The 56,251-nt window shown below is 68.7% G+C and carries 54 protein-coding genes (1 of these 54 cut by a window edge); 26 read left to right on the top strand and 28 right to left on the bottom strand.

All coding sequences use genetic code 11. The features are described 5' to 3' along the window. Positions 1-916, top strand: the 3' portion of a protein-coding gene (gene sucB, locus ACIHIX_RS40880) for a 2-oxoglutarate dehydrogenase, E2 component, dihydrolipoamide succinyltransferase (protein ID WP_399965611.1). Its footprint begins 872 nt before the window's first position; the window shows 916 of its 1,788 coding nt (coding positions 873-1,788); its start codon lies off the left edge, out of view; the stop codon is at positions 914-916. 60 nt (positions 917-976) lie between these two features. Here sucB and ACIHIX_RS40875 read toward each other — a convergent pair whose 3' ends face one another. Beyond that, positions 977-1,663 carry a hypothetical protein gene (locus ACIHIX_RS40875; protein ID WP_399965609.1) on the bottom strand — a complete coding sequence of 229 codons (687 nt, stop codon included), beginning with the start codon at positions 1,661-1,663 and terminating at the stop codon, positions 977-979. 212 nt (positions 1,664-1,875) lie between these two features. On the opposite strand from ACIHIX_RS40875, the gene ACIHIX_RS40870 reads away from it, so the two are divergent. The 4 genes from ACIHIX_RS40870 to ACIHIX_RS40855 all read left to right on the top strand — a co-directional run bounded on the left by ACIHIX_RS40870 (position 1,876) and on the right by ACIHIX_RS40855 (position 7,242). Then, positions 1,876-2,508 (top strand): GntR family transcriptional regulator, encoded by a 633-nt coding sequence (locus ACIHIX_RS40870; RefSeq protein WP_399965607.1) that lies wholly within the window; start codon positions 1,876-1,878, stop codon positions 2,506-2,508. Positions 2,509-2,858: 350 nt separating this feature from the next. Then, positions 2,859-5,564, top strand: a complete 2,706-nt coding sequence (aceE, locus tag ACIHIX_RS40865; RefSeq protein ID WP_399965604.1) for a pyruvate dehydrogenase (acetyl-transferring), homodimeric type — start codon at positions 2,859-2,861, stop codon at positions 5,562-5,564. A gap of 119 nt (positions 5,565-5,683) precedes the next feature. After that, on the top strand, positions 5,684-6,667 hold the full coding sequence (locus ACIHIX_RS40860; RefSeq protein WP_399965602.1) for a helix-turn-helix transcriptional regulator: 984 nt from the start codon (positions 5,684-5,686) through the stop codon (positions 6,665-6,667). A gap of 56 nt (positions 6,668-6,723) precedes the next feature. Then, the gene (locus ACIHIX_RS40855; protein WP_399965651.1) at positions 6,724-7,242 is read left to right on the top strand and encodes a DUF4240 domain-containing protein; all 519 of its coding nucleotides are present in this window, start codon (positions 6,724-6,726) and stop codon (positions 7,240-7,242) included. 6 nt (positions 7,243-7,248) lie between these two features. Here the strand turns inward: ACIHIX_RS40855 and ACIHIX_RS40850 are convergent, their stop codons facing one another. Then, complete coding sequence (locus ACIHIX_RS40850; RefSeq protein ID WP_399965601.1) at positions 7,249-7,458, bottom strand: hypothetical protein; 210 nt, start codon at positions 7,456-7,458, stop codon at positions 7,249-7,251. A gap of 200 nt (positions 7,459-7,658) precedes the next feature. Between ACIHIX_RS40850 and ACIHIX_RS40845 the strand changes: the two genes are divergently transcribed. Next, positions 7,659-8,783 carry a lipid II:glycine glycyltransferase FemX gene (locus ACIHIX_RS40845; RefSeq protein ID WP_399965599.1) on the top strand — a complete coding sequence of 375 codons (1,125 nt, stop codon included), beginning with the start codon at positions 7,659-7,661 and terminating at the stop codon, positions 8,781-8,783. On the opposite strand, the gene ACIHIX_RS40840 is transcribed toward ACIHIX_RS40845, so the two are convergent. Next, the gene (locus ACIHIX_RS40840; protein ID WP_399965597.1) at positions 8,745-9,611 is read right to left on the bottom strand and encodes a peptidoglycan recognition protein; all 867 of its coding nucleotides are present in this window, start codon (positions 9,609-9,611) and stop codon (positions 8,745-8,747) included. The genes ACIHIX_RS40845 and ACIHIX_RS40840 overlap by 39 nt on opposite strands. A gap of 205 nt (positions 9,612-9,816) precedes the next feature. Between ACIHIX_RS40840 and ACIHIX_RS40835 the strand changes: the two genes are divergently transcribed. Together ACIHIX_RS40835 and ACIHIX_RS40830 are read left to right on the top strand one after the other, a co-directional pair. After that, complete coding sequence (locus tag ACIHIX_RS40835; protein ID WP_399965595.1) at positions 9,817-11,001, top strand: MarP family serine protease; 1,185 nt, start codon at positions 9,817-9,819, stop codon at positions 10,999-11,001. Between the two features lie 103 nt (positions 11,002-11,104). Further along, positions 11,105-11,734 carry a TetR family transcriptional regulator gene (locus ACIHIX_RS40830; RefSeq protein ID WP_399965593.1) on the top strand — a complete coding sequence of 210 codons (630 nt, stop codon included), beginning with the start codon at positions 11,105-11,107 and terminating at the stop codon, positions 11,732-11,734. A gap of 161 nt (positions 11,735-11,895) precedes the next feature. Here the strand turns inward: ACIHIX_RS40830 and ACIHIX_RS40825 are convergent, their stop codons facing one another. Then, on the bottom strand, positions 11,896-12,384 hold the full coding sequence (locus tag ACIHIX_RS40825) for a GNAT family N-acetyltransferase (protein ID WP_399965592.1): 489 nt from the start codon (positions 12,382-12,384) through the stop codon (positions 11,896-11,898). Positions 12,385-12,458: 74 nt separating this feature from the next. On the opposite strand from ACIHIX_RS40825, the gene ACIHIX_RS40820 reads away from it, so the two are divergent. After that, on the top strand, positions 12,459-13,355 hold the full coding sequence (locus ACIHIX_RS40820) for a TIGR01777 family oxidoreductase (RefSeq protein WP_399965590.1): 897 nt from the start codon (positions 12,459-12,461) through the stop codon (positions 13,353-13,355). A 149-nt stretch (positions 13,356-13,504) separates the two neighbouring features. Further along, on the top strand, positions 13,505-14,962 hold the full coding sequence (locus ACIHIX_RS40815; RefSeq protein ID WP_399965588.1) for an NAD(P)/FAD-dependent oxidoreductase: 1,458 nt from the start codon (positions 13,505-13,507) through the stop codon (positions 14,960-14,962). Positions 14,963-15,017: 55 nt separating this feature from the next. Here ACIHIX_RS40815 and ACIHIX_RS40810 read toward each other — a convergent pair whose 3' ends face one another. Then, positions 15,018-16,451, bottom strand: coding sequence for a regulator (locus ACIHIX_RS40810; RefSeq protein WP_399965586.1), 1,434 nt, complete (start codon positions 16,449-16,451; stop codon positions 15,018-15,020). 129 nt (positions 16,452-16,580) lie between these two features. On the opposite strand from ACIHIX_RS40810, the gene lipB reads away from it, so the two are divergent. The 4 genes from lipB (at position 16,581) to ACIHIX_RS40790 (ending at position 19,767) form a co-directional block, all read left to right on the top strand. Next, positions 16,581-17,465, top strand: coding sequence for a lipoyl(octanoyl) transferase LipB (gene lipB, locus ACIHIX_RS40805; RefSeq protein ID WP_399965584.1), 885 nt, complete (start codon positions 16,581-16,583; stop codon positions 17,463-17,465). A gap of 106 nt (positions 17,466-17,571) precedes the next feature. After that, on the top strand, positions 17,572-18,537 hold the full coding sequence (gene lipA, locus ACIHIX_RS40800; protein WP_399965582.1) for a lipoyl synthase: 966 nt from the start codon (positions 17,572-17,574) through the stop codon (positions 18,535-18,537). A 279-nt stretch (positions 18,538-18,816) separates the two neighbouring features. Then, positions 18,817-19,017, top strand: a complete 201-nt coding sequence (locus tag ACIHIX_RS40795) for a hypothetical protein (protein ID WP_329339949.1) — start codon at positions 18,817-18,819, stop codon at positions 19,015-19,017. A gap of 48 nt (positions 19,018-19,065) precedes the next feature. Further along, positions 19,066-19,767 (top strand): DUF4191 domain-containing protein, encoded by a 702-nt coding sequence (locus ACIHIX_RS40790; protein WP_399965580.1) that lies wholly within the window; start codon positions 19,066-19,068, stop codon positions 19,765-19,767. Positions 19,768-19,839: 72 nt separating this feature from the next. Here the strand turns inward: ACIHIX_RS40790 and ACIHIX_RS40785 are convergent, their stop codons facing one another. Beyond that, positions 19,840-20,307, bottom strand: coding sequence for an RDD family protein (locus tag ACIHIX_RS40785; RefSeq protein WP_329339947.1), 468 nt, complete (start codon positions 20,305-20,307; stop codon positions 19,840-19,842). 199 nt (positions 20,308-20,506) lie between these two features. Here ACIHIX_RS40785 and glnA point away from each other — a divergent pair, with 199 nt between their 5' ends. Then, positions 20,507-21,916: a type I glutamate--ammonia ligase gene (glnA, locus tag ACIHIX_RS40780; protein WP_399965578.1), complete on the top strand. Its 1,410-nt coding sequence runs from the start codon at positions 20,507-20,509 to the stop codon at positions 21,914-21,916. 134 nt (positions 21,917-22,050) lie between these two features. Here the strand turns inward: glnA and ACIHIX_RS40775 are convergent, their stop codons facing one another. From ACIHIX_RS40775 to ACIHIX_RS40715, 13 genes are all read right to left on the bottom strand, one after another. Further along, positions 22,051-23,310 carry a tyrosine-type recombinase/integrase gene (locus tag ACIHIX_RS40775; protein WP_399965576.1) on the bottom strand — a complete coding sequence of 420 codons (1,260 nt, stop codon included), beginning with the start codon at positions 23,308-23,310 and terminating at the stop codon, positions 22,051-22,053. A 76-nt stretch (positions 23,311-23,386) separates the two neighbouring features. Then, entirely contained in the window at positions 23,387-23,626 is a 240-nt protein-coding gene (locus tag ACIHIX_RS40770) for a helix-turn-helix domain-containing protein (RefSeq protein ID WP_399965574.1), read from the bottom strand. A 442-nt stretch (positions 23,627-24,068) separates the two neighbouring features. Further along, on the bottom strand, positions 24,069-25,547 hold the full coding sequence (locus ACIHIX_RS40765; protein ID WP_399965573.1) for an ATP-binding protein: 1,479 nt from the start codon (positions 25,545-25,547) through the stop codon (positions 24,069-24,071). A 2-nt stretch (positions 25,548-25,549) separates the two neighbouring features. After that, on the bottom strand, positions 25,550-26,377 hold the full coding sequence (locus ACIHIX_RS40760) for a bifunctional DNA primase/polymerase (protein WP_399965571.1): 828 nt from the start codon (positions 26,375-26,377) through the stop codon (positions 25,550-25,552). Beyond that, a complete protein-coding gene (locus ACIHIX_RS40755; protein WP_399965569.1) occupies positions 26,374-28,167 on the bottom strand; it encodes an LAGLIDADG family homing endonuclease in 1,794 nt (597 codons plus the stop codon). The genes ACIHIX_RS40760 and ACIHIX_RS40755 overlap by 4 nt, the downstream gene beginning before the upstream one ends. A gap of 89 nt (positions 28,168-28,256) precedes the next feature. After that, positions 28,257-28,712, bottom strand: a complete 456-nt coding sequence (locus ACIHIX_RS40750; protein WP_399965567.1) for a hypothetical protein — start codon at positions 28,710-28,712, stop codon at positions 28,257-28,259. A gap of 181 nt (positions 28,713-28,893) precedes the next feature. Beyond that, positions 28,894-30,912 carry a plasmid transfer protein TraB gene (gene traB, locus ACIHIX_RS40745; protein WP_399965650.1) on the bottom strand — a complete coding sequence of 673 codons (2,019 nt, stop codon included), beginning with the start codon at positions 30,910-30,912 and terminating at the stop codon, positions 28,894-28,896. Between the two features lie 66 nt (positions 30,913-30,978). Beyond that, positions 30,979-31,551 (bottom strand): plasmid transfer protein TraA, encoded by a 573-nt coding sequence (gene traA, locus ACIHIX_RS40740; protein WP_399965565.1) that lies wholly within the window; start codon positions 31,549-31,551, stop codon positions 30,979-30,981. 19 nt (positions 31,552-31,570) lie between these two features. Beyond that, complete coding sequence (locus ACIHIX_RS40735) at positions 31,571-32,071, bottom strand: hypothetical protein (RefSeq protein ID WP_399965563.1); 501 nt, start codon at positions 32,069-32,071, stop codon at positions 31,571-31,573. 28 nt (positions 32,072-32,099) lie between these two features. Continuing rightward, positions 32,100-32,483 carry an RRQRL motif-containing zinc-binding protein gene (locus tag ACIHIX_RS40730; RefSeq protein ID WP_399965561.1) on the bottom strand — a complete coding sequence of 128 codons (384 nt, stop codon included), beginning with the start codon at positions 32,481-32,483 and terminating at the stop codon, positions 32,100-32,102. Positions 32,484-32,499: 16 nt separating this feature from the next. Continuing rightward, positions 32,500-33,390 carry a DUF2637 domain-containing protein gene (locus ACIHIX_RS40725; protein ID WP_399965559.1) on the bottom strand — a complete coding sequence of 297 codons (891 nt, stop codon included), beginning with the start codon at positions 33,388-33,390 and terminating at the stop codon, positions 32,500-32,502. Further along, positions 33,387-33,719: a hypothetical protein gene (locus tag ACIHIX_RS40720; RefSeq protein ID WP_399965557.1), complete on the bottom strand. Its 333-nt coding sequence runs from the start codon at positions 33,717-33,719 to the stop codon at positions 33,387-33,389. The genes ACIHIX_RS40725 and ACIHIX_RS40720 overlap by 4 nt, the downstream gene beginning before the upstream one ends. Continuing rightward, positions 33,716-34,006: a hypothetical protein gene (locus ACIHIX_RS40715; protein WP_399965556.1), complete on the bottom strand. Its 291-nt coding sequence runs from the start codon at positions 34,004-34,006 to the stop codon at positions 33,716-33,718. Before ACIHIX_RS40715 ends, ACIHIX_RS40720 begins: the two co-directional genes overlap by 4 nt. A gap of 718 nt (positions 34,007-34,724) precedes the next feature. On the opposite strand from ACIHIX_RS40715, the gene ACIHIX_RS40710 reads away from it, so the two are divergent. Next, positions 34,725-35,441 carry an XRE family transcriptional regulator gene (locus ACIHIX_RS40710; RefSeq protein ID WP_399965554.1) on the top strand — a complete coding sequence of 239 codons (717 nt, stop codon included), beginning with the start codon at positions 34,725-34,727 and terminating at the stop codon, positions 35,439-35,441. 2 nt (positions 35,442-35,443) lie between these two features. Continuing rightward, positions 35,444-35,917, top strand: a complete 474-nt coding sequence (locus ACIHIX_RS40705; protein ID WP_399965552.1) for an NUDIX hydrolase — start codon at positions 35,444-35,446, stop codon at positions 35,915-35,917. Here ACIHIX_RS40705 and ACIHIX_RS40700 read toward each other — a convergent pair. From ACIHIX_RS40700 to ACIHIX_RS40670, 7 genes are all read right to left on the bottom strand, one after another. Continuing rightward, positions 35,905-36,471, bottom strand: a complete 567-nt coding sequence (locus ACIHIX_RS40700; protein WP_399965550.1) for an HD domain-containing protein — start codon at positions 36,469-36,471, stop codon at positions 35,905-35,907. The genes ACIHIX_RS40705 and ACIHIX_RS40700 overlap by 13 nt on opposite strands. Before the next feature lies 1 nt (position 36,472). After that, the gene (locus ACIHIX_RS40695) at positions 36,473-36,901 is read right to left on the bottom strand and encodes a GntR family transcriptional regulator (protein ID WP_399965548.1); all 429 of its coding nucleotides are present in this window, start codon (positions 36,899-36,901) and stop codon (positions 36,473-36,475) included. Between the two features lie 345 nt (positions 36,902-37,246). Continuing rightward, positions 37,247-37,783, bottom strand: a complete 537-nt coding sequence (locus ACIHIX_RS40690; protein WP_399965546.1) for a DUF2290 domain-containing protein — start codon at positions 37,781-37,783, stop codon at positions 37,247-37,249. 109 nt (positions 37,784-37,892) lie between these two features. After that, on the bottom strand, positions 37,893-40,040 hold the full coding sequence (locus ACIHIX_RS40685) for a DEAD/DEAH box helicase (protein ID WP_399965544.1): 2,148 nt from the start codon (positions 40,038-40,040) through the stop codon (positions 37,893-37,895). A gap of 512 nt (positions 40,041-40,552) precedes the next feature. Further along, complete coding sequence (locus ACIHIX_RS40680; protein WP_399965542.1) at positions 40,553-42,229, bottom strand: HNH endonuclease; 1,677 nt, start codon at positions 42,227-42,229, stop codon at positions 40,553-40,555. Between the two features lie 450 nt (positions 42,230-42,679). Further along, positions 42,680-43,912 carry a hypothetical protein gene (locus ACIHIX_RS40675; protein ID WP_399965540.1) on the bottom strand — a complete coding sequence of 411 codons (1,233 nt, stop codon included), beginning with the start codon at positions 43,910-43,912 and terminating at the stop codon, positions 42,680-42,682. Then, positions 43,909-44,820, bottom strand: a complete 912-nt coding sequence (locus tag ACIHIX_RS40670) for a hypothetical protein (RefSeq protein ID WP_399965538.1) — start codon at positions 44,818-44,820, stop codon at positions 43,909-43,911. The genes ACIHIX_RS40675 and ACIHIX_RS40670 overlap by 4 nt, the downstream gene beginning before the upstream one ends. Before the next feature lie 669 nt (positions 44,821-45,489). Here ACIHIX_RS40670 and ACIHIX_RS40665 point away from each other — a divergent pair. The 7 genes from ACIHIX_RS40665 to ACIHIX_RS40635 all read left to right on the top strand — a co-directional run bounded on the left by ACIHIX_RS40665 (position 45,490) and on the right by ACIHIX_RS40635 (position 53,179). After that, the gene (locus tag ACIHIX_RS40665) at positions 45,490-47,385 is read left to right on the top strand and encodes a DNA/RNA helicase domain-containing protein (protein WP_399965536.1); all 1,896 of its coding nucleotides are present in this window, start codon (positions 45,490-45,492) and stop codon (positions 47,383-47,385) included. A gap of 138 nt (positions 47,386-47,523) precedes the next feature. Continuing rightward, on the top strand, positions 47,524-48,291 hold the full coding sequence (locus ACIHIX_RS40660) for a hypothetical protein (protein ID WP_399965534.1): 768 nt from the start codon (positions 47,524-47,526) through the stop codon (positions 48,289-48,291). Between the two features lie 1,075 nt (positions 48,292-49,366). Beyond that, the gene (locus ACIHIX_RS40655) at positions 49,367-49,678 is read left to right on the top strand and encodes a hypothetical protein (protein WP_399965533.1); all 312 of its coding nucleotides are present in this window, start codon (positions 49,367-49,369) and stop codon (positions 49,676-49,678) included. A gap of 461 nt (positions 49,679-50,139) precedes the next feature. Then, complete coding sequence (locus ACIHIX_RS40650; protein WP_399965531.1) at positions 50,140-50,403, top strand: hypothetical protein; 264 nt, start codon at positions 50,140-50,142, stop codon at positions 50,401-50,403. Between the two features lie 387 nt (positions 50,404-50,790). Beyond that, a complete protein-coding gene (locus ACIHIX_RS40645; protein ID WP_399965529.1) occupies positions 50,791-51,135 on the top strand; it encodes a hypothetical protein in 345 nt (114 codons plus the stop codon). A 538-nt stretch (positions 51,136-51,673) separates the two neighbouring features. Further along, positions 51,674-52,591: a zinc metalloprotease HtpX gene (gene htpX, locus ACIHIX_RS40640; RefSeq protein ID WP_399965528.1), complete on the top strand. Its 918-nt coding sequence runs from the start codon at positions 51,674-51,676 to the stop codon at positions 52,589-52,591. Positions 52,592-52,594: 3 nt separating this feature from the next. After that, positions 52,595-53,179: a hypothetical protein gene (locus ACIHIX_RS40635; protein ID WP_399965526.1), complete on the top strand. Its 585-nt coding sequence runs from the start codon at positions 52,595-52,597 to the stop codon at positions 53,177-53,179. Between the two features lie 22 nt (positions 53,180-53,201). Here ACIHIX_RS40635 and ACIHIX_RS40630 read toward each other — a convergent pair whose 3' ends face one another. Continuing rightward, the gene (locus tag ACIHIX_RS40630) at positions 53,202-53,495 is read right to left on the bottom strand and encodes a hypothetical protein (protein ID WP_399965524.1); all 294 of its coding nucleotides are present in this window, start codon (positions 53,493-53,495) and stop codon (positions 53,202-53,204) included. Positions 53,496-53,705: 210 nt separating this feature from the next. Here ACIHIX_RS40630 and ACIHIX_RS40625 point away from each other — a divergent pair, with 210 nt between their 5' ends. Together ACIHIX_RS40625 and ACIHIX_RS40620 are read left to right on the top strand one after the other, a co-directional pair. Then, the gene (locus ACIHIX_RS40625; protein WP_399965522.1) at positions 53,706-54,206 is read left to right on the top strand and encodes a DUF1269 domain-containing protein; all 501 of its coding nucleotides are present in this window, start codon (positions 53,706-53,708) and stop codon (positions 54,204-54,206) included. Between the two features lie 28 nt (positions 54,207-54,234). Next, complete coding sequence (locus tag ACIHIX_RS40620) at positions 54,235-55,842, top strand: alpha/beta fold hydrolase (RefSeq protein WP_399965520.1); 1,608 nt, start codon at positions 54,235-54,237, stop codon at positions 55,840-55,842. Positions 55,843-56,052: 210 nt separating this feature from the next. Here ACIHIX_RS40620 and ACIHIX_RS40615 read toward each other — a convergent pair. Beyond that, positions 56,053-56,251: hypothetical protein (locus tag ACIHIX_RS40615; protein WP_399965518.1), on the bottom strand; the 199-nt coding region annotated here is incomplete at its 5' end.

Raw genomic sequence — 56,251 nt, 5'->3', positions numbered from 1 at the left:
CCCGCTGGTGCGCAAGCTCGCCGCCGAGCACGGTGTCGAACTCGCCTCCGTCAAGGGCACCGGCGTCGGCGGTCGTATCCGCAAGCAGGACGTCATCGCCGCCGCCGAGGCCGCGAAGGCCGCTGCCGCTGCCCCGGCTCCGGCCGCCGCCCCGGCCGCCACCGCGAAGAAGGCCCCGGCCCTGGAGGCCTCGCCGCTGCGTGGCCAGACCGTCAAGATGCCGCGCATCCGCAAGGTCATCGGCGACAACATGGTCAAGGCGCTGCACGAGCAGGCGCAGCTGTCCTCGGTCGTCGAGGTCGACGTCACGCGGCTGATGAAGCTCCGTGCCCGGGCCAAGGACTCCTTCGCCGCCCGTGAGGGCGTCAAGCTGTCCCCGATGCCGTTCTTCGTCAAGGCCGCGGCCCAGGCGCTGAAGGCGCACGCGCCCATCAACGCCAAGATCAACGAGGGCGAAGGCACGATCACCTACTTCGACACCGAGAACATCGGTATCGCGGTGGACTCGGAGAAGGGCCTGATGACCCCGGTCATCAAGCACGCGGGCGACCTCAACATCGCCGGCATCGCGAAGGCCACGGCGGAGCTGGCCGGCAAGGTCCGCGCCAACAAGATCACGCCGGACGAGCTGTCGGGCGCGACCTTCACCATCTCCAACACCGGTTCGCGCGGTGCGCTCTTCGACACGATCATCGTGCCGCCGGGCCAGGTCGCGATCCTCGGCATCGGCGCCACGGTCAAGCGCCCGGCCGTCCTGGAGACGGAGGAGGGCACGGTCATCGCCGTCCGCGACATGACCTACCTGACCCTCTCCTACGACCACCGTCTGGTGGACGGCGCCGACGCGGCCCGTTACCTGACCGCGGTCAAGGCGATCCTGGAGGCGGGCGAGTTCGAGGTCGAGCTCGGCCTGTAGGGCTGTCAGCAGTACGTCGGTGCCCCGTCCGGAGCGTTCTCCGGGCGGGGCACCGGTCTTTCAGCGGGGCGTCAGCGTGCGGTCGCTCCAGTCCCACAGCGTCTCGACCCACACGTTCGGGACGTTGAGCCGGGGCGAGTAGGTCAGATGCCGGGCGCGGTAGGCGCGCAGCACGTCGTAGGTGGCGTCGAGGCAGTCACGTGAGGTGAGTTCGCCGGTCCGCGGGTCCAATCCGACGAGGAAGCCGCGGCCCTCGACGGTTCGGACCATGGCCCGGGCGGAGTTCACGTCCCCGGTCGAGGAGGCGACGCAGCGGTAACGGCTGTACGGGTGCGTGGACCTGCCCGGGTAGTGGGCGTCCCGGGACATGTCGCTGAGCATGCGGTCGTACGATCCCTGCGCGTGCCAGGCGCCGATGTCGCCGCCCGGCGGGGTGTACAGCTTGTTCGTGGGGTTCTCGACGGCGCCGTAGACCCACTGGTTCGTGCCGGTGATCCGGAAGCCCCAGCCGACGTGGCCGAACTTCTGCGCCCCGTCGGGCTTGACGAAGACGCAGGCGCCGCCGCCGCTGCCCGCCTGTCCGGCGCCCGCCATGTCGGTGAGCGCTTCGGCGGTGCTGGGCGTGACGTCCACCGTCGCCTTCGTCGCCGTGTGCCCGCAGCCGGTGATGCCGACGACCCCGGCGATCCCGGCGATCGCTCCGATCACGGCCGTGATGGCCCGCCCCCGGTGTCCCCCGATGTTCATGCCGTCCCCCCGTCGTACGAAGGGGCACCGATGCGGCAACCCCTGCCGAACGCGACACTTCCCGGGGTCACGGGGTTCCGCGTCTTGACAGAAGTCATCGGACTGGGAGCGTGTAAGTCTCGTCTCACCTGCATGAAAGCGCCCCCATGCGCCCCTCCGGAACGGGCACTCGGCCTTATTGTCTAAACGTCAAACGCCCTTAAGGAGCACTCATGACCGCGCCCGTCGTCCACTCGCTGCGCGAACAGATCCGCGAGCACATCGTGGAGGGGATCGTGAGCGGGCGCTGGAAGCCGGGCGAGCGCATCGTCGAGCGGCGGATCGCGACGGAGCTGGAGGTCAGCCAGACGCCGGTGCGGGAGGCGCTGCGTGAGCTGGAGTCGCTGCGGCTGATCGAGTCGGCGCCGAACAAGGGCGTACGGGTGCGGAACCTGACCGCGGCCGACCTGGAGGAGAGCTACCCGGTCCGGGCCGGTCTGGAGGCGATCGCGGCGGAGCTGGCGGCGGAGCGGCTGGCGGGGGACTGCTCGGCGCTGGAACCGCATGTCATGGCGCTGTACGAGGCCGACCGGGAGGCGGACGGCACGGCGCAGGTCCGGCACACGGTCGGCTTCCACCGGGAGATGGTCCGCGCGGCCGGCAACTCCGTGCTGCTGCACACCTGGGAGGGGCTCGGCATCGAGGTCTTCACCGCCCTGTCCATCCGGTGGCTGGGCACGGTGCAGCAGTCGTACGCGGAGGAGCACGAGGAGCTGGTGCAGGCGTTCCGGCGCCGGGATCCCCGTATCGCGGAGCTGGTGAAGGCGCATGTGCTGGGGTGTGCGCCCCGGCACGAAGGGGAGTAGGGCGGCATACCCAGGGGCGCGGGGAACTGCGCGACCAGCCGCACATCGCCCGCCCTCGGCCACGCACCCGTACCCCTACGGCGAGACCGCCCCCACCCGAGCACTCCCCCGCTCACCTGCGAAAACAAGCCCTCACCAAGGTCACCCGGTGCCACCGCCGGAGGCACCCCGTGCCTACTTTCTCGGAATCAAGAGGTTTTGCCCCTCAACCCTTTGATCGATCATCGATCAGGGAGTTACAGTCGCCGACGGGCCTCTACCGAGGCCCCAGCCCTGTCCTGCCAAAGACCTAGGGCGACCCCGAACCCTTACAGATGAGGGAACCCCCTTCGACTGAGGAAGGCGGCGACATGACCGACCCCCACGCCATCCAGCCGAGCGAGCTCGACCAGCTCCCCGACCGGGACCCCGAGGAGACCGCCGAATGGCAGGCCTCCCTGGACGCGGTCGCCAAGGCGGCGGGCCCGCATCGTGCCGCGTACCTGATGCGCCGCACGCTGGAGCGGGCGGAGGGGAACGGCATCGCGCTGCCGAAGCTCCTCGAGACCGACTACGTCAACACCATCCCCACCGCCGCGGAGCCGGGCCTGCCCGGCGACCCGGAGCTGGAGACCCGGATCACCGCGTGGAACCGCTGGAACGCGGCGGCCATGGTGACCCGCGGCAGCAAATACGGAGTCGGCGGCCACATCGCCACCTTCGCCTCCGCGGCCTGGCTCTACGAGACCGGCTTCAACCACTTCTTCAAGGGCAAGGAGGCGGACGGGTCGGGTGACCAGCTCTACATCCAGGGCCACGCCTCCCCCGGCATCTACGCCCGCGCCTTCCTCGACGGCCGGCTGAACGAGGACCACCTCGACAACTTCCGCCGTGAGTCGGGCGGCAACGGCCTCCCGTCGTACCCGCACCCCCGCCGCCTGCCCTGGCTCTGGGAGTTCCCGACCGTCTCCATGGGCCTCGGCCCGCTGTCGGCGATCTACCAGGCCCGCTTCAACCGCTATCTGACGGCGCGCGGCATCAAGGACGTCTCGCAGTCCCACGTCTGGGCCTTCCTCGGCGACGGCGAGATGGACGAGCCGGAGTCGACGGCGGCACTCGCACTCGCCTCCCGTGAGGGTCTCGACAACCTCACCTTCGTCATCAACTGCAACCTCCAGCGCCTCGACGGCCCGGTCCGCGCGAACTTCAAGATCGTGCAGGAGCTGGAGGCCCAGTTCCGCGGCGCCGGCTGGAACGTCGTCAAGACGCTGTGGGGCTCGGCCTGGGACGAGCTGTTCCAGCTCGACACCACGGGCGCGCTGGTGAGACGGCTGCGCGAGGTACCGGACGCGCAGGTCCAGACGTACCAGACCCGTGACGCCGCCTACATCCGCCAGGACTTCTTCGGGGCCGACCCCGCGCTCGTCGAGATGGCGAAGCTGCTGAGCGACGACAAGATCCTCGAGTGCTTCCACTTCTCCCGCGGTGGCCACGAGGCGCGCAAGGTCTACGCCGCCTACAAGGCCGCGGTCGAGTTCAAGGGCGCGCCGACGGTGATCCTGGCCCAGACGGTCAAGGGCAACACCCTCGGCGAGGGCTTCGCGTCGAAGAACGCCAACCACCAGATGAAGAAGCTGACGGTGGACGAGTTCAAGACGATGCGTGATCTTCTTGAACTGCCCATCTCCGACAGCCAGTTCGTCGACGGTGTGGTGCCTTACGGCCACCCGGGCGCCGACTCTCCCGAGGTGCGCTACCTCCAGGAGCGCCGTGCGGCCCTCGGCGGCCCCGCCCCCGCGCGCCGGGTGCACCCGCTGGCCCCGCTGCCCGCCCCCGCCGAGAAGGCCTTCGCCTCCTTCGACAAGGGCTCCGGCTCCCAGAACGTGGCCACCACCATGGCCTTCGTCCGCCTGATCAAGGACCTGGTCCGCGACAAGGAGACGGGCAAGCGCTGGGTGCCGATCGTGCCGGACGAGGCACGTACGTTCGGTATGGAGTCGCTGTTCCCCTCCCTCGGGATCTACTCCCCCAAGGGCCAGACGTACGAGCCGGTCGACCGGGACCAGCTCATGTACTACAAGGAGGCCAAGAACGGCCAGATCCTCAACGAGGGGATCACCGAGGCCGGTTCGATGGCCGACTTCATCGCCGCGTCGACCGCGTACTCCACGCACGGCGAAGCGATGATCCCGTTCTACATCTTCTACTCGATGTTCGGCTGGCAGCGCACGGCCGACCAGATGTGGCAGCTCGGCGACCAGCTGGGCCGCGGCTTCCTGGTGGGCGCGACGGCGGGCCGTACGACGCTGACGGGCGAGGGCCTCCAGCACGCGGACGGCCACTCGCCGGTCATCGCGGCGACGAACCCGGCCTCGCTGACGTACGACCCGGCGTTCGCGTACGAGGTCGCGACGATCGTCAAGGACGGTCTGCGCCGTATGTACGGCGAGGCGGCCCCGGGCGAGGACCCGAACGTCTTCTACTACCTGACGGTCTACAACGAGCCGCTCCCGCAGCCGGCGAAGCCCGCCGGGCTCGGCATCGACGAGGGCATCGTCAAGGGCCTGTACCGCTTCAACACGGCGGAGTCGGCGGGCGTGGAGGTGGCCGCCGCCAACGCCCCGCGCATCCAGCTCCTCGGCTCCGGAACGGCGATCCACTGGACGCTGAAGGCACAGCGGCTGCTGGCCGAGGAGTGGGGCGTGGCGGCCGACGTCTGGTCGGCGACGTCCTGGACGGAGCTGCGCCGCGACGCCCTGGAGGCGGACGCCGCTCTGCTCCGCGGCGAGGAGCGCGTCCCGTACGTCCGGCAGGCGCTGCACGGCGCCGAGGGCCCGGTCCTGGCCGTCTCCGACTACATGCGTCAGGTCCCGGACCAGATCGCGCAGTGGGTCGAGCAGGACTGGTCGTCGCTGGGCGCGGACGGCTTCGGCCTCTCCGACACCCGTGACGCGGCCCGTCGCCACTTCGGCGTGGACGCGGAGTCGATCGTCGTGGCGGCGCTGGCGCAGCTGGCGCGGCGCGGTGAGGTCAAGGCGACGTCGGTCAAGGAAGCGCGCGAGCGTTACGGGTTGTAGGTCGGCTGCGGGTCAGTGGGGGCTGGTCGCGCCCACGCGGCGGTAGCCGCAGATCCAGTACAGCCCCGCACCCCCAAAAGCAGGTCCGCTGAGGCGGGCCTGCTTTTTTAATGGACCTCATGCGTGCTGCCCGCCTCATCAAGATGGTCCTTCTCCTCCAGTCCCGGCCCTCCATGACCGCCGCCGAGCTCGCCGCGGAGCTGGAGGTGTCCGAGCGGACCGTCACCCGGGACGCACAGGCGCTGTCCGAGGCGGGCGTTCCGGTGTACGCGGAGCGGGGGCGGGCCGGCGGGTACCGGCTGATCGGCGGGTACCGGACCCGGCTGACGGGCCTGCATCGCGGTGAGGCGGAGGCACTGTTCCTGTCCGGGCTGCCGGGGGCGCTGCGCGAGATGGGCCTGGAGGACGCGGCCTCGGCGGCGCGTCTGAAGGTGTCGGCGGCGCTGCTGCCCTCCCTGCGGGACGCGTCGCGCTCGGCCGCCCAGCGGTTCCATCTGGACGCCCCCACCTGGTGGAACGAGCCGAAGACCCCCGAGCTGCTGCCCGCCGTCGCGGACGCGGTGTGGGACGACCGGCGGATCGTCGCCCGCTATCGCAAGGGCGAGGCGGAGACCGAGGTCGAGCGGGAGCTGGAGCCGTACGGGCTCGTGCTGAAGGCGGGGGTCTGGTATCTCTGCGCGCGCGTCCCGGAGGCCGGCGGCTCCTTCCGGGTGTACCGGATCGACCGGTTCACGGCGGTGGAGGCGGGCGAGGAACGGTTCTCGCGCACCGACGACTTCGATCTGCCGGCGTTCTGGGAGGAGCGGGCCGAGCAGTTCGCGCGGGCCATCCTGCGGGCGGAGGTGGTCGTACGGCTGTCTCCCGAAGGGGTGCGCCGGCTGCCGTACGCCGTCGATCGGGCGGCTGCCCGGGAGGCGCTGGCGGACGCCGGGGCGCCGGACGGGGACGGGTGGGTGGCCCTGACCCTCCCCGTGGAGTCCGAGGAGGTCGCGCACACCCAGCTGCTGGGGCTGGCGGCGGAGGTGGAGGTGCTGGCCCCGAAGAGCCTCCGGGCGCGCTTCGCCGAGGACGCGCTCCGCCTGGGCCGCCTGTACGGGACATAACAATCCGCCGCACTCCACGTGCGCCCCACCCGCGCAGGGCCGATGCTGGACCCGTGATGGACGAGACGGAGTTCTGGGAGCTGGTGGACGCCACCCGCGAGGCCGCCGAGGGCGACCCCGAGGAGCAGGCCGACCTGCTCGTCGACAGACTCCTCCAGCTGGACCCGGAGATGGTCCTCGACTTCGCCCGTCACTTCGAGGCCCGCTACAACCGGGCGTACACCTGGGACCTCTGGGGCGCCGCGTGGCTCCTGTTGGACGGCGCCAGCGACGACGCCTTCGACTTCTTCCGCTGCTGGCTGATCGGCCAGGGCCGTGAGGTGTACGAGGGTGCCGTGCACGCGCCCGACTCCCTGGCCGACCTCCTCGGTGACTTCGACGAGGAGATCGACGGCGACGGGGAGGAGTTGGGCTACGCCGCGGACGAGGCCTACGAGCAACTCACCGGCGCCGTCGCCCCCGACCTCGGCATCCCCCCGGCGCCGTCGGAGCCGGAGGGCACCCCGGTCGACTTCGAGAGCGACCAGGTGCTGGCGGAGCGGTATCCGAAGCTGTGGGAGCGGTTCAGGGGCTGACGCCCGTCACGCCGCGGCCCTGCGGCGGCTCGGGTCCGTCGGGATGTACGCCTGTGTCTGATCCGCCTTCAGCACCACGTGGTGCATCGGGGCCGCGTTGGCCTGGTCGAGCGCGGAGGCCGTGACGGCGGCCGGACCGAGGACGACGGCCGCGGCCGCGCAGAGCGCCGCCCAGGGGCCGCGGGACGTCTTGGTGCCGGTGTGACTGCTGTTCATGTTCCCCACCTCCAGTCAGTGCGTATGCGTTGACGGTAGGGGGGTTGGTTCGGGGTGATCCTTGAGTCGCCTACGAGGACCCTGTGAACAGGGTGGCGGACGGACCTGGTCATCGACATGGAAGGTTCACTTGTGGGCTCTTGACCGGTGGCGCGCTCCTCGGCGTACCGTGGCCGCCCCCGAACAGGAGCACCCTGCCCATGACCAGCCCGTACGTGCGGGAGATATCGCGCGAGGAGCATCTCGCCCACCTGCGGCGGCATCCCGACGTCAGTCATCTCCAGATCCCCGAGTGGGGCGATGTGAAGCCCGACTGGCAGGCCGAGAGCGTGGGGTGGTTCGACGGGGACGATGCGCTGGTCGCCGCCGCCCTGGTGCTGTACCGGCCGTTGCCCGGGACCCGGCGCTTTCTCGCCTACGTTCCCGACGGGCCCTCCGTCGACTGGCGCGGGCGCCTCGAACCCTGGCTCGATCCGCTCGTCGCGCATGTCGAGGAGCGCGGGGCGTTCTCCCTGCGGATCGGGCCACCGCTGGTCGTACGGCACTGGGAACCGGCCACCGTCGCGGCGGGCGTCGCCGACCCCGGCGTACGGCATCTGCGGGAGGTGCCCGCGGACGGGGTGGACGGGTTCGCGCTGGACGCCGGGGAGCGCTTGGCGCGGCTCGGGTGGCGGCGGTGCGCCGAGGAGGGGAACGGCTTCGGGCTGGGACAGCCCCGGTACGGGTGTCGGGTGCCGCTCGCCGGGCGGTCGGTGGACGCGTTGCGCGAGGGGCTCTCCCCGCACTGGGAGCAGGCCCTGCGGATCGCGGAGGACGCCGGGGTCCGGGTCGGCTGGGGTGGTGCCGCCGATCTGCCCGACTTCCATCGCCTGTACGCCTCCACCGCGGCCCACGACGGCTTCAAGGCCCGGCCGCCCGACTATTTCCGGCGGCTGTGGAAGGCGCTCAACGCCCTGGACGACGACCAGGTGCGGCTGTATCTCGCCGAGTACGACGGGGTGGTGCTGTCCGCCGCGCTGATGATCAACGTGGGGTCGAGGGGGTGGCACTCGTACGCCGCCTCCGGGCGTCAGGGGCGTCAGTTCCGGCCCAGCAGCGCGTTGTTGTGGCGGATGCTGGGCGACGCGCGGGCGGCGGGTGCCGAGACGTACGACCTGCGGTCCGTGACGCCGGTGCTGACGGAGGGCAAGTTGCTGGGACGGCTGCTCTTCAAGACCGGGGCCGGTGGGCGGGTCGTGGAGTACCTCGGGGAGTGGGAGCGGCCCGTGGGCAGCCAGGGGGCCGTGCTACAGCGTGCGGTGCGGGTCTACCTCGGGCGTCGGTGAGCGCGGCGGCATCCGGCCCTGGAGGCGGGCCGCCTCGTTCCTGATGGCGGGGAGTTCGGCCGTGAGGGCGGCGCCCGGGCAGCTGGTCATATAGCCCTCGTCGTGGCCCGCGACGGCCGGGAGGGTGGCGGTGGTGCCGGCGGCATAGCGGCTGTAGCTGTTGCTCGACAGGAGTTTCACCGTGCTCCGCGGGTCGACGGCCGCGAGGCCCAGTTTCCAGGCCGCGAGGGCCGCTATCGCGTGGGTCATCGCCGGCGGGACCTGGACGCCGGCCGTGAAGGTGCCGAGGGCCGCTATGCCGGAGGTGCGGTGGTTGAACCCCTGGGTGTGGGCGCCGGTGACCGGGCGGTCGACACCGCCCGCGCGGCCCTCGTAGATCGTGCCGCAGCGGTCGACCAGGAAGTTGTAGCCGATGTCGTCCCAGTCGCGGACGCCGGTCTGGCCGGCCGCGAGGTAGCGGATGATGCGGGGCGCGTCGGCGCAGTCGTAGCCGTTGGGCGAGTCGGTGTGGTGGATGAAGACGGCGACGACCTTGTCGTCGTAGCGCGCGGGGGGTGGGGTGCGGGCGGCGGAGTTCGCCTCGCCCGTTCCCGTCGCCCAGACCGAGCGCGGCACTATGTGCGGCCTCGGCGCCTGATGGAGGGTGGCCGGGCGGGCCGCGAGCGGATGGGCCGGGCGGGCCTCGGCCCGGCGTTCGACGCCGGTCGCGCACAGGATCAGGGCGACCACGGCCGCGAGGCCCGGCACACAGGCCAGCAGCAGCATGGCCCGGCCGGGTATTCGGACCGGGCGTCGTTTCCGCATCCCCCTGGTTCGTCGGACACGCATGGTCCTACTCTCGGCCGGATCGTCCGCGCCCGCGATGTGTGGTGTGCCACCCGGTGGAACCATCGTCCTGGTCCGGGGCGTTTCTCCGGATGCACGCTCGTCGTGCGCACGTGCGCGTGGCCGGTTCCGGACGGCACGCGCGGGTGCGTGCTGATCACTGGGACCGTCCCGCCCGTAATAAGGGGTCCGAGAGAAAGGCGGCTCCGTGGACCTGCTCGACATCGTGCTGGTGCTGGTCGTTCTGGCCTATGCGGTATCCGGCTACCGGCGCGGCCTCATGGCCGGCTGTGTCTCCTTCGCCGGGTTCGTGGGCGGCGCGGTCATCGGGGTGTGGGTGCTGCCCTGGATGATGGACCTGGTGACACCGGGCAGTACGTCGGCGACGGTGACCGCGGTGCTGACCGTGCTGGTCCCGGCCGTGGTGGGGCATGAACTGGCGGGGCGGCTGGCGCTGCGGCTGCGCCGGGAGCTGGACAAGGGGCCGCTGCGGGTCGCCGACGGGATCGGCGGGGCCGCGGCCAACTCGGTGGCCGTGCTGATCGTGGCGTGGGTGGCGGCGAGCGTGCTCGGCGCGTCCTCGTCGGCGCTGCTCACCTCGTCGATCCGGGACTCCCGGGTGCTGGGCGCGGTCCAGGACGCGATGCCGGACACCACGCCGACCTGGTTCTCCCGGGCCACGTCGGCGCTGACCGAGGCGGGTTTCCCGCAGGTCTTCAACCCGTTCGAGAACGAGTCGACGGCCCAGGTCGCCAAGCCCACCGGCGACAGCGTGACCAGGGCCGCCACGACCGCCGCCAAGGTGAGCACGGTGAAGATCGAGGGCGCCTCCGGCACCCAGGGCCGCGAGGGCAGCGGCTTCGTGTACGCGCGGGAGCACGTGATGACGAACGCGCACGTGGTGGCCGGCATCGACCGGCCGAGCGTCCGCGTCGGCGGGGTCGGGAGGTCGTACGAGGCACAGGTCGTGCTCTTCGATCCGGACAAGGACGTGGCCGTCCTGTACGTGCCGGGCCTTCAGGCCCCGGTGCTGAAGTTCGACGACCGCGCCTCGCGCGGCGACTCCGCCGTCGTCGCCGGCTATCCGCAGGACGGCGACCTCAACCTCCAGGCGGCCACCGTGGCCAACCGGGTCCACGCGAACGGGCAGAACATCTACGGCGACGAGCGGGTCACGCGCGAGATCTACTCGATCCGCTCCACGGTCCGGCCCGGCAACTCCGGCGGACCGCTGCTGACCACGGACGGCAGGGTGTACGGCGTGGTCTTCGCCCGGTCGACGTCCGACGACGAGACGGGGTACGTCCTGACCGCCGACGAGGTGGCCGCGGACGCCGAGCGGGCGGCGAAGGCGACGGCGCCGGTGGACACGGGTGAGCTGATCACCTCGTGACGCGCCTCAGCCTGCCGAACGCGTGCGCGCGTACGCCCGGGTGGCACACTTTGCCACTGCTGCGGAACCTGTCGTTCACCAGGAAACGGCGTACGCTCCCCCGGTGAGCACCAAGCCTCTGTCGCTGACCGAGCGCCGTAAGGCGGCGACCCAGCTGGACATCGCGCGGGCCGCCGCCGGGCTGTTCACGGAGCGTGGGCCGGACCGGACGACCGCGGAGGACATCGCCGAGCGGGCCGGGGTCGCGCTGCGCACCTTCTACCGGTACTTCCGCAGCAAACAGGACGCCGTGGCACCGCTGCTCGCCCATGGCGCGGACCGCCGGCGCGCGCTGCTGGCTGAGTCGGACCCGGGGGCGGGACTGGCGGACGCCCTGGAGCGGGCGGTCGAGGAGTCGCTGTCGGCGTCGGACGCGCACACGGCGGAGGGGCTGCGGCAGACCCGGGCGCTGCTGCGGGCGGCCGTGGCCGACCCTGCGCTGCGCGCCGTCTGGTACCGGGTGAACCAGGAGTCCGAGGAGAAGCTGGTCCCGGTGCTGGCCAGGCTGGCCGGGCCGGACGCCGATCCGCTGGGGGTACGGCTGACGGCCGCCGCGGTCACGGGCGCGATCCGGGTGGCACTGGAGGCGTGGGCCGCGACGGACGCCGACGTGACCGGGCCGGGCTCCCCGGCAGAGCTGGCCGTGCGCTGTGTGCGGGAACTCAGGGGCGGTATGCGCCTGTTGGCGGACTGACCCGGCCCTCGTACGGCCCAATGCCCTGGCCGGGCGCCGGCACCGGCGTACCCCTGGGCCCATGACACTGCCCGTCTTCTTCCTGATCTCCCTGCTGGTGGCGGGGGCCGTGCTCTTCCGCGTCGTGCGCAGGCGTCGCGCGGCCGCCGAGGCCGACCAGGTCAGAGACCTCGCCCCATGAACACGTCGTCGACGTACTCGCCGTCGAGCAGGAACTCCTCCGGCAGCACCCCTTCGACGACGAAGCCCTCCGACTCGTAGAGCCTGCGGGCCGGGGTGTTGTGGCCCAGGACCCGCAGGGTGAGCCGACGGGCGCCGCGCCGACGCGCCTCCTCCACGGCCGCGCGGACGAGCGCCCGGCCGACGCCACGGCCGCGGGCCTCCTCGGCCACGGCGAGGCCCTGGATCTGGCGGACGTGGGTGTTGCAGGCGAGCGACGTGGGAAAGGCGAGCCGGACGTAGCCGACGATGCGGCGGTCGAGTTCGGCGACCAGATGGTCGTCGGGGCTGTGGCGTTCGTCGAAGAACGGCCCGTAGGGCGGCTGCGGCCGGGGCATCACCGCGTGCAGCGGCGACCAGGTCGCGCGGTCGAGAAGGCCCAGCTCCTCGTCGTCGTCGGGCAGGGCGCAGCGTATGTACGGCTCGGACATGACCGCCACCCTACGGCGGCGGGGCCGCCCCGCGGCGACGGGTTTTCGGGTGCCCGGGGCGCAGAATGGGCGGCATGCAGCCTTCCCGAATCGCGGTGGCCGGTGCGTCCGGTCTCATCGGCAGTGCTCTGGTGCGGTCCCTGACGGCGGACGGTCATGAGGTGGTGCGGCTCGTCCGGCGGGCGCCACAAGGAGCGGACGAGGTCCGCTGGGACCCCGAGGCCGGGCGAGTGGACGCGGCCGGGCTCGCCGGCTGCGAGGTCGTGGTCAACCTCGCGGGTGCCGGGATCGGCGACCGGCGGTGGACGGAGGAGTACAAGGCCCGTATCCGGCGCAGCCGGGTGCTGGGCACGGCGACGCTGGCCCAGGCGATCGCCGCGATGGAGGAGCCGCCGCGGGTCTTCGTCAGTGGCAGTGCGATGGGCTATTACGGCGAGACCGGCGACCGGGTCGTGGACGAGAGCGCGCCCGCCGGGGACGGCTTCCTGCCCGAGCTGTGCGTGGAGTGGGAGGGCGCGGCGGCTCCGGCCCAGGAGGCGGGCGTGCGGACCGTGTTCACCCGGACCGGGCTGGTGGTGGCGCGCGGGGGCGGGGCGTGGGGACGGTTGTTCCCGTTGTTCAGGGCCGGGCTCGGGGGGCGGTTGGGTGACGGACGGCAGTACTGGTCGTTCATCGCGCTCCACGACGAGGTGGCCGCCATCCGGCATCTCATCGACACCGACGGCCTGTCCGGGCCGTTCAACCTCACCGCGCCGACCCCGCTCACCAATCGGGAGATCACCGAGGCGATGGGGCGCGTGCTGCACCGGCCGACGCTCTTCGCGGTGCCGGCGCCGGTGCTGCGGACGGTGCTCGGGGAGATGGCGGGGGACGTCCTCGGCAGTCAACGGGTGGTGCCCAAGCGGCTGTTGGAGTCGGGGTTCACCTTCGCGTTCCCGGAGATCGAGGGGGCGCTGAAAGCCGCCGTGTGACCGTATGCGACCGCTGTGCGACCGTGCCCTGTTCATGCGCGACTGTCCCTGACCGATCACGGCCTTAACCTCAAGCCGAACTCGGGTATCCCCGGAGGCGGTTGGGGGCATGACGTCTCCACCGGCCGCGCAACCTCGAGGAGGGGCACGTGCTTGAGCCCGCGTACCAGGCGGACGTCGTGATCGTGGGAGCCGGGGTCGCCGGGCTCTCCGCGGCACATCGACTGACCAGCGCAGGAGTGACGACCGCAGTCCTGGAGGCCGCCCACGGTGTGGGGGGCCGTATGTCGACGGAGAAGGTCGACGGCTTCCGGCTCGACCGCATCGGGCAGCTGCTGTCCACGGCGTATCCCGAACTGCGCCTGACACCAGGGCTCGACGGGTTGGTGCTGCGCCCCTTCGCGCCCGGTGTCCTGTTGCACAGCGACGGCCGCCACCATCGCGCGGGCGCCACCCCGGCGAACTCGGGGAACGCCGCGTGGAGCGTGACGCGGAGCGTGAGGAGTGCCCGGAGCACGAGGAGCACTAGGAGCACTAGGAGCGCGAGGGGCGCACTCCACGCCGTACGCGCCCTGGCGAGCGCCCCCCGTCCCGCGCCCCGTCCGACGCCCCGCCCGGCGCCCCGCCCGACCGCGGCCCCCCGAAGCGGCACCGCCCCGCTGGGCACCGCCGTCGACCAGGCCCGCCTCGGCGCCGCGCTCGCCCGGATCGCGGGCGCCCCTGTGGAGCGCCTCCTCGCCCGCCCCGAACTCCCCGCCGCCCAGGCCCTCGCGGCCCGCGGTCTGCCCGCCCGCACGATCGACGGGTTCCTGCGTCCGCTGCTCGCCGCCCTGCTGTGCGACCCGGAGCTGACGACGTCCAGCCGCTGCGCGGACCTCGCGCTGCGGGCCTTCGCGGGCGGCCTGCTGAGTGTGCCGGAGGGCGGGGCCGAGGTCCTGCCGGAGTTGCTGGCCCGCTCCCTGCCGCCGGGGACGGTGCACACCGGGGTCCGGGTCACCTCGGTCTCGACGAACACGGTGACCACCGCCGAGCACGGCGAGTTCCGCTGTCGTGCGGTCCTCCTGGCGACCGACGCCCGCGCCGCGGCCGAGCTGCTGCCGGGCCTGCGCGTACCCGACTTCCACCCGGTGACGGTGGTTCACCACACCACGGACGAACCGCCGGAGACCGGGACCGCGCTGCTGCTCGACGCGGACCGCGGCGGCCCCGTGGCCCACACGGCGGTGGTGAGCCGCGTGGACCCGAGCCGCGCCCCCGCGGGCCGCGCCCTGATCTCCTCGACGGTCCTCGGCCCGCCCCCGCCGGACGTCGAGACCGCCGTCCGCATGCACCTCGCCCGCCTCTACGGCACGTCGACGTCCCGCTGGGAGACCCTCGCCGTCCACCACACCGCGGAAGCGGTCCCCACCATGCGGGCCCCCCATGACCTACGCCGCCCGGTACGCCTCCTGGCGGGCCTGTACGTATGCGGCGACCACCGGGACACGAGCACGGTCCAGGGGGCGCTGCACTCGGCGCACAGGGCGACGACGGCACTGCTGTCGGACCTGGGCGCGAGGGGTTCGATGCATCGGGCGGACCCGCTTCCCGCGACGCGGGCCGCCTAGAGGTACCCAGGGGCGCGGGGAACTGCGCGACCAGCCACGACGCACCCGCACCCGACTACCCCAACGCCGCCACCTTGTCCCGATACCCCCGCACCGGCGCCGCGTCCTTGTACGGCTCCAACCTCCGCTCGAAGTCCCTCACGTACTCGATCGCCCGCACCGACCGCATCTCAGCAGCGGCACCCGCGGCCTCCGCACCCAGCGAGCAGGCCTGATCGAGTTCACCGAGGCCCAGTCGGGCGGAGGCGAGCACCACCCGGCAGAAGAGCCGACTGCGGGCGTACGCCGGCGCCCGCAGCTGCAACGACCGCTCGGCATGCTGCGCCGCCGCGCGGAACTGCTGAAGGTCCCGGTGCGCGTGCCCGAACTCGTCGGCGAGCTGCGCCTCGTCGAAGAAGCGGGCCCAGTACGGGACCTCGTCACCGGGCCGGGCCGCCTCCAGGGCGCGCTCGGCGCGGACCAGCGCCCCCGTGCAGTTGCGCACCTCGCCGAGCACCCCGTGCCCGCGCGCCTCGACGGAGTGCAGCAACGCCTGCACGACCGGCGGGGCATTGGTCCCGAGCCCCTGCTGGGCGACCCGCGCCAGCTGCACCGCCTCGCGCCCGTGCCCGAGATAGACCGCCTGCCGGCTCATCGTGATCAGCACGAAGGACCCGTAGGCCCGGTCCGCCGCCGCCTGCGCGAGCCGCAGCGACTGCACGAAGTACCGCTGCGCGAGCCCGTGCGCCGCGATGTCGTATGACGTCCAGCCCGCGAGCCGGGTCAGGTCGGCCGCGGCGGCGAACAGCCGGCGGCCGACCTGCTCGCCGTAGGTACCGCGCAGCATCGGCTCGCACTCGTGCTCCAGATAGCGCACGAGGGCCTGGCGGGCGTGCCCGCCGCCGTACATGTCGTCGAGGGAGCGGAACAGTTCACCGACCGAGCGGAGCGCTGCGATGTCGCCGCCGGTGACCTTCTGGCCGGGCCCGCGCTCGGCACCGCGCTGCCGGGGCACCACCGGGCGGCCCTGGGCGGGGACGCGCAGCGGGGGCTCGCCACGGGCGACCTTGTCGTCGGCCCGGCCGATGAGCCAGTCGCGGCTGGGGACGACGAGGCCGGCCGGGGTGAAGGCGATCTTCCGCAGTTCGGCGTGGCTTCCGGAGTCCTTGCGCCACAGCCCGCCGACGATGTCGACGGCCTCCTCGGGGCTGGCCGCGAACTCCAGGCCCGCGTAGACGGGCGCGCAGGCGTCGAGCCCGAGATCCTGGGCGCTCAGGCGCCGGCCGAGACGGCGGGTGAAGACCTCGGCGATGAGGGCCGGAGTGGTGCCGCGGGGCTGCTGGCCGCGCAGCCACCGGGTGACGGATGTCTTGTCGTATCTCAGATCAAGCCCGTGTTCGAGTCCGAGTTGGTCCACTCGACGGGCGAGTCCCGCGTTGGAGAACCCCGCTTCTGCGATGAGCGCGGCGAGCTGGCGGTTGGGAGTGCGCTGCGCGGGTCGTTCCGTCATCTGCGGTGGTGTCTCCTGCCCGGATTGCCTGTGAGCAGCCCTTATGGCCTCTATAGGACGGCGTGAATGTAGCGGAGAGTGAGCAGACGATCGCACACTTCGCCGTTCGTTCATCCGATCGTGTGAGGATTGACCGCACGGCTGACGCGTGACGGCGAGTCGTACAGTGGCGTAGGCACAGTTCGTGCCTTACGACTCTCCAGGGAGGCGCTTGCCGTGAGCGAGCTGCGGTTCGTCCGGATGGGATTCGGTGCGGAGTCCGTCGAGTACCAGGAGGCGTGGGACGAGCAGCGCCGGGTGCACGCGGCGCGGTTCACCGACGAGGTCCCCGACACCGTGCTGCTGCTCGAACACCCGCCCGTGTACACGGCCGGCCGGCGCACCGCCGACAGCGAGCGGCCGCTCGACGGCACCCCGGTCGTCGACGTGGACCGCGGCGGCAAGATCACCTGGCACGGCCCTGGGCAGCTGGTGGGCTACCCGATCCAGAAGCTGCCGCGTCCGGTGGACGTCGTGGCGCATGTACGACGCCTTGAGGAGGCGCTGATCCGCGCGTGCGCGGAGTTCGGCGTGGAGACCAGCCGGGTCGAGGGCCGCAGCGGGGTGTGGGTGCTCGGCGATCCGGTCGAGCAGCGCCCTTCCCTCGGTGGCCTGTCGCTGGACTTCGACCCTCGTCTGACCGACGAGGAGTTCGACCCGCGTATGAACGGGCCCGAGTACGCCCCGTCCAACGCGGGGCAGCGGCGCGAGGACCGGAAGATCGCGGCGATCGGCATCCGGGTCGCCAAGGGCGTCACCATGCACGGCTTCGCGTTGAACGTGAACCCTGACAACCGGTGGTTCGACCGGATCATCCCGTGCGGGATCCGGGATGCGGGGGTGGCTTCGCTGGCGGGTGAACTCGGCAGGGACATCACGATCGACGAAGTGCTGCCGGTGGTGGAACGGCATCTGAAGGACGTACTGGAGAACGCCGATCCGAAGCCTCGGGAGATCGAGAAGGCGACGGCCTGAGGCCGGGAATCAGTCCTGAAGCGCCCTGGTTGGCCTGACAGCAGGGCTTGGTAAACACGGGCGTACCCTGGTGTACGCCGAAGAATCGAAGCTACAGGGAGCCGATGTGTCCGCAGTCACACCCGACGGACGCAAGATGCTGCGCCTGGAGGTCCGGAACGCCCAGACCCCCATCGAGCGCAAGCCCGAGTGGATCAAGACACGGGCGAAAATGGGTCCCGAGTACACCGCGATGCAGAAGCTCGTGAAGAGCGAGGGACTGCACACGGTCTGCCAGGAAGCCGGCTGTCCCAACATCTACGAGTGCTGGGAGGACCGCGAGGCGACCTTCCTCATCGGCGGCGACCAGTGCACCCGGCGCTGCGACTTCTGCCAGATCGACACCGGCAAGCCCGAGGCGCTGGACCGCGACGAGCCGCGCCGCGTGGGTGAGTCCGTGGTCACCATGGACCTCAACTACGCCACCATCACCGGCGTCGCCCGCGACGACCTGGAGGACGGCGGGGCCTGGCTGTACGCCGAGACCGTGCGCCAGATCCACCAGCAGACCGCGGAGCGCGAGGGCGGCCACACCAAGGTGGAGCTGCTCGCCCCCGACTTCAACGCCGTACCGGAGCTGCTCCAGCAGGTCTTCGAGTCCCGGCCCGAGGTCTTCGCGCACAACGTCGAGACGGTGCCCCGGATCTTCAAGCGCATCCGCCCCGGCTTCCGCTACGAGCGCTCCCTGAAGGTCATCACCGAGGCCCGTGACTTCGGCCTGGTGACCAAGTCCAACCTGATCCTCGGCATGGGCGAGACCCGTGAGGAGGTCAGCGAGGCGCTCCAGCAGCTGCACGACGCGGGCTGCGAGCTCGTCACGATCACCCAGTACCTGCGGCCCTCCGTCCGGCACCACCCCGTGGAGCGCTGGGTCAAGCCGCACGAGTTCGTGGAGCTGAAGGAGGAGGCCGACCAGATCGGCTTCTCCGGCGTGATGTCCGGCCCGCTGGTGCGGTCCTCGTACCGTGCCGGGCGGCTCTACCAGATGGCCGTCGAGAAGCGTGGGGCGTATGTCGCCTCGCAGGCGGTCTGAGACGCGCCGGAGAACGACTGGATGGCACTGCGTGCCATTCGGCGCGTGTGAATCCGAGCACAAGCAACTACCGCCCGGTAGTGGCCAATTGGCGCGGCCCTGGGCGTCCCCGCAGCTGGGGGCACCGTCAGGGCCGCGTCGGTGTTTTCGGGCCGCATATCAAGGCTTCATTGGTGTTTGACCGGTCGGTCACGCCCTGGTAACACCATTCAGTGACCCTGGTTGTACAGCCAGTGCACCACTCACCAGAGCCGTTATCCCTGAGGGGGGACCTCCATCATGCAGGCCGCGCCCGTTCGCGCCACCGCCATCCCGTCGTTCACCGATGCACTGCGTGCCGTCGAGTCGCTGCTCATGAGCAGCGGCCAGCGCACCGCCCGCCGCAACGCCTGGACGTCCGTCCTGGAGGACCGCCGGCGCGCCAAGGACCGGGTCGAGGCCCAGCAGGTTCTGGAGAAGGCGATCGGCGCCCGCCTCTGAGCGCCTCCGCCGTCGTCCCCGCTCCGGACGCCACGTAGACTTCGTGGCATGGCGAGAAGTGACAGCGCGGCGGATGCCGCAAACCCCGGGCGTCTGAAGCAGATCGCCCTGACGTACAAGATGACCCGCAGGGCCGACAAGACGATCGGCCTGGTGCTCGCGGGTGTCTTCCTCCTCATCCTCGGTGTCTTTCTCGCGTTCGGTTTCCTGATCGGTCACCCGGTCTACCTCGGCATCCTGGGCCTCCTGCTCGCCTTCCTCGGAACGGCGATCGTGTTCGGGCGCCGTGCGGAGCGGGCCGCCTTCGGGCAGATGGAGGGACAGCCGGGCGCCGCCGCGGCCGTGCTCGACAACATCGGCCGGGGCTGGACGACGACCCCCGCGGTGGCGATGAACCGCAGCCAGGACGTGGTGCACCGGGCCGTCGGCAAGGCCGGCATCGTCCTGGTCGCCGAGGGCAACCCGAACCGGGTGAAGACCCTGCTGGCCGCCGAGAAGAAGAAGATGAACCGCATCGTCGCGGACGTCCCGGTGCACGACCTGATCGTGGGCACGGGCGAGGGCCAGATCCCGCTGAAGAAGCTGCGGACCTCGATGCTGAAGCTGCCGCGCGTGCTGACCGGCCCCCAGGTGACCGCGACCAACGACCGGCTGCGGGCGATGGGCGACCTGATGAGCAACATGCCGCTGCCGAAGGGCCCCATGCCGAAGGGCATGAAGCTGCCGAAGGGCGGCCCCAAGGCTCGCTGAGTCAGCTTCCACGACGAGAGGGGCGCCCGGAGATCACTCCGGGCGCCCCTCTCGTCGTAGGTCGTACGCGTCTCAGATCCGTACCTCGACCGTGCGGGCCAGCCGGTCGTGCAGGCCACGGCCGTCGCGGTCCCAGATCAGGGCCGGGACGGCGAGGCAGAGCAGCAGCGTGCGCAGCAGGGCGCGCAGCGGCTTGACCTGGCCGGTGGCGAGGTCGACGACCCGGAGGCGGAAGAGGCGCTTGCCCGGGGAGAAGCCGAGGGTGCCGACCGTGAGGACGCTCATCACGAAGAAGACCAGGAGGGCCCAGTTGCCCGTCGCCTGGTCGTAGCCGTGCGTGATCAACTGGGATGCAATCAGCATGCTCATCCCCCAGTCCACGACCAGCGCCCCGAGGCGTCGTCCCGGGCGGGCGATGGAGCCCGGCCCCTCCTCGGGCAGCCCCAGCTGCTGACCCCGGTATCCGAAGTCCACACCGGCTTCCTCGGCGGCCGCGCGGGGGCCGGAGAGCCACGATCCGATTGCTTCCCTCTTGTCCACGCGTCCACGGTACTGCCCGCGTTTCGCGATACGGACAGGTGGGGTGGATCGGAAGGTGTCCGGTTAACTTGTGCGAAACAAATGGGTCACGCCTGAGAAATCACCCGTCCCTAGGGTCGGGAACAGCGTGTGCCACCGCACTGGCCGCACGAACGAACTACCACCCCGGCACGGAACCGTCGGGAGTAGGAGGAGCTGGATGTTCCAGAACGCCGACGAGGCCAAGAAGTTCATCGCGGACGAGGACGTCAAGTTCGTCGACGTCCGCTTCTGCGACCTGCCGGGCGTGATGCAGCACTTCACGATCCCGGCCGAGGCCTTCGACCCGGCCGAGGAGCTCGCCTTCGACGGCTCCTCGATCCGCGGCTTCCAGGCCATCCACGAGTCCGACATGGCGCTCCGCGCCGACCTGTCCACCGCGCGCGTCGACCCGTTCCGCCGCGACAAGACGGTCAACATCAACTTCTTCATCCACGACCCGATCACGGGCGAGCAGTACTCCCGTGACCCGCGCAACGTGGCGAAGAAGGCCGAGGCCTACCTCGCCTCGACCGGTATCGCGGACACCGCGTACTTCGGCCCCGAGGCCGAGTTCTACGTCTTCGACTCCGTGCGCTTCGCGACCGGTGCGAACGAGAGCTTCTACCACATCGACTCCGAGGCCGGCGCCTGGAACACCGGTGCGGTCGAGAACAACCGTGGTTACAAGGTCCGCTACAAGGGCGGCTACTTCCCGACCCCGCCGGTCGACCACTTCGCCGACCTGCGTGCCGAGATCTCGCTGGAGCTGGCCAAGTCCGGCCTCCAGGTCGAGCGCCAGCACCACGAGGTGGGCACCGCCGGCCAGGCCGAGATCAACTACAAGTTCAACACGCTGCTCGCCGCGGCCGACGACCTCCAGCTCTTCAAGTACATCGTGAAGAACGTGGCCTGGCGCAACGGCAAGACCGCGACCTTCATGCCGAAGCCGATCTTCGGTGACAACGGCTCGGGCATGCACGTCCACCAGTCGCTGTGGAGCAACGGCGACCCGCTGTTCTACGACGAGGCCGGCTACGCGGGTCTGTCGGACACCGCCCGCTACTACATCGGCGGCATCCTCAAGCACGCCCCGTCGCTGCTCGCCTTCACCAACCCGACGGTGAACTCGTACCACCGTCTGGTGCCGGGCTTCGAGGCGCCGATCAACCTGGTGTACTCACAGCGCAACCGCTCCGCGGCCATGCGTATCCCGATCACGGGCTCCAACCCGAAGGCCAAGCGCGTCGAGTTCCGTGCGCCCGACTCCTCCGGCAACCCGTACCTCGCCTTCTCGGCGCTGCTGCTGGCGGGCCTGGACGGCATCAAGAACAAGATCGAGCCGGCCGAGCCGATCGACAAGGACCTCTACGAGCTGGCTCCCGAGGAGCACGCGAGCGTCGCCCAGGTCCCGACGTCCCTCCCGGCCGTCCTCGACTCCCTGGAGCGCGACCACGAGTTCCTGCTCGCCGGTGACGTCTTCACGTCCGACCTGATCGAGACGTGGATCGACTTCAAGCGCGCGAACGAGATCGCTCCGCTCCAGCTGCGTCCGCACCCGCACGAGTTCGAGCTCTACTTCGACGTGTGATATCACCCCAGGTCAGAGCGGGTTTCCGCTCCCCTGGGCCGCGTGTGGGCCGTCGGCCGTGTTCTTCCTCGCCGGAAGGGCACGGCCGACGGCCTGTTTCGGGCCCGGGGCCTACAACCGGGCCATCGCTCAGGTCACCGCATCGGCTTCGCCGGGCCAGCGTCCGCACCCGGTGCGCCGAACGCGGCATCAATGGCTCTGCGGGCGCGGTCCTGGCTGTTCGGCATGAGGTGCGTGTACGTCCGGAGCGTGAATCCCGGGTCGGAGTGACCGAGGTACTCGGCGAGGGCCTTGACGTTCTCCCCCGAGTCCAGCAGCACCGACGCGTAGTAGTGCCGCAACGCGTGCATGCCGTGCTCACGCGACGGAGTGAACCGCTCCCCCGGCTCCCTCTCTGGGATGACGCCGGCAGCAATCAGGGCGGGCTTCCACAGGTACATGTTGAAGTAGTTCCTGTTAAGCGCCTTGCGCTCTCGCGAGTAGAACAGCAGCTTCGCTGTGACCGGCGGCCCGTCCGGTGTCTTCCACGGCAACGTGACGTCGATGGGTGGCCGGCGAGTGATGTGCGCGGCAAGCGCATCCGACACCACGTCGGGCAGCGGAACGTCTCGCAGCTTGCCGCCCTTGGGCGGGGCGAACACCATATGCGGGCCGACCAGCTTGACCTGTCGCACGACGTGCACCACTCCCCCGACGAAGTCGACTTCGTCGACGGCCAGCCCGAAAATCTCGCCTTGCCGCAAACCGCACCCGGCGCCCACGTCGACGGCCGTCGCGTACTGGCTCGGAAGTCCACCCCGGACCGCAACCACCCGTTCCCTGGTCCACGGCTTGATCTTCTGTCGGTCAAGCTTGGGTGCCCGGACGGAGCCTGCGCGACAGGGATTCCGGGTCAGAATGCCGTCGTCCACGGCAGCGCCGAACACAGCGGAGACGTTGGCGAAGACCGTCCGCTGATACGACGACGCCATGCCGGAGTCTGCGAGCGCTCGTGCCCATGTGCGGATGTGGGTGGGTTGGAACGCGCTCAGGGAGCGAGAACCGATGTAGGGAAATGCGTGCAGCCGAAACCTCAGCTCCATGTTCACGATGGTGGAAGGGTCCGTGGTCTGGGATGCCAACCACTGAGTGGCGAACTCCCTGAACGTCTCCTTGCCAGCCGACGGGTCGATGTACTGGCCTCGGGCCATGTCAGCCGCGATCTGCGTCAGCCACGCCTCTGCCAGTCGCTTCTGCTTGTCCGGGAAGGACTTGCTGCGCTCACTTCCATCCGGAGCGACGTAGCGGGCCCGGTAGCGCAAGCCCGTCCCGTAGCGGTCGGTCTTCGTCCTGATCGTCTTGCCGTTCGGCGCCGTCTCAGTCTTGTACCAACGGTCTTGGATGTGGCCGGCCATACAGCGGCGGTCCTCTCGACATGCAGCAGGGAGAGCCACCCGTGGCGGCTCTCCCTGCTATCTGGGGGCTGGTTGGCTACGCGGCGCTCTGACAGGCGCTCTTGCGCTGGCTGACGTAGGCGCGCACGTCGGCCGGGTCGTAGCGGACGTGTTTCCCGACCCGGAAGCCGGGCGGTCCGGTGCGCTTCCTGCGCCACTGGTAGACGGTTTCGAGCGGCACGCCAAACATGTCGGCAATGTCGTCGGGGGTGAGGTACCGGTCCGGGAGACCGCCTCGGAGAGTGGCGCGGGGATCCGGGTCTATCGGCTTTGCCATAGGAGGCTCCAAGCGGAGAGAGCAGGGCGCATGTGTCCGAGGTTCGGATTTCTGCGTCACCGCGTCACCTGCGTCATTCAGGTCGCTGACCTGCGGTTATCGGTGACGAAGCACGGTTGGGCTGCGTCACCGCCGCGTCACCTGCGTCACCGGGGGGGGTGACGCAGGTGACGCACGATGACGCAGAGGGTTGGGCTCTGCGTCACCGCCTTCTGTACTGGTCAGGAGCCGTTTTCCGGCGTGGGTGACGCAGGTGACGCAGCGTTCCCCTACTTAGGAAAGAGAGGGGGTGGTGTCTGTTGTTGTGCGCGGCTCAGAGAGCGAAGAAGGAGCCGCTGCGCGGCACGTCCGTCGGGCGGTGCTGCGCACCGAACAGCAAGAGGAGCACCCATCGCCGCGTCGCCCCGGGTGCTCTTCTTGCTGTTGTGCGGTGACCTCGGGCTCAGAACGCCGTTTCCTGCTGTGCCGCGGGTGCTGGTGCGGGTTCGGTGAGTTCGATGTAGCGGGCCGTTTTGGTGCGTCCCCAGTCCACGACCAGGCCGCGGGCGGCGAGGGTGGGCTGAAGGCGCTTGAGCCGGTCGGAGAGGACCTTGCCGGTGGTGGGCCATCCCTTGGGCAGTGGGCGGCAGTCCTCGCCGCTGTAGAGCCGGGTGAGCAGGTGCAGCCACTCCGCGGACGTCATCCGCTCCTGGGCCCCGGGTTCCATGTCGGCCGCGTACTGGAGGACGGTCTGTGCGAGCAGGTCGCCCTCGATGACGTCGTCGTTGAGGTCGTCCAGCCCGGCCCGGTAGGCCGCTAGCGCGCCGAAGCCCATGGCCTGGTCAAGTTGTGCGCACAGGTGGGCGAAGTCCGCCATGCGCAGGTCGGTCGGTGTCTCAGCGGTGGCGGCGCGGACCTTGACGGTCAAATCCAGCAGGGATCCGAGCATGACGGGCAGAGCCTCGGCGTACTCCGTCCACAGTTCCGCTTCGGTGCGCCGCACCTTCGGGCGTTCCAGGCGCAGCGGGAGGAGGCGTTCGGCGAGGTCGGGGCGGATGACGCCGACGTCGATGCCGGTCAGGAGCAAGGGGCGGCGGTAGCGGGCGCGAAAGACGTCCCCGTCGGTGAACAGGGCCCGCTTGACGGACTCGGCTCCGGTGACGATGCAGCACATGGCGTCGGACAGGTCCGGGTTCATGTGGGACAGGTTGTCCAGCGCGGTGACCCATCCCGCGGCCACGGCCGCGATCAGGTTGTCCTCGTCCTTCGGGGCCCGGCGCAAGTCTCCTGTCATGCCCTCGATGAGCCGGATCAGCATCCGCCCGGCGGTGGACTTGCCCGCGCCCTGGGGTCCGGTGAGGAAGGGAGCGGGGACGGGCACGGAGGGTTCCAGGCAGCCGACCAGCCAGGCCATGGCCAGGCACTCCGTTTCGGCGTTCACGAAGTTGCACAGCCGGAACAGCGCGTCGATGCCTTTGCCGTTGGTGTCCTTGACGGGCAGGGGGAGTTCGCCGGTGAGCTGGGTGCGCCGCCAGCACACCTCGCTGGGGTCGGGGACGGCGATGTCCCAGCCGGTGGGGTGGATGCGGACCGATTGGCCGTCGTTGCGGCCCAGGTCCAACCAGGTGGCCCCGTCCAGGCCCGGGGCGACGCGGATGTGAACGGGCTGGACCTGCTCGGTGAGGGCGAGTGCTTCGATCAAGTCGAGTGCCTCCTTCATCGCGGTGCCGTTGAACGTGCCGAGCCCGTCCTTGAACAGGCCGACCATGAGTTCCTGTCGGTGGCTTCCGGTAGTGCCCTGGGAGCGGATCGGGCGGGCCACAGGGTGGCCCGTGCGCTGTGCGTAGACGGTGCCCTCCGCGGTGCGGAAGTAGCGAAAGCGCTCCTGCGCGTAGTCCGCGATGACCTTCCGGGCCGGGTTCTTGTCGTCGTCGTTGTCCATGCTCAAAGCCCCAACCGGGTGCGGGCGTTGGTCCACGCGTCCGTGCAGTGCCGGGCGGTTTCGCCCTTGGTCTGAGCGGCGGTGAACAGGCGGGCGATGTGGTCCTCGGTGAGGCACCCACACCCGCCGTGCGTCGAGAGCACGGCCAGGAAGGTGCGATAGACGGTGGAGTGGATCGCGCTGCGGGCCTCAGTGATGCGCTGCTCCGCCATGGCGATCCCACGCTCCAGGAATGCCGGCGTCCAATGCCGGCACTCCCCACCCCCGACCGGCGCGGGAAACCTGACGGGCACCGGGACTGCGGGCTTGGCTGCGGTGAGCGCGCGCACCACGTCGGGCAGCGCGACCAGGGTGCCGGTGCCGGACCCGAGCCAGCGCGCGTAAGACATCGTGGACTTGATGTCCACCCCGGGCCGCACACCGTTGGCCGACGGCATCGTCCCGAGATAGAGCCAGTGCTCGCCCCGGGTCGTCGGCACGGTCCGGGTGGTGGGCAGCGTCTCGTGGGCCCACGCGATCGCGTCGGCGTTGTCGCAGTCCACGACCGTCAGGCCCGCCCCGCCGGGGTGGTAGGCGATGGCCGCGGCGCCCTGCCAGGCGCTCGCCCATGCCGGCGAGGTGATGACGCTGGTGTCGGTGGTGGCGGCGGCCCAGCCGTGGCAGGGGGCGGGGCAGGTGCAGGGGCCCGGGGTCTTCATGTGCGGGCGCCCGCCGCAGGAGGTGTACAGGCAGCCGGGGCAGTTGGCGAAGGGCACCTTGCCTTTGCGCAGCGGCAGAACGGGCAGCCCCTCGGCCGCGAGTTGGAGGGCTATGCGCAGGTGCTTGCTCATGCTGCGGCCTCCTGGGGTGAGGTGGAGGTGAAGCAGCCGCAGCCGCCTTCGTCGAACAGGTCGAGCTGTTCGGGCTGTTCTTCGATGCGGCGGCGCAGCGCGGCCAGCGTGAGCGGCTTCGTCTGGCCGCCTCTGCGGTCACGCAGGATCGACACGTCTTTGCCGAGAAGGCGCCGCATCTTCCTTTCCGCGGCCTCGGCACGGGCATACCGCTCCGGGAAGATCTCCAGCAGCCGCACCCACTGCGCCTGGCCGCCCTTCACGCAGGCGCCGCCGCAGTTGTGCGTAAGCAGATTGTCCTCAAGTGTGAAGAGGTGACCGTCCGGCACGACCGCGCACATGACTTCCTCTACCTGGCCTGTCGGCGTTACGGAGACGACGGTCCAATCGGCCGGTCGGGGTTGCGACTTGGCGGCGAGGAATCGTGCACGGTGCTCCGGAACGAGAAAGAAGTCCTCGCGAAGCGTGCTTGCCAACAGCGCCACTCGATGCAAAGCGCTGGGCTCGCTTCCGTACCCGAGGCGGTGCTCGGTACGCACTCGACCTGTCGCGATGCCGATCCGTGCAGCGACATCCCTGACCACTTTGAGGTTGGTGAGGTTGGCGGAACTGATGGTTGCGGATCCCTTGCGGACGCTCCCGTCAGCGGCGAAGTACCCAGCAAGCCAGCCGTACAGGTAGGACTGCGACTCATTGAGCGGCGGAGGCTGCTTCCACGACCGCGGCAGGTCGAGAACGATGACCTTGTCCGCCTCCTCCCTTGTGCGGCAGCCAGCGAAGAAGGGCAGGAGGGCTCGGTCTTTGCCCCCGCAGAGATAGGCGCGGGCTGGCTGCACTTGACCACCCTCAAGGTGAGGCGCGGTTCCGTCGCCGAAGGTGAAGCCGGCCATGATGCCGATCGTGGACGGAGTCACGTTGTGGCGCACGTGCCCGTACATTCCGGCGATGCGTGCTCCGTTGAGCAGGTCGAGCGTGGCCTTGAACTGGTAATCGGTACGGCCCGCAGCCTTACGTACAGGCCAAAGATGATCTGCCGTGGCAACCACCGTCTTCTCGTCTGCGTACCGCCGGAGTTTGATCTCGAAGGTCGGCTGCTTTCCGAATGACTTGACGCTTGCGTCGCGCCATCCGCCGCCACGTCCGAGAACTCGCACCTTCTGGCCTTCACACTCACGCAGAGCCTTGATGCCTTTGTCCGTGATGAAGCGGGTGTCAGGGTGCAGACAGTTGTTGTGGGCGAACCCGTACCGATACAAGCGCGGCGTGGGCAGACCAGCAGCCCGCGCTTCGGCGAGAAGCTGGTGCTTGTCCCAGTAGGGCGGGCGAGTGAGCGGCGCGTCGACGGGCCAAGGAGCCCAACCGTCATTGATGGAAGGCATGCGGTGAGTCTCGCTCCAGTCAACCCCGACGTAGACGACAGCTGAAGCCGGGTCGGTGTTGGCGGCCAGCCAGTCCCGGCACGGATCCTGCTTCAGGGCGTGCGAGCACTGGGCGATGCGGGTGTTGCCGAGCCACCGCTTGTCTTCGAACACCTGCCACGGGTCACGGCCGTCGGCGACGCGAGTGATCGGCACGCCAAGCAGCGCGCTGGCCTGCTCATTGAACGTGTACAGGTCCTCGTCCTCGACCAGCGTGTCGGCGAACAGCAGGACCGTGCTGCCCACGCCGTGTTGGGCGACGACGTGGCGGGCAGTGGCCCATGAGGTGATACCGCCGGACCACATCACGACGTGCGTCACGTCGCGGTGCAGCGTGCTGGCTGCTCGCCGAATGTCGGTGGGTTGGGTCATCCTGGATGTCTCCAGTTCCTTGAAGGTGACTGGGTGGACAAGGGCGGCCCCGCTTCTTTGGCGAGAGGGAGGGGCCGCCCTTGGCATAGCTAGCTGTGGAAGTGGCTGCGCTTGATCACCGCCTTGCGGATGTTGACCGTGGTTCCGCCTCCGCCGCGGTGACCGGTGGTGCCGAAGATCTGCACGGCGATCCAGCCGCCGAATATGACTGCGGCAAGGGTGATGAGCTGGGTGATGAATGCGGTCAGGGCGGCGATGAACGAGGTGAGCAGGACCAGCCCGCCGCACACGGAGCCGAAGCCGATGCCCCCGAGGGCGATGTTGGCCGCGGTGCGCGATACGCCCGGCCGGTGCTCAGCCGGCGCGGGGGTGGGGGCTGGGGTGAGGGTATAGCCGGTGACGACCCGTCCGTCCGGCAGCACGATGGACTGCACGGCGGGCGCCGGGCCCGGCTGCACGGGTACGAGGGGACCGCTGGGCGTGTGGGTGGGGATCGGGACGGGGTGGTGGACTTCGACGGCTGTGGGCCGTTCAAGGTGGGCCACGGGTGATCCTTCCGGGTGTGCCGCGGGCCCGCGCCGGGGTGTGGCGTGAGCCCGTGCGGGTGGGGTGTCACGTCAGGTGTCAGGGGGTGTCACGGAGGGGCGTCACGCGTTTCTGACACCGGGTTTGCCCAGGGGTTTGGGTGTCAGGGGGCCGTGACGGTGTCAGGCGTCAGGGCTGGTGTCAGGCGGCCCGGGGGGTGGGGACGATGCGCCACCTGCCGGTGGTGTTCGTCGCCTCCAACCTGCCGTCCTCCGCGGCCTCTTTGAGCCGGGCGGAGACCCACGGGCGGGAGAGGTGGTGGCGGTCGCACCAGTCCAGGAAGTCTTTCGGGCCCACGATCATCTGGCCCGCTTCCTCGAACTCCGCCAGCGCGGCGGCGAACAACCGGCGCGCCTCCTCGGGAGTCGGCTTGTGCCCGCCCTCCTGCACGAAGATCGGGGCGTCGTCGCCCTCCTCCGACTCCGGCAGTTCGGCTTCGGGGTCGATGTCCGCGTCCTCGGGATCGACCAGCGGCCCGGTGTCGTCCATGTCGTCCTCCTCGTCGCGGACGATCCGCAGTCCGGTCGTCGGCTGGCTGTCGTCAGTGCTGGCGGGGGTGCGGCCGGTGTAGGCGCGGCCGGCCACGGCGGAGGCCGCGCCGGCGGTGACCGGGTCGGCGACCGCGCCGTTGGCCTGCGCCCACGCGGCCAGACGTTCCATGACCGGCACGGCCCGGATCGTGAAGCGCCGGGTGCGCGCCGGGGAGGCGTAACGGTCCTCGGGGATACCGGGCGAGACGACGTAGCAGTAACCAGGTCGCCGGTTGCCCCACGCCCCGGGATGCGCGCCAGCGTCGATGACCGCCTCTGGCAGCGAGAACCCTTCGTCGCGCGGGTCGCAGCCGAGTGCGATCACGGACGGCAGGGAGGCGCGGGTGGAGGTGGACATCTGGTCGTAGGAGGGACGCTGCAACGACACGATCAGCGAGATGCCCGCGGAACGGGCTTCCTGCGCGATGCCGGTGAACGCGTCATCACCCATGTTCCGCAGGGTGTTGGCGGCTTCCTCGAACCAGGCGACCAGGAACGGCATCCCCGCGCAGCCGCACGCCGTGTCGTCGGCGCGGCAGGAGTGGGCCGGGTCGTTCTGCACCTCGGCCGCGGCGGGGACCCACTGGCGGTAGCCGTGGGAGCCCAGCCAGCGCGTACGTGCCGGGATGACCGCTTCCACGGCCGCCACGAGCACTTCGGTCTGTGAGCCGCCCTCGGCAGCCCAGTCCAGGCCCGGCCGCAGCGGGGCGAAGTCCTGGAACGCCTTGGGGTCGGAGAACCAGACGATGACGTCCCGGCGGGAGAGAACCTCCGTCAGCAGGTTCAGGGCGGCATCACCCTTGCCAGAGCCGGTGCCACCTGCGACCAGTCCGTGAGTGGAGTTGCGGCCCTTGTCCGGGTCGCCGGGCAGCCACATCACGAGCGCGGAACCGTCGTCGTACCGCCCCAGAACCAGCGGGTCCGCGATCGAACCCCCGAGGTTGGAGGGGCCCTCCCACTCCACGACCTCGGCGAGCATGTCTTCCGGCACGATGACCAGCTCGCCGCGGCGAGCGGAGCCCGGATCGGGGGTGTAGCGGACGGCGGAGGTCGGCAGGTCCAGCGCGGACGCGATCAGGGACAGAGCCTTGGTGACGTCGTCGTTGGTCTGCTCTCCCGGTTGCAGCGCGAGCGGCGCGGTGACCCGGTTGGGCTCCACCTTCGCCGCCCCAATCTGCGCCCGCGCCAACCCCACCTTCGCCAACAGGCCCGCGTCCGAACTGCCCACCACACCTTCGGTGTTGGTGCGCAGCACCACGCGGACGTTCCAGGACAGGGCCAGCGCCGGTCCGCCCATCAGGTACAGGTCGTCGACCGGACCGGCCGTCGGGCCCGCGAGGCAAGCGGCGGTGACCCATGCCGACCCGCACGCAACCGTCACGGCGGAGTGCAGGCGGCGCTGTTGGGTGGTGTTCTTGCCTGCCCACCAGGTGGCGCCGGTCAGAGCCACCGAGGCGAGGGTGAGGCCGACGCCGGCTGCGGCATTGTCCGGCCAGCGCCAGTGCCCCAAGGCTCCGGCCACGCCGGTGGCGCCCAACACCAGCCACGGCGGCAGATGCGGCTTGGCCTTGTGCAGCAGGTACGCGCGCACGGTGCCGTTCTCCGGCCCGCCGTGGGGGTCCATGACCATGCTCTGCGTGCCGTCGGGGTAGTAGGCGGTCATCTGGTTCTGTGTGCGGGCCATGGCCCGACCTCCTTACTGCTGGTCCCAGTTCATGACCGGCTGCTGCGGACGTCGGGCACGGTGGCGTACCCGGTTGATCTCTTCCTGGTACTCCTGCTGGAAGGCGGAGTAGCAGGCGGCGGCGTTCTTGGCGGCGTCGCGCAGGCCGTCGGCGGACTTGCGCATCTTGCGGGCGACCTTGCGGGCCCGGATGCGGGAGCCGAACGCGCGGCCCTCGGGGTCCGGCACGGCCGCGAGGACGCTTTCGAGGATCTCCGCGGCCATCGCGACCTCGATGGAGAGCGTCACGCCGGCCGCCCGCAGCGTGTTGCAGTAGTTGCGCACCAGGGCCGGGGCGCCGAAGTCCGGCGGCGGCAACAGGGATTGGCTGCCGGACCGGCCGCCGGCCGCCCGGGAGCCGTTGCGGTTGTTGTTGACGGTTACGTTGATGGGCGGGACGAACGAGCCGCCCATCGCGCCGACGAACCCGCCCACGGCGGCGCCGGCGTTGGTGAACTTGTTGCCCTTGTTGTTGGCCGCGCCGTTCGCGGCTCCGCGATTGCGGCCATTGGCGCCGGCATTGCCGTTACGCGTAGGGGTTGCCATCAGAGCTGGTCTCCTTGGGTCAGTGCGTACGGCGGACGATGAGCCACGCGGTCTGAGCGACGATCAGCACCAGCAGCCAGGCCAGCGGCAGGGCACCGGCCCACGGGCCGAAGCCGGCAGCGAGCGCGGCCCACGCGAACGTGAGCGTGGCGAACACCGCGAGGGTGATGCGCCAGGCGAGCGTGGAGCCCGGCGCCGGGTGCGAGCGCTGGACGACGGCGAACCAGATCGCGGGGGCGAGCGCGGCGGGGGCGAGCACGAGAGCGGACCACCAGGCGATGAGGTGCAGCAGGCCGGTGACGACCAGCGCCACCAGGGCGATGCCGGTCGGGGCGAGCGCGTGGCGAGCCATCCACAGTCCGCGGCCCACGAAGCCGAGTGCCTCGCGGGTCAGGCTGGGGCGTTCGGGGACGACGACCACGAACGGCTGTGCGCCGCGACGGCCGCGCGCACGCGGAATCTGCACGGCGGTGACGCCGGCGGCGGTCCGGACCTTGCGGGTACGGGTACGACTAGGCACAGCGAAACTCCTTGCTCGAAGGGGAAATTCAGGCGGCGCGCTGTTCGTCGTCGGGATAGGCGCAGGGCACGCACACCCCGAGCGAGACGGGGATGACGTAGCCCGCGTCCGTGCGGCACTGCGGGCAGGTACGCCGTGCGGTGTTCGCCTTGGCCAGCGCGGCGCGCTTGGCCGGCGTCATCGGCCGGACAGGCTTGGCCCGGTCAAGGCGGTAGAGGTAGGCGACCAGCGGGCCGCGCCGGTAGCGCGGGCGCAGGACCTGCGCGGCGACCGGCTGACCGCCGGGGCGCAGCCCGCGTGCTCTCAGCTGGCGGAGGGTGGCGTAGCCCTCGGGAGCGCACCGCCAGGGGAATGTCGGTATCCCGTGGCGGGCGCCGTTGGGGTCGAAGCACTCGGCGAACGCGAGCGACATGACCGCGTCCTCCCGCTCAACCGGCGAGCGCTGTGGGGAAGTCGGCCAGGTACGGCTCACGGGCCTTGACCCGGCTGCGCGCGGTGCGGGCCGTCGACTCCGACGCCCCGAGGCCCGTCCCGGCCATGGCTGTGGTCATGCGGGCCGTACTCGGCTGCGTGAAGTCGGTGCCATACAGCGCCCGGACCAACTGGTCGACCCGGTTTGCGTACACCACCGGCATGCACAGGTCGACGGCCGTCGACGTCGGGGCGACGGGCGCCACCTCCTCCTCGACGGGCGTCGACGCAGCCACCGCGGCCAACGGTTCCGGACCGGCGGAAGGCACGGGATCGAGAGCCGGCGGCGTGGCCGCGGGCGGTGCGGGGTGCGAGGCGTCGACGCTGCCCATGACGGGCGTCAACGGTGCTTCGACGCCCGTCGACGCCGGATTGACGACCGTCAACGTCCGGCGGGTGAGGTACGCGTGCACCTGCCGCATCAACGCGCCGAACGCGAGCAGCGCCGCAACCGGCGGGACCGCCGCCACCACGTAGTCGAGGGCGTTCGCGTCCTGTCCGACCCCGGCCACATTCAGCGCGATAGAGGCGCCGTCCCCGGCGGTGACCAGCGCGATTGCCCACCAGTCGACCCGGTGGACGAGCGAGGCACGCAGGATCAGAAGCTCACCGATCACGATGAACAGATCCACCGTGGCGGGCCAGGCCCACGAGCGGGCCACCGCCTCCGCCATACCGTGCCGAGCGGCAACCTCCTGCAAGTGCTCGTACGAGAGCCAGAACGCCACCGCGGTCAGCACCACCGTGAGCACCGCGGCGAGCGCGGTGATGGCGCGCTCCACGCTGACGGGCGTCGACGCGGTTTCGACGGGCGTCGACCGTGCGTCGACGGTTGCCGGGACGCTCATGCCGCACCCGCTTCCGCGAGCACCTTGGCGGCCACGTCGCCGTAGCCGACGAGTTCGAGTTCGGCGCCCGCGTAAGCGACCGTCGCGCGCAGGACGGCCGTACGGCCGTTGCCCTGCACGTGATAGTCGACGTGCCCGGGAGCGACGCTCAGCGCCTCGCGCCAGGCTTCGAAGTCGTGCAGCCCGGTGTGGAGCGCAAGCTCCAACTGGTCTGGGTAGATGGGCGAGACGTTCACGGTCGGCGCTGGCAGGTGCCCGAAGTCTGCGGCCAGCAGGCGCAGCACCCGCAGGGGTACGGCCAGGCCGTCCAGGGTCAGGTTCGTGTTCACGCGGCGACCCCCGTGCGCAGGCTGCGGCGCAGGGCGGCGGTGGGCAGCGGCGTCAGTCGCAGCAGGCCCGCGTCGTCCAGCGTCTTGGCGGCCACCTGCACCGCGCGGTCCAGCAGCTCGGGGTCGTCGGCGAGGATGTCGCGGGCCGCGTCCAGACGCGCCGCGCGCTCCTCCTCGCTCTCCCCCTCGACTCCGAGCCACAGTTCAACGGGGGTGCCAAGGGCCAGTTCGAGGAAGTCGTGCGCCGTGTCGGCCCGGTGGCCGGAGACGTAGTTGCGGATACGCATGGCGTACTCCTGAGTCGAAGGGACGGAGAGAGTCGGGGGCCGCGAGACGTTGGCGAGAGGGCGGCCAGCCCGAGAAGCGGCCAACGCCGTAGAGGCGGCGGGCCGTAGCGCCCCGGCCGGGAGTCGAACCCGGACGTGCAGACCAGCGGGGCGAGGAGCGAGAGACCGGCTTCACCGGCCCGCCGTTGCCACGGCGGGCCGGTCCTGAGCCGGTAGGTCGGGCGCGTCATCGTTGCTGCTCTGACGCCAGCAGGGCGGCGCGCACCAGGTGGCACCCGCCGGGTTGACCTCCCGTGAGGAAGGGATGATCCCGGCGGATGTTCTCCACAGCGGGTACGCAGGGAAGTGGCCGCCGGCGGCCGTCACCCGGGCCGCCGCGGGGACGGGGAATCTCACCCCGTCGACTTGGCACGCTGTGGAGTTGTCAAGGCACAGACGTTTCCTTCGACCCGTTTCACGGGGCCTCCGGACGTTCCGTAATGCAGTACCTGTTTTACAGGTACTGCATTGGGTTCCGTCAAGCGCTTCGGCGGAACCTCTTGGGCTTCGCACCGGGACTTCTTGGTGCACCATCAGAATCGGTGCAGGTCAGGGGAGTTGGTCACCCCATGCGTGGACAGCTCGGGGAGTTCTGGCTAACGTCAAGACGTCCCTAGACGTCCCTCGGGGGGTACAGATGTCCAACGAGCGCTTACGGTCTGCCCTGTTGGCCCGGAGCATGACTATCCAGAGCCTGGCTGACGCCATCGACGTCAACCCGAAGACGGTGGAGCGCTGGATCACGCAGGGCAAAGTGCCGTATCGGCGCCACCAGTACGCAACGGCCGCAGCCCTCCAGGTCGACGTGACGATGCTCTGGGACGACTCCCGTACGCAGGACTCAGCGGCCGACATGAGCAAGGCCGAGATCGTCACCGTCTACCCGCACCGGCACACAGTGCCGTCGTCGCTCTGGCGCGAGATGTGCGAGCGGGCAACGAAGCGCATCGACATTCTCGTGTACGCCGGCATCTACCTCGCCGAAGATCCTCACTTCTTCTCGACGCTGAAGGAGAAGTCCGAGAGCGGCGTGCGCATCCGAGTGCTCATGGGCGATCCAGAGTGCGATGCCGTGATCCGGCGAGGCATCGATGAGGGGCACCGCATCATGGGCGGCAAGATCCGCAATGCGCTGGTCAACTACCAACCGCTGTTCACCAGTCACCCCGAGATCGAATTCCGCCTGCACGACACCGTGCTCTACAACTCGATCTACCTTGCCGATGACGAGATGCTGGCCAACACGCACGTCTACGGCATCGGTGCCTACATGGCGCCCGTCTTCCACCTGCGGCGACTTCCCGGGGGCGGCCTGTTCGACACCTTCGCCAATAGCGTTCAGCAGACCTGGGAAGGCGCCAGGCCAGTGACAGAACGCGACATCACGGGAGCTTGAGCATGGGACGCATCGACTACCTGCACGACCCGGACGCCCCGCCGGCCAACTCGGTCGTGCCGTCCGTCGTGGCGTTCGTCCAGAACGACGCGGGCCAAGTGTTGATGATCCAGCGGTCGGACAACGGGCGCTGGGCGTTGCCCGGCGGTGGACACGACGTCGGGGAGTCCATCAGCGACACCGTGGTGCGCGAGGTCTGGGAAGAGACCGGCATCAAAGCGGAAGTCGTCGACCTGTCCGGGATCTACACCGACCCGGGCCACGTGATGCAGTACGACGACGGGGAGATCCGGCAGCAGTTCAGCATCTGCTTCCGCGCGCGACCGGTCGGCGGCGAGATCCGTACGAGCAGCGAGACGACGCAGGTCCGTTGGGTCACCCCAACGGACCTGGAGAAGCTTGACGTCCACCCCACGATGAGGCTCCGGATCGAGCACGCCATGGATCGGACGCGTCCTGCGCCCTACATCGGCTGACGCTTGGTGGTGGACACTCGCTCCAGCACACGGGACGTGCACGCGAGGATCTCCGGCTCAGCGCGCCGAATGAACGTCCCGATCAGACTGTCCGGCCCGTACCGTCCTGCGATCTCGTTGACGCGATCGATGGGGTTCGTGGGGGTGCCGTCCGGCGTCGTGTTCATGTCGCAGTAGCAGAGGGCGTCGTTCAGGTGCGCGCTCTCGCGGGGGAACTCCCCCTCCAGCTCCGCGCGCAGGCCGCGGGCTTCGGCTTCCATCCATGCGCAGGAGTGGTGGGCTACGAGATTCACGACGCGTTCGTCGGCGCCAGCGACGTCCCGGAGGTAACGGGCGCCATCGAGGGGATGGAAACCGGTCTTGGCAAGGTCGGGCGCGTAGCCGATGTCGTGCAGGACTGCCGCGGCTTCCAGCAGCTCGGCGTCGTCCCTGAGGATGAGCGCGATGCTGCGCGCCCGCTCAGCGACGCCCAAGCAGTGCTGCCAGCGCCGCGGAAGCGGCTCCGCGAGCAGGGACTCCGCGAGGGGGTAGGCCCACTCCGTCAACGTCGACAAGCTACGAACGCTCCTCTCGGTTCGGCACAGCGCGGACGGTCCGCACCTTGCCCTGACCTTCACTCGCCAGCACGCCGGCGGCTTCGAGCTTGTCGAGAGCCTTGGTCACGGTCGGTCGGGAGACCTTGAACCTGCCCATCAGGTCGGACGCACTGAGGAACTTAGCCCCCACCTCGAACCCCTCGGTCGCGATGATCTCAGCGACGCGCTCGTCCAGCGGGCGTGGGTCGACATGCTCGCCCTCGCGTACTACCCGCCACCGACCGCCCCGCACCGGCTCGGCAATCCCATTCGCCTGAAGCTCCTTGAAGGCGCGGAGCACCACCCCGCGTGATACGCCATGCTCCCTCATGAGGTCGCCGGCGGCCGGAAGTCGCGTCATCTGCGGGTCTGCCTGGAGCTGGGACTTCACCACCTCCGCGATCTGCAAGAAGGTCCCTCGGGGACTGGCCTGCTGCGACACTCGCTCTCCCCTCAGTTAGCGAAACTTCCTACTCCAGCTTCCCATGCCTCGCGCCCTCGAAGATGCTGGTCAGACTTCGTCGGTTTGCCAGCCTGATGGATCCTTCTCTCCCTCATCAAGGCCCGCGCACGGCGCGGGCGCGCGCCGTGCGCGGCGGCGCGCTGCGTGCATGCGGGCGAAGAGCGGGAGAAACCCTCTGCGGCTGGGGCGGTCGACTCCGCGGCTTTAGGGAAATGAACGGGCCTGAACAGCCCGGCATCACGCTCTGACCAGCACGCACAGACTCGTTAGCGGGTGAGGCACGCCGTTATGTTAATTCCACCAAATGTGCGGATCGCTTCTTTCTTCTTCAGTAATGGTTCTGTCAGCGCCATGCAGGCGAGCACCCCTAGTAAAATAGTCAGAGTTTATCTTCCAGTGAGGCGCATAGAAATTCCGAAAGATGAAGTCTACGAATTTCCCTACGCGTAGAGGTGCCGCGCACGCAATTCGACAGTTAGTGCTATTGATCGTCAAATGGGCTGCTGGATGCCCCGGGGCAGCGTTATCAGGATCGAAATCAAATCGCACTGGAGAATGCAACACCATGCTGGTCGGGTCAGTCTCTATATGCAAATCTACGACATCCAGCACGGCGTCACGCAGCAGCATTTCCGGATCAACACGATAGGGGCACGGGACGTACGCGAGTCGGTGCCCAGAGATCCTGCCGTCACTTACTTCATATGTGATCTGAAGTAGAGATCCATCGAAGAGCAAAGCAGAGTAGGCGCCGGACTCAACCCAGTTCCGATAGTCTTGCAGGCTTGGATCCTGTCTACTTACGAGAAAGGGACGATCGGAGTGCACGGAATGCCAAGAAATTCGATTTCCGGAGATTGAAACCTGATTTCGGTACAGCGATATCCCCGCTCCGATTAGAAAGTCCAAGACATTAACTACCTCATCATGGATCGTCCTAGTTGTCGTCACCCGGGAGCTCTTCCTGCATTTTAGCTAGCAGTCGCGAGCGCAGATCTGGCGGCAGATCGTGCAGCTCTACCTCGTCTCTTTCAAACGCGTCAATAAGGGCTTGTAGGCGTTGAGTTGCCCTCTTAACAGACTCTTTCGTCACGCCCGAGCGGTCTTTGTAGATGTGACGCATCTTTGCCAGTTTTTGAGCGCTGGGAATCCTGAACGAAAGCTGGAATCTTGCCTTCTTTACAGCTTCCGTCTCTGCGGCGATGAGGTCCATATCTGATCCCCATCCGGCAATCCGCACCCAAGCACGACTCCGCGTGACTGCAGTAAAAAGTGTGTTCCGCTGCGTGACTGGATTGTACGAGCTGGCGGCCTTTTGTGCGTCGACCACGTACACCATGGGGGCTTCATTGCCCTTGGCTCGGTAGATGTGCGCAAGTGCCACAGAGCCTGGTACGAACACAGTATCAACGCTGGTGTTAACGCCAACGAGGTGAGACTTGATTCCGTATCGCAGTAGTGCCTGCATCAGCTTGGGCGCGCGAGACTTTGCCCTCATCACATCAGGCAAAACGATTAGAACGTCATCGGCTTCAAGCTCATCTTCGGTTAGATTCTTCTTGATCTGACTGGCAACCCAGGCATCTTGCGAATCTTGATCGTCGAACTTCCTGAGAACAACAGCGTCTTTATCATTCAGGAGACGCGGGAAGTATGCCGGGTAGCTCGCCTCTGAACGCTGGAGTGTTACCTGTTGCCCCAGTGCGAGTTCACCGCGCACTACGTTGTATCCGATTTCCTTCCACAACTTAGGCTCATCGAAGTGTTGTACCAGACCACCAGTTCGGTAAACGCCAATGCCTAGAGCATGAGCGGTGGCCAAGGCCCACGGCGTGTTTCGATAGCAGACAGGCAAGACGATATCTCTGCGAGGTTCGTTGTCGCCTGATGCGAGGCTGACCAAGCTTTCTCCGGATGGACCTTTTCCAAACAAATCATCCGTGCCTGGCATGGCAGCTTCTGACAACTTCTGCAATTCATCGAAACCCCAGACAATGCGTTTGGGGTCCTTGGTTAGCAGATAGACAAGTTGGAAGAACTCGGGTGGAAGGTCCTGCGCCTCATCGATCAGGACAGCATCAAACACAGGCTCGGGATTGCTCTGTTGCGCGACGGCGAGAAGCTCCCTGCAAATCCCTTGAAAGGCATTATCCATCCCATAGGTTGCGCGCGCATAGTTGTAGTCCCGCGGAACCACTCCGAGAGCTGAAGCCATCTCGCTGTACACACCTGCACGCGCAACTGAGCCCCACGAGTGCATAATCTGCAAGCGTTGCTCGTCAGGCCGATCATTACTGTACTCGAAGGTGAATCGAGTAATAAGGTCGTTAATCTGCTGATATAGCGCCCGCGAATGGAACGTGACGGCGATGCGCCATTCTGGGTGCTGCGTATGTAGATACGCCGCCTTGAGGGCTAGCACAATAGTCTTACCTGAGCCCGCAAGTCCTCGAATCCTCTGAGGACCCTCAGGTGTTTCGATTGCGGCAGCTTTCTGCCATCGGTCCAGGTTGGCGATTCCTCGTTCGATCTCCTTGAGGATTGCGCCGCGAGATGATTCCTGTCGTACAGAGACCCTCTTCTTTGCGGGTTTGATATTCGTAACTCGCTGAAGTGCGGCTTGAAGAGATCGTTCGATCTGCTCATTTACCGCAGGAAGCTGAGAGACCCATTGCGCGATCTCTTCTATTCCCTTATAGGTGCCCTCTGTATCATAAGGAGGGTCTCCAACTGGGTCAGCGAACACGGTCGCGGTGTTGATATCCAGGTCGAGTCGGCGCCCGCGGCGGAGCGAATCGTGTTTGCTGAGAGTGCTATCAAGTACGGCGAAGAGGCGGTCTTGAGATGCGGTGAAATTATTCCAATCCTCGCTGCTCTCAGGCTGCCCATCAGCCAAAAGAAAAGCTACTAGCCCGTGGTCACGGCTTACGAGAAGGGCATCTACTTCAACCCGGTCATCCGCCGTCGTCAGGACTGGATATCCCAAATAGATAGTCCCGTTGTTTACATGCGGCTTTAGCATCTCTGCGAGTCGTGATGCGGTCGCTCGGTCCCGACTCTCGCCATACACAACTTCCAACGGCATTGGGGAAAATCCTTTGATCGAACGCTGGAGCGTAGCGCGGAGTGTAGTTCGTACCCCACTTGATAAAAGGGGTGCGCCTAGATAACAGTCACGGCTAATATGTCACGTTTTGCACACTTCGTCTCATTAGGAGTGTGAGGGCCATGGATCCACCCTAAGCCGTCACGCCGACAACTGACGGGTTGTTGAAGCGACCCGTCGCGGGGGCAGCTAGGGCTGTTGCAGACTACTGCTCGTAACCGGCGCTTACCCCGGAGCCTCGCCCAGCAATGGGTTGCCGGTGTGACCGGTTCGGTAAGTAGCAACAGGGTCCATAATGGTCTATTTGCCCGGTACGACGGAGAGTACTGCCACCCTGCGCGGCAACACTCTGCCTGACCTGCTGGAGGAGTGCTTCGTGGGAAGTGAAACCGCCCCTGACCAGGACACACGTACTGCATGCTTGACGCGCTTGAATGCAGTTCCTGTGGCGTGCCGGTGCCTCCTCCACGAGTAGGCACCGGCACGCGTAGTCAATCGAGCATCGCATCATGAAGACGTCGTGCTGCGGCAGCGAGCAGGCGCCGGAGCTTCTCTTTGTTTACGCCGTAGGTCTTGAGGGCGTGGCAGTTGGGACACAAGGCGATCATGTTCCAAGGGACATCGGGTCCCTCCTTGGCGAGGTCTTTGACATGGTCGACCTGCAAGATTGGCAGGCCGGCTGTGGTCAACTCGGTGGGGTGGCCTGCGCATTCCGGGCTTTCGCACCTGCCGCGGCAGCGCTTGATGACGGCAGCTCGCGCGCTGGGGTCGCGGACGTACTTGTCGGCCAGCGTCGGCTTCTTCATCCCGCGGCGCCGCTCGGCGTTCGCCTCGGCCCTCTGCGCCAGACGCCGATACGCATCCTCGTCGCTCTCATCGCCACTGGGGGCTTCGAGGGCGAGGTCGCTGGGACGGTAGTCGCCAGTGTCGTCGTGGAGCTCCCCTGTATCGGCGTCCAGCGCCTCGAGCACATCGGCGGGCCAGGTCTCCCGCTCCGGGGAAGGAACGGGCGCCAGCACCCAAAGGAACTCACGACGTGGCAGCTTGTCCTCTCCCACGCCCCACCGCAGTCGGCGTTGCACGATCACGGCCCAGGTTTCGAAGCTGAACTGTCCCTGGAACGGCTTGTGCCAGTAGCGCAGCGGGCGACCAGCCATCTGGTGTTCGGCCATGAGCTCGTTGCCGTCAGTGAGCTTCTGGTCACCAGACAGACCGTCGCCCACGTAGGCGATCCAGTTGGTGTCCGGGATGCGCCCATCGGCGTAAGGCCCCTTGTCGTCCGAGAAGACGCTCAGGATGCCATCAGCGAGGCAGCCGATTCCTGCCATCTTCTGACCGCCATAGGCCCGCCAAATAGCGTCCCGATCCTTGAACGTTTCCCCAAGTACCGGGCGCAGAGCATCCGGCCACCTGCCGGCGAGCAACTCGTGGAGCCCGAAGTCTTCGAACAAGCCCATTGGAAGGGGATGAAAGTACCGCAGGATCAGTCCGGCAGCCGCGGATGCCCCGGCATCCGGGTGCGAGCGGAGCAGGGTGTAGTCATCCTCGCGCAGACCACCAAGGGGATTGACCTCATTCAAAGACTCCAGTGTCGGGCGCCGCCCACGGCTGGTCAGATTGAGGTCCTCCCCCTGCTCGATGGTCCACAGCTCATCGCGCACAAGGGCCCAAAACGGGTATCGAGCCCCGTCCACACCGTCTTCCACCTGACCGTACTTCACCAGCAGAGGTGCGACAGCATCACGTGTGGCTGCCCAGGGCTGCATGCGGGGCGCTCCGGCCAGAGCCTGGCCGATAGCCCAGAGCAGAAGAACGGGACGGTGCAGAGCGGGCGCCGTCGCACGTCGAGCCGGCCGGACGTCTCCCACGCGCCTGTGAAAGGTCTTGGGGGGCTCCACCACAGTGAAGCCCTCCCTCCGGAGCCACGCCACCGCGTGCTTGAGACCCCCGCTGAGCCCTGGGGAAGAGGGCTTGAGCGCTACGCCGAAGTCATACTTGTGGGCGAGGCCAGCTATCGCTTTCGAGTCGTACAGGTTCCCCTCGTGCTCAAGGAGATAGGTAGCCGCGGCGCGGTAGCCGTAGGTGTCCCGGAACGCTTCCGGGCCGAGCCGGTCGTGCTCTGCAATCGCCTGCAGAATGCCTGCACGAGTGATCTCAGACGGTGCCATGGCCAACACCGTAGAGCAGGCCACTGACAACGAGCCCTGGATGCCTCGTCCAGGACAGCGCCCACTGCTCATCTCGCCGTTGCCCAGGTCTCAGTCCTGGTCTCACTCGCCACTGGACCCGCGGCGTCTTGCGCGGTGTTGATGAGGCTACGGCCGCATTCTGCAGCGAAAACGGGTTGTTGACGGACCGGCCCTGATGGTCTCGGACTAGATCGGACTACTTGAAGGGTGTCGCCTCACTTGCTTCGTGACCCGTGTGCGCGACGCTAGCGACCTCAGGCCTGGTCGTGCTCGGCAACGGTAGCGAGCGCGCGACACAGCACTCAGCAAACGTTTCGGCAGCGATCGGGTGCCTAGGGAGGCAGGGTCCTTGGACTGGCCACGCGCCGAGGCGCCGGCCGGTAGTTTCCGGTCGACGCCTCGGTCAGCAAGCGTGGGTTTCTTCGACGACTAGTACGAGTCTTCCTCGTCGTTGTCCGGGTCGTCGCTGTCGATGAATCCGGCCTGAGTGTCGGGCTCGTTCTTCACGAGCGTGACGTACACCTCGTGCGAGGCGTCCATCCCCTTCTTCCACTCGTCGTGGCTGCCGAAGGGGTGAGGCGGCGGCGAGACCGTGGAAGCCTGGAGGTCTGCGACGGCCTCCCGTGCGATCTGCAGCGCGAAGGCGAGGCGCTCACGGTTCGCGCGGTCACGCTCCTCCGGGCTGGCGGGGCGGTTCTGCGCCTGACGGATCTCCTGTTGCTTGAGGAAGCTGGCCAGCACCTTGCTCGGGTTGGCGATCTCGAAGAGCCGGCTTTCGGTCAGCCGCAGCGGCTGAACAGTCTCGATGGCCTGCCCCGCGATGACGATCGTCCCGTCCTCCTTGATGTCCGGGATGTCGTACTCGTGGTTCGGAAACTCGGGCTTCCACCGGCTCCAAGCGGTAGCGAGCACCCGCAGTCCGTAGGCGTGGCCGGCCAAGTCGGTGAGGATCACCGGCGGGGTGGCGCGGTAGGGCGTGGTGCCCTCATAGAACTTGGACTCACGGTCTCGGGTGAGGTACCCGTCCATCATCAGGGCGTAGCCGCCGCCGATCATCAACGTTGTCCGGGCCGCAGCGTTGCCGGCCAGTGCCATCTCCAAGAGCTCGTTAGGAGTCTTGTAGATCGGCATCCAGGAGGTCCCGGCCACGGCGTCGGTGAGGTATCCGCCGTCCCCGAAGGCGTTGCGGGCAGTCTGCAGGGAAGAGGGCTTGCGGCTGCCCTTCTCCTTGCGGCTCTTGGCCTGGCGCACGTCGCGGTCGACGACGACGCCGAGCATGAAGGAGAACTGCTTGTTGGTGACGGCACGGCGGGCCATGATGTTGCGGATCTCGGCCTTGGTTGCGCGGAAGGCGGCACCCGCGGTGAGGGCATGGGTGGTGTACACCGTGCGCCAGATGGGGGAGGCGTCGGGGCAGCCGATTTGAGTGGGAAGGTCGGCGAGCGGGGTAACTCCGGTGATGATGTCGGCCTGGGCCCGGGTCAGTACGCCACGAGTGACGAGGGCGTCGATGACCTGGTTGGCGATGTTGTGCCACATCGCGTCCTGGGTCCAGGGGTTCTTTTCCAGGTGCTCGCCGGCGACGAGGTTCTCCACCATCGTCACGAACGAGAAGGCGGGCGTCGGGGCACTCGCGCCCCCGACCAACGTCTGCGTGGTCACTGGGCGACCTCCAGGGTGTTGCCGTTGTGGGCGCCGACGACCAGGCGCACGGGCACGGTTGCCGCCTGGCCGACTCGAACGACCTGGTCGGTCAGCCCGCGCTGGTGGGCTGCGTTGTACGTGATGACCTCGTCGCGGACCGCCCGACGGAGGCTGTTCGGGTCGCGGAGAAGGTCCTCCACCACGGCGTCGGCAGTGCCCTCATTGGTCCGGTTGGTGCGGGTCTTCGCAACGGACGAAAGCCGGGAGATGCCGTCCACGACGATGGGCAGCACGCGGGAGGGCGAGCCGTCGGTGAAGGCGACCCGGACGAGGATGACCAAGAGCGGCTCGGAGACGCCCCTCTGCATGATCGAGTCCGAGTAGTCGGACTTCGGAGTGTTCAGGGTGCTGCGCACCGTCTCGCGGACCAGCTCGGCGAGCTCCTTCGGGGAAGAGAACTCGCAGCGAGCCTGGGCGAGAGGATGGCCGTGCTCGTCCTGGTCGTCCAACAGCCGGGGAGCGGGCACGGAAAGGGACATGGCCGCAATACGTGGCTGGTAGAGGGGGAATAGCATCCGGGCCCAGGCCCGGCACTCGATGACGTCCAAGGTGCCGCCGGGGACGGCTACTTCGCTGAGCAGTGAGACGCCGTTGGGCTGCGCGGTGACCAGCAGGGCGGCCCGCTCGGGTTCGACCTGCAGTGCCGCGGCGGCCTTTCGGGCGTCCTCATCGAGGTTGGTACGGGAGTTCTTCTCCAGCCGCGTCGCAACCTTCCGCAGCGCAGCGGTGGCCGGCACCTCCGGCATCGGCTGGGGTCGGCGGGTGATGCTCAGCGCCTCCAAGTCGTGCTCCGACTGGGCAGGGAGCTCGATGCGGGGCTGCGGGTGCTGCGGCTCGTCGAAGAGCGGGTTGTCGTGCTCAGTCACAGGGATTTGCCCATCGTGACACCACCGTGCTGCAGCCGAGTTGCTGCGACGGCTTAAGGGCGCGACGCCGGAATAGAGAGACAGTGTCGTCCGCCCACGAAGGGAACCGTCCGAAACGGCGTGCTCCGTGGCGCCTGCCACGTCCGTCGACAACAGAACCTTCACCGTTGGTCGCCCCGGGCCCCTTGCCCGTGCCTTCCGTTCGGGTCGCAGTGCCCTTGGGGCCACTCGGATTTGGAGGTCCAAGCGTCGTGTAGCCGCGCCGACGCGGATCGACGCAGGCAAAGGTTTACTCCGAGAGGGAGTCGTGCGTCAACCGCATACTGCGGCTCAGTCGCACAGCGTCAGATTCGTTTCTAGACAAACGTGTTGGGCCCCACCAGCTCGATCTTGATGTCGGCATTGCGCTACTAAGTCTGATCCTCACCCGCCAACTCTTCTACTCAGCACCGAGAATGGGCGTAGCTCGCGCGGCGATACGGCCCTCGGGCCGAGGTTCTTCGGTGTGTGGAACTGCTCCCGGTCGCGCTCGCGGGCGAACTGCGCCAGCCCTTCCTGGAGTCCTCGGATCGTCATGCCTCTATCCCTACCAGGCCCTTCTGGCGGCTGTGCGTGCTGGCGACGAACTTGACTGAGTGCACTGTCAGTTGCGACTGCTATAGATCATGCATGCATGTCTTCGAGGGAACCGTAACGGAAGCCTCGGTCCGGCTCGCCGATCCGGGCTTCGTCGCGCAGTGCGCCAAGCGGTATACCGCCGTGCACGGACGGCCGCCGGGGGAAGCGGAGTTGCGCAGCTGGTCGGAGAGCTGGCCGGCGCTGGTGCGTGTGCTGGTTGCCGCCGGGCTACATGATCTGCATCTGCTGCTGGAGTACGAACTGCCCGGCTCCAGCCAGAGGATCGATGCACTCCTCATTGGCCGGCGTGAGCGCCGCCTCGTGGCTGTCGTGATCGAACTCAAACAGTGGACGTTCGCCGCTCCGCATCCGGTGGGAGCCGGGATGCTCATGGTGGGGGACCGAGAGGTTCTGCATCCCGGGCGCCAGGTCGGCGGATACGTCGCCTACCTCAACGACTGGGTTCCGCCCGAACTGGACCTCGAGGTGCGCGGCCTGGCCTTCCTGCACAACGCATCCGCAGAGCTGACCGGGCACCTGAGTGCGCTTGCCGCTGGCGGCCCGAGCGCCGCTTTCCCACTGCTGGGAGCCGACGACCTTCCCAAGGACGCCGAAGCCTCACTGCTGGCCGGACGGCTGCATTGCGCAGACGTAGAACCCGCGGATCGGCAAGCAGTCAGCGACTTCCTGCTGGCCCAGCACCGTCCCTCCGCGTCCCTGCTGGCCAGGGTCAGCGACACCATCGAAGGCCTTGACGGCTTTCGGCTCATCGGCGAGCAGGACAAGGCCCGTCAGACCATCCATCGCGCGATTGAGGCCATCGACCGGGGAACGCACGGCCACATCGTGGCCGTCACAGGCGGACCGGGCACAGGCAAGACCGCGATCGCCGCCCGCGTCCTGGGGGACCTCTGTCTCAAAGAGGACGCCAACCCCAGGCTCCTGTCCCCGTCCGGGACACTCACCCAGCAGCTCACCCGCGCCGTCGGGGAGAGAGCCAAGGGCCTCATCACCACCCTGACCACCACGCTGCCCCGCGGCCTGAGCAAAGACAGCAGCATCATCCTGCTGGACGAGGCCCACCGGGCACGCACCGACCCGCTGCGACGGAACAGTGAGTTCCCCGACCTCTTCACCCGGCTCATCCGCGACTGCGCGGCACTCGTCCTCTTCCTCGATGAACGCCAGATCGTCCGCCCCAGCGAAGGCACCACCCTCGACGAACTTCGCCGCTTGGCCCGCGCCCGCGGCTACACCTTCGCCCACATCGACCTGACCACCCAGTTCCGGTGCGGGGGCTCGCGAACCTATCTCGACTGGATCGATGCCCTGCTCACCGAAGACGGCCAGGCACCCGCATGGCAGGGCACCGACTACGACCTCACCATCGCCGCCACCCCCGCCGAACTCGAAGACTGGGTCACCACTCACCACCATGCGGGCCGCAGTGCACGCATCACCGCCGGCTTCTGCTGGTCCTGGGACTCACCCCCCACCCCACCCCTCACGCCAGAAGTGTCCATCCCCTGGACCGACGAGACTGGCGACCATCTGTGGCAACGGCCCTGGAACTCCGGCGCGGGCGGCATCCTCGCAGGCACAGACACCCCGGGACGGGCCTTCTGGGCCACCGACCAGGGCGGCCACCAGCAGATCGGCTGCGTCTACACCGCCCAGGGCATGGAATACGACTACAGCGCAGTCATCCTCGGCGACGACATCACCTGGACTCCCACCGGATGGCAGGCCAGACCCAAGGAGAGCCGTGATCCCGCCCTTCAGGGACTGTCGCCACGGCAGTACCTGCGTTACGCGCTGAACACCTACCGCGTCCTCGCCACGCGCGGAACACGAGGCACGCGCCTCTATTCGACGGACGCCCCCACTCAACAGCGCCTGCGCCAGCTTCTCACTGGAGCCACTCGTGATCTCTCTGCAGCACGATGAACCCGGTAGGTGTGAGCCCGTTGCAGACAAGGGCTACAGCACGCATCGATAGCCGGGAAAATGCTGGTACGACACTGGCCGCCACGTAGTACGGTGCAGCCGCCAGGCGCCGATCAGTGGCCGCTCCAGGGGGAACCGGTGAGAACAGCCGACGAGAAAAATTCCGGTAAACGGAACGAACAGCAGATGGAGTTCGCTCCGCTGCCCAACGCGCTCGACTACCTGGAAAGCGCGACGCGCCATCTCACCGGACCCAAGGTCACCCCCCGAGACGTGAAGTATGCCGTTCTCCACCTTCACGCCGGCACCGAAGTTCTCCTAAAAGCGACCCTTGCGAAGGAGAACTGGAGGCTCATATTCGACGACCCGGCCCGCGCGACCCGGAAGCTCTACGAGAGCGGCGACTTTAGGAGTTGCACTGTTGTTGACGCACTCGTCCGGCTCCGCGACAACTTGAAGATTGCTGTCACCGACGACGACATGAAGGCCGTCCGCGCCCTGACTCAGGACCGCAACGCGTTGCAGCACTTCGGCCTCACCCACAGCGCGGCGGCCGTGGAAGCCCGTGCGGCCGCTGTGGTGGAATTCCTACTGACAACAATCCTGAGCGACGATGCCTCCGCGCTGGACGACAGAGGCGAGGAATTGTCACCGCTGTTCCATATCCGCAGAGGACTAAGCAACATCAACCTGTTCGTGAAGCAGCGTATGGATCGCATCGCGCCGCAACTCGCCGCCGCGAAAGAAAAACTTCTCTACTGCACCTCCTGCGGAAACAGAACGGCAGTCGACGAGCCCGAACAGCAGCGCGCCAGCTGCCTCTACTGCGATTACCTCATGGATGGCGGCGGCTACGAGCTTGAGGTGAAATACCGCGCGTTCCTTAAGGCGGAAGACGCTGAGTGATCAGCACTCCATTGCAGAAGGCCCGCGGCGAGCCGGGTGGCTACCGGGTCCTTCATAGGAGGCAGGGTGGAGGAGCTGCCTGGTGGCCGACGTGCTTGGCGGCCAGCGCCTTGAGGGTGGGCGCTCGGATGCCGTAGGGATCGCCGCAATGCGACCGCGGCCTTGCCGCTGATTGAGTGGCTGTAGTGCGACGGCCGAACGGCGGGCCTGCGAGGCTGGCGTGAGGCACGCTCGGTATCCAAATTGCTTGCGCGTGGTCACGCCAGATCAGGCGCGCGGACTGTAAATCTGCGGTACCCCATGAGCCGGGCCTTCCGTGGGCCGTCGAAGGGCACACGACAGCGACCAATAACGACCTGTGACGGCCGTTCGACCACAGGTCAGCGCCGGGCAGACGCCGATCGCGCGAGGTCACTCCGGGCCGACGCCACTTCCTCGCACAAGCTCGTTGACGACGCTATCGTCCAGAGACGCAAGCGTCCGGGCATCCTCGGTTCCCTACGCACAGCGAGCCGCGACGGCCCCTGTGGGCACGCATACGACGCCGACAAGCGGCCCGACGTGTGATCACTGAGGGTTTCTGGCCCTAAAGGGCTGCCCGGAGCCCTCCGCGTTGACCTTGGCTACAGCGCGATAGGAGTTCGCCGTTGCGGGCGATCCCCACTCCGCCCACCCGGGCGTCAAGGAGTAATCGAGTAGCTACGAATAGTGACGATCTACAACTCCATGGAGTTACAGCATCTAAGCGATTAGTAATTTTCGGGGTTTTTTTGGGGGGTTCATCTCACATCGTGGACTCGCGCGGTAGTCGTGTCGCACGAATAGGCGCCGCGTGCATACTCTCTTTCGCACGACGGCGAGCGCCCTGTCCTCAATACTCCACTTGAGGCTCAACAGGGCCCTGTCACCACCAGGTTGTCGTCGCTATGGAGTCCGGCACGGATCGCGAAGAGGCTGCGAGACGCGCCTGGGGGGCGGCGGCATACATAGCGCGGCCTCCCGCACCACACGGGAGGCCGCTTTCCTATGGAGTCCAGCGGCCTTCCCGCCCCTCAGAGCTGAGAAAAGGGAAGTCGTGAACCCGACGAACAATACGGGCGGACCCTGGGGTCCGTCGAATGCTCAGATGGCGCCGTTCCCCACCCAAGGGCCGACGCCGGAACATTCAGTTGACATGCCGGCCGAGCGTCCTCCTGCTGAGGCGCGGAAGTCTCGGCCGAGCTGGAACGTCGAGACGCCCTCCGCCGAGACCGCGGCGATCGTGGCGATCGCCATGGCCGAGGCCGCCAACCTCGCAGGTTTCGTAGACGGGCCGGTTGCTGGCGGCACGATGGCGACGGGGGCCATCGTCTTCCTCGCAAAGAAGTGCATCAAGCGCAACCGCTGATCCCGCAGAAGGGGGCCCCGTAGGCGGCTGGGCCCCTTTTTGCGGCCGCGTCTATTGCTCCTGCCTGAAAGATCTCCCTTGGCTGACCGGCCGCACCATGCCGGGCGCTGGCCTCACACGGTATGCGTCTGGTCGCCGCACAGCTTCAACAGACGAGTGATCGATGGACGCTTTCCCCTGGGTGTTCCGAAGGTATCGCCAGCCGGCTGGGCCGTCTGTGGGCCGTCCCAGGGGGACCGACAACGACCAACGATGACGTACAACAACGGCGCTCTTGCTGGTCAGCGAACCACCGTAAGTAAACCGACCAGGTGATCACAGCAAGGCGTCACTTCTTCGACGTGTGATCGACGCGTAGTTCCGTGCGACGGCGCCCTCGCCCCTGTTTTCCAGGGGTGGGGGCGCCGTCGTATGGTTTCCTGCACGACTGTTCGATAACGGCTGACGGGGGTCACGGGGTCATGGGAAAGCCCGAACGGGACGACGAGGACCGGGAGTTCGACATCCGCTGGGCCGACGCGGCCGAGCTGAAGGAACCCTCGGCCCGGGCCCGGATGCTCGCGGCCCGCTGGAAGGAGAACCCCCCGCGGCCCCAGCCGTTCCGCGCCGACCCGGACGGGGTGACGCGGCCACGGTCGGGCTGGGCGTCGACGGCGCTCGTGTTCGGGATCGTGGCGGTGGTCATCGTGCTGCTGGGATACGGCGGGTTCCGGGCGCCGTACTAGGCCGTGTCTTTCGGATCAGCCCGACTCGGAGCGACGGTGCTGAACCGGTGCCGGTGAGCGGGGCTTGGTGCGTGCAGCTGCAAGGCGGAGGAGGGAGTCGACGCGGAGCGTCGGCGACCGACGACAACGCGGCAGATGGGCGTGCCAAGCCCCGCGGCCCCGGGATGATCCGAAAGACACGGCCTAGGCGGGGCGAGCGATGAGTGACGATGTGACGGACGAGCTGGCCGCTGTGCTGCGGCCGGCAGAGGGGGCCGGTCTCCGGGACGCAGTCGACGGGGCGAACCCCGGGGCCTGGATCGCGCTGGACCTGGACGCACGGTCATGGCTGCGGTGGCACCGGACATGGGAACCGGAGGGCACCCACCCGGATCGCGATCGTCGAGCATGCGGGAGGCGACCCTGGCGCTGGTGCCCTCGGCGCGGGCGCTGGACGCCGGGTGGCTCATGGAACGGCTCACGGACCGGCGGTCCCGGGCGGTGCGGGTCTCGGCGTTCCGGTTGCTCGACGGGCGCGGCGGGGTCGTAGGGCTGCGGGCGGCGGTCGCGCTCATCGACGACCCGGACGAGAAGCTGCGGCACTGGGCCCGGCAGTCCGTGCAGCGCTGGCACCCGACCGCGGACGTGCCGCTCGGGTCGGCGGAGGTGAGTGAACTGTACGACCGGGCGCGGGAGCTGTTCAGCGAGTACGTGCTGACGCGGCGCAAGCGCGAGGCCGGGCTCCGGGCTTGACGGCGGGTCTGGGGGGGGGCGGACTTGGGTCTGGGGTCGGGCTTGGGTCTGGGGGCGGGCACGGGTCTGGGGGCGGGCACGGGTCTCGGGGCGGATGCGGGTCTCGGGGCGGATGCGGGGCTGAGCCGCGGGCTCGGGTCTGGGGCGGATGCGGAACTGAGCCACGGGCACTGGTCCCGGGGCGGATGCGGGACTGCACCACAGGCTCGGGTCTGGGGCCGGATGCGGGACTCAGCCACGGGCTCGGGTCTGGGCTGGATGCGGAACTGAGCCACGGGCACTGGTCCCGGGGCGGATGCGGGATTGCGCCACAGGCACTGGCTCCGGGCTGGATGCGGGACTCAGCCACGGGCACTGGTCCCGGGGCGGATGCGGGACTGAGCCGCAGGGGCCCGGGGCGGGGCTCGGTGTTGTTGTCGGTGCAGGGGGCGGGCCCGGGCCGAGCCTTTGCCGGGGGCAGGGCTGATCGCGACCGCTTCATGGTGGGGGCGGGTGCACACTGGCAGTGGGACGAGTGCCTGACTGCGGGGTGAGGCAGATGCAGAGCCGTTTCCGGAGCGATCGGCGGCTGACCGTGCGGATGACGGTCACGCTGTTCCTGCTCGGGCTGTTGTACGTCGTCTTCGTGGGCGCGTTGATCGTGCTGCTGAAGTCCTGGGTGCTGGTCGTCGTCGTGGTGGCCGCGATGCTCGGGGCGCAGTACTGGTTCTCCGACCGGGTCGCGCTGTTCGCGATGCGGGGGCAGGTCGTGGAGCGGGACGAGTATCCGGAGCTGCACGGGGTCGTGGACCGGCTGTGCGCCATCGCGGACATGCCCAAGCCGGTCGTCGCCGTGTCCCACATGGACATGCCCAACGCGTTCGCCACCGGGCGCAATCCCGACCACGCCGTGGTGTGCGTGACCGACGGGCTGCTGCGGCGGCTGGAGAAGGACGAGCTGGAGGGTGTCCTCGCGCACGAGCTGTCGCATGTGGCGCACAAGGACGTCGCCGTGATCACCGTCGCCTCGTTCCTCGGGGTCATCGCGGGGCTCATCGTGCGGTTCGCGTTCTACTCGCAGGTCTTCGGCGGGCGCAAGGACCAGAACACCGCGGTCGTCTTCGCCGCGGTCATGGGTGTCTCGGCCGCGGTGTACGCGCTGAGCTTCCTGCTCATCCGGGCGCTGTCCCGGTACCGGGAGCTGGCCGCCGACCGGGCCGCGGCCCAGCTGACCGGGCGGCCCTCGGCGCTGGCCTCCGCGCTGACGAAGGTGTCCGGGGACCTCGCCCGGATCCCGACCAAGGACCTGCGGACCGCGCAGGCCTTCAACGCCTTTTACTTCACCCCGGCCACCGGCAAGGAGCCCGGCATCGAGCGGTACTTCTCCACCCACCCCACCCTGGAACAGCGCCTTGAGCAACTGGGCCGGATCTCCGCCGAGTTGGGCGAGGCCGCCCGGCCCGGGAAGGCGGAGTAGCAGATGGGGCTGCTGGACATTCTGCTCGGGCGCACCAAGCCGGTCGCACCCGATCTCGATCAGCTCTTCGCGCTGCCCTCGGCGGCCGTGACGCTGGAGGCCGCGGCGGGATTCACCCCGTCCGGGAGCGGCGCGGTGTGCTTCGCGACCGTCGAGGGCGCGGCGTTCGAACAGACGCACCGGGAGGTGCAGGCGCTGCTTGACGCGGACGCCGACCGGAACGGCCCCCCGGTGGAGCTGCGGCGCGACGACTACGGGTACTCCTGGCTGGTGTCGCGGCGCGCCCCCGACCAGCTGCATCTGCTGGTCAACGATCTGCACGCGGTGAACGCCTCGATGGAGGTCAACGGCTTCGGGCCGCTGCTGCTGTGCTCGCTCGCGGGGTTCCGGGACGAGGCGGGGCGGGCGCTCGCGCTGGTCTATCTCTACAAGCGCGGCACGTTCTACCCCTTCGCGCCGCTGTCCGGCGACGGGCAGCGGCGCGACAACGCGCTGGAACTGCGGGTGAAGGCGGCCCTCGGGGACGATCTGCGCCTTGAGCAGGATCTGAGCCGATGGTTCCCGGTGTGGGGCGCCCCGGGTCTGTGACCTGAGACGCCCCCGGCCGGTCCTACTTGCCCTTGCTCTTCTCGCGCTCCTGACGGCGGGACTCGAAGGGGCGCTCGCGGCGGTAGCGGCGCTCCCACTTGGCCTGCTTGTCCCGGCGGTCGCGGTACGCGCGGTAGTCGCTGGGCATCATCCCGCCGCCGGACGACGAGCCGCCCCTCGACGGGGTGGCGGACGACGTCCCGCGCCCGTACTGCGTGTACAGGAAGAGCACGGCGACGGCGGCGAGCCAGTAGATGTGGTTCCCGAATCCTAAGACGACCAGAACTGCGGTCCCGGCCATGACGATGGTGCCCATCATTGGCCTCCGTGTGCGTGGGTGGGTGAGCAGCAGAGTAGTGCCGAACGCGCAGAGTGACGCCCGTCCTGCCGAAAGCAGAGGTGACGGCTCCGCAACGGGTGTCCAGCGTAGGGAGTCCGTCACTCGGCGTGCATCTCCTTTTCCCGCGGCCTAGAGTCGGGCGAAACGCAAGATTCCGTCTGTTTCGCAACATAAGGGGTGCCCGGGATGAGTGATCTCTTCGTCGTCGCCTACGACGACCTCGCCACCGCCCATCAGGTCCGCGAGAAGGTCATCGAGCTGTCCAAGCAGCATCTCGTCGAGCTGGAGGACATCGTGGTCGTCGAGCGACGGGACGACGGCAGGATCAAGCTGCACCAGGCCGTCAACCACACCACCATGGGCGCGGCCGGCGGTGCCCTGTGGGGCGGGGTGATCGGGCTGCTGTTCCTCGCGCCGTTGCTCGGCGCCGCGGTGGGCGCGGCGGCCGGCGCGGCCGGGGGCGCGGTCACCGACACCGGGATCAACGACACCTTCATGAAGGAGCTGAGCCAGAATCTGCGCCCCGGTGCCGCGGCTCTGTTCGTCCTGGTCAAGCAGGCGGCACAGGACAAGGTGATCCCGGAACTGGCGCCGTTCGGCGGCCAGTTGGTGCAGACCTCGCTGAGCCAGGTCGACGAGGACCATCTGCGCGAGGCGATCAAGGCGGCACGGAAGTCCGCTGCCTGAGGACCGGCCGCCGTGATCGAATGAGGGCATGCTCTCCTCCTTCACCTTCCGTCACGACGGCGAACGGCTCAGCGGGGTGTACGGCGGCGGTGGTCCGGACCGGGCCACCGCCGTCGTGCTGCACGGGGCCGGCAACGGCAGCACGGAGCGGCTGGCGCCGGTACTGGCGGAGTTCGCCGGCCGTGGCTGCGGCGTCCTCGCCCTCGACTTCTCCGGACACGGTGAAAGCAGTGGTGAGCTGAGGGAGTTGAGTCTGCGCCGCCGGTTCGAGCAGGCCGTCGCGGTGATCGACGCACGGGTCGCGGCGGACGGGCCGCTGGTCCTGGTCGGCTTCAGCATGAGCGGGCAGACCGTCGCGGATCTTGTGGGGCACTACGGGACGCGGGTGTCGGCGATCGGGCTGTGCTCGCCCGCGGTGTACGCGGCCGCGGCCTGGGAGCTGCCGTTCGGGGACGGGGACGGGCCGTTCAGCGAGCTCATCCGCACCCCGGACAGCTGGCGCGAGGCGCCCGCGCTCGACGTCCTGCGCGCCTACGAGGGCCGGGCGGTGCTCGCGGTGCCGGGCCGGGACGAGGTGATCCCGCCCGCGGTCACCGAGGCAGTGCAGGACGCGCTGGCCGCGCGCTCGCAGTACACCCATCTCGAACTCCCCGACGCCGGGCACCGGTTGGGCCTCTGGTTCCTCGATCACGCCGACGACCTGCGGGCCTTCGCCGACGCGCTCCTGGTCGACGGCTGGAGGGCGACCCGTGCCTGGCTGGCCAAGCAGCTCCCCGAGGGCCGCACGGTCGCCGCCACCCGTTTCCTGTCGGGTGGCTGGACATCGCAGATGCGCGGGCTCACCCTCGACGACGGCACGGACCTCGTGCAGCGCTCCTTCGTGAAGCCGTTCTTCCGGCACCACGCGCCCGGGCTCCTCGCCCGCGAGGCGGCGATCCTCACTCTGCTCGCCGACCAGGACGGCGTTCCGGCGCCCGAGTTGGTCGCTGTGGACGCCACGGCCGAACTCGCCGATCACCCCAGCCTGTTGATGTCCCGGCTGCCGGGCCGGGTGCGGGTCGACGAGGAGGATCTCGTACGGCGCCTCGACCTGCTGGCGGCCCAACTCGTCCGGATCCACGCCGTCGTACCGGAGGAGCGTCCGCGCACCTATCAGGCGTGGGCGTCCCCGGAGCGGGTGCGGGTGCGGGTGCCCGAGGGCGCGATGTGGGAGCGGGCCGTGGACGTCATCCGGCGCGAGCCGCCGTCGTACGAGGGCGTGTTCCTGCACCGGGACTTCCACCCGGGGAACGTGCTCTTCGCCGAGGGGCGGATCAGCGGGGTCGTCGACTGGGTGGAGACCTCGTGGGGGCCGGCCGATCTGGACGTGGCGCACTGCTCGACCGCGCTCGCGCTGCTGCACGGGCCGGAGCACGGGCTGGGCTTCCGGAAGCGGTACGAGGCGCACGGCGGAGTTCAACTCGCTTCTGACGCCGACCACTTGTACTGGCGGCTCCTCGACGCCCTCGGCTACGCCCCCGACGCGGCAAAGCTGGCCGGGCCATGGCGCGAGCTGGGCCGGAACGATCTGACGCCGGCGGTGCTCGGCGGGCGGCTGGAGGCTTATGTGGGCGGGTTGCTGGAGCGGTACGCCTAGGCGGTGAGCGGGTTCCTGGAGCGGGACGCCCAGGCGGCGAGCGGTTGCTGGAGCGGGAGGCCCAGGCGGTGAGCGGTTGCTGGAGCGGGACGCCCAGGCTGGGCGCGGGTTCCTGGAGCGGGACGCCCACAGGCTGGGCGCGGGTCGTCGGAGCAGGACGCCCAGACCGCGAGCAGATTCCGGGAGCAGGACGCCCAAGCCGCGAGCGCGTTACCGGAACAGGACGCCCAGACCGCGAGCGGGCTGCTGGAGCGGTACGCCCAGGGTATGCGCGGGTTGCAGGAGCACGTACGCCCAGACTGCCAGCGCGTTACCGGAGCAGGACGCCCAGACCGCGAGCAGATTCCGGGAGCAGGACGCCCAAGCCGCGAGCGCGTTACCGGAACAGGACGCCCAGACCGCGAGCGGG

Source organism: Streptomyces sp. NPDC051913 (assembly GCF_044593635.1).
In the GTDB taxonomy this organism is placed as follows: domain Bacteria; phylum Actinomycetota; class Actinomycetes; order Streptomycetales; family Streptomycetaceae; genus Streptomyces.
Note: the sequence above shows the minus strand (reverse complement) of the source record. Positions and strands in the feature narration are given on the sequence as shown.

Bases quoted from the DNA above. Each gene is read 5' to 3' on its own strand.
- ACIHIX_RS40875 (WP_399965609.1), bottom strand. From the start codon at position 1,663: ATGAACATCGGGGGACACCGGGGGCGGGCCATCACGGCCGTGATCGGA.
- ACIHIX_RS40870 (WP_399965607.1), top strand. From the start codon at position 1,876: ATGACCGCGCCCGTCGTCCACTCGCTGCGCGAACAGATCCGCGAGCAC.
- aceE (WP_399965604.1), top strand. From the start codon at position 2,859: ATGACCGACCCCCACGCCATCCAGCCGAGCGAGCTCGACCAGCTCCCC.
- ACIHIX_RS40860 (WP_399965602.1), top strand. From the start codon at position 5,684: ATGCGTGCTGCCCGCCTCATCAAGATGGTCCTTCTCCTCCAGTCCCGG.
- ACIHIX_RS40855 (WP_399965651.1), top strand. From the start codon at position 6,724: ATGGACGAGACGGAGTTCTGGGAGCTGGTGGACGCCACCCGCGAGGCC.
- ACIHIX_RS40850 (WP_399965601.1), bottom strand. From the start codon at position 7,458: ATGAACAGCAGTCACACCGGCACCAAGACGTCCCGCGGCCCCTGGGCG.
- ACIHIX_RS40845 (WP_399965599.1), top strand. From the start codon at position 7,659: ATGACCAGCCCGTACGTGCGGGAGATATCGCGCGAGGAGCATCTCGCC.
- ACIHIX_RS40840 (WP_399965597.1), bottom strand. From the start codon at position 9,611: ATGCGTGTCCGACGAACCAGGGGGATGCGGAAACGACGCCCGGTCCGA.
- ACIHIX_RS40825 (WP_399965592.1), bottom strand. From the start codon at position 12,384: ATGTCCGAGCCGTACATACGCTGCGCCCTGCCCGACGACGACGAGGAG.
- ACIHIX_RS40820 (WP_399965590.1), top strand. From the start codon at position 12,459: ATGCAGCCTTCCCGAATCGCGGTGGCCGGTGCGTCCGGTCTCATCGGC.
- ACIHIX_RS40810 (WP_399965586.1), bottom strand. From the start codon at position 16,451: ATGACGGAACGACCCGCGCAGCGCACTCCCAACCGCCAGCTCGCCGCG.
- ACIHIX_RS40795 (WP_329339949.1), top strand. From the start codon at position 18,817: ATGCAGGCCGCGCCCGTTCGCGCCACCGCCATCCCGTCGTTCACCGAT.
- ACIHIX_RS40790 (WP_399965580.1), top strand. From the start codon at position 19,066: ATGGCGAGAAGTGACAGCGCGGCGGATGCCGCAAACCCCGGGCGTCTG.
- glnA (WP_399965578.1), top strand. From the start codon at position 20,507: ATGTTCCAGAACGCCGACGAGGCCAAGAAGTTCATCGCGGACGAGGAC.
- ACIHIX_RS40775 (WP_399965576.1), bottom strand. From the start codon at position 23,310: ATGGCCGGCCACATCCAAGACCGTTGGTACAAGACTGAGACGGCGCCG.
- ACIHIX_RS40770 (WP_399965574.1), bottom strand. From the start codon at position 23,626: ATGGCAAAGCCGATAGACCCGGATCCCCGCGCCACTCTCCGAGGCGGT.
- ACIHIX_RS40765 (WP_399965573.1), bottom strand. From the start codon at position 25,547: ATGGACAACGACGACGACAAGAACCCGGCCCGGAAGGTCATCGCGGAC.
- ACIHIX_RS40760 (WP_399965571.1), bottom strand. From the start codon at position 26,377: ATGAGCAAGCACCTGCGCATAGCCCTCCAACTCGCGGCCGAGGGGCTG.
- ACIHIX_RS40755 (WP_399965569.1), bottom strand. From the start codon at position 28,167: ATGACCCAACCCACCGACATTCGGCGAGCAGCCAGCACGCTGCACCGC.
- traB (WP_399965650.1), bottom strand. From the start codon at position 30,912: ATGGTCATGGACCCCCACGGCGGGCCGGAGAACGGCACCGTGCGCGCG.
- traA (WP_399965565.1), bottom strand. From the start codon at position 31,551: ATGGCAACCCCTACGCGTAACGGCAATGCCGGCGCCAATGGCCGCAAT.
- ACIHIX_RS40730 (WP_399965561.1), bottom strand. From the start codon at position 32,483: ATGTCGCTCGCGTTCGCCGAGTGCTTCGACCCCAACGGCGCCCGCCAC.
- ACIHIX_RS40725 (WP_399965559.1), bottom strand. From the start codon at position 33,390: ATGAGCGTCCCGGCAACCGTCGACGCACGGTCGACGCCCGTCGAAACC.
- ACIHIX_RS40715 (WP_399965556.1), bottom strand. From the start codon at position 34,006: ATGCGTATCCGCAACTACGTCTCCGGCCACCGGGCCGACACGGCGCAC.
- ACIHIX_RS40710 (WP_399965554.1), top strand. From the start codon at position 34,725: ATGACTATCCAGAGCCTGGCTGACGCCATCGACGTCAACCCGAAGACG.
- ACIHIX_RS40705 (WP_399965552.1), top strand. From the start codon at position 35,444: ATGGGACGCATCGACTACCTGCACGACCCGGACGCCCCGCCGGCCAAC.
- ACIHIX_RS40685 (WP_399965544.1), bottom strand. From the start codon at position 40,040: ATGCCGTTGGAAGTTGTGTATGGCGAGAGTCGGGACCGAGCGACCGCA.
- ACIHIX_RS40680 (WP_399965542.1), bottom strand. From the start codon at position 42,229: ATGGCACCGTCTGAGATCACTCGTGCAGGCATTCTGCAGGCGATTGCA.
- ACIHIX_RS40665 (WP_399965536.1), top strand. From the start codon at position 45,490: ATGCATGTCTTCGAGGGAACCGTAACGGAAGCCTCGGTCCGGCTCGCC.
- ACIHIX_RS40650 (WP_399965531.1), top strand. From the start codon at position 50,140: ATGGGAAAGCCCGAACGGGACGACGAGGACCGGGAGTTCGACATCCGC.
- ACIHIX_RS40645 (WP_399965529.1), top strand. From the start codon at position 50,791: ATGCGGGAGGCGACCCTGGCGCTGGTGCCCTCGGCGCGGGCGCTGGAC.
- htpX (WP_399965528.1), top strand. From the start codon at position 51,674: ATGCAGAGCCGTTTCCGGAGCGATCGGCGGCTGACCGTGCGGATGACG.
- ACIHIX_RS40635 (WP_399965526.1), top strand. From the start codon at position 52,595: ATGGGGCTGCTGGACATTCTGCTCGGGCGCACCAAGCCGGTCGCACCC.
- ACIHIX_RS40630 (WP_399965524.1), bottom strand. From the start codon at position 53,495: ATGGGCACCATCGTCATGGCCGGGACCGCAGTTCTGGTCGTCTTAGGA.
- ACIHIX_RS40625 (WP_399965522.1), top strand. From the start codon at position 53,706: ATGAGTGATCTCTTCGTCGTCGCCTACGACGACCTCGCCACCGCCCAT.
- ACIHIX_RS40620 (WP_399965520.1), top strand. From the start codon at position 54,235: ATGCTCTCCTCCTTCACCTTCCGTCACGACGGCGAACGGCTCAGCGGG.